Genomic DNA, 56,423 nt, shown 5'->3' on the forward strand with positions numbered 1-56,423 from the left:
GACAGTCACAGGATGGACGACGGGCAGAAGCTGTCCGTGGGAAGTCATCGTGCCAAGCGTTCCTTTGACGCGCACCCAGCTTCCCATCGAAAGTTTTCCATGATCGCTATAGGCAGCGATGCCGAATCTTGATGTGTCGGCAATGCAGCAGGTCATGGCGACGCGCCCCACTGTCACGACGCCTTCAAGAAGCGAGCGGTCGTCGCGGCTGACTTCGCCGGTCAGTATAATTGTCCAGCCTTCATACTTCTTTGGGTCTTTGGAAATTTCAAGGATCGTCTTGTAGAAATTATCCGAAGACAGCTTGATCGTCTTGTTCCATTCATCGACGCTCCCCTCTTCCTCAACGGGCGCCTGCACGGCTCCCGGTTCAGGAGACTTCGCCTTGACGGCAGGAGGCGGAAGGAAGGGCGACGCAGCAAGGAGAAGAATGAGCGTCAGCGGCGCAAAGAGTGCGTGGTAATTTCTTTTATATGACCTTCTTCTCCATTCCTTAATCGCCAGGAAAAGCCAGGCAGCAAGAGCAAAAAGAGAGGCAAAAAGCGCATAGCGTACGTAAGGCACCACATAATTCTTATATCCCCCTGCCACGAAAAGTCCTAATAACGCAATCAGGAGAAGGGAAATGAAGACGCCTGCCATTCCCCTTTTATTGGAAAACAGTCCCATCATACCCCTCCTTTCAGGAATACGAAGAGCATCGAGCAGGCAAATGTCGTAAGGATCGTTACCAGCGCCCAGCGGATGACGAAGGATTTCCTGCACATGGAAGACATGAGAAGGACATTCCTGAGATCCATGACAGGGCCTAAGAGAAGGAATCCCATGACGGATGACGGTGCCATGGAGAGTGAAAGGCTCTTTCCGATCATGGCATCCGATGTCGCGCAAAGCGAGAGACAGAACGCGATCAGCATCATGCAGAGGACGGATGAAACACCGGATGTAAGGCCCGCGCTTTCGAGGATCGGACGTATGGATACCTGGAAAATGGCGGCGAGCCAGGCGCCCATGATGACATAGCGGAAGGTGTACCAGAATTCATACCGGCTGTGGAGAAGGAAGAGCGATGCCTTCGAATCTTTCTCTGAAGGAATCAGCTCTTCCGCCCCCTGCGGTCCTGAGAAAGGCTTCAGCGGATTCTTCTTGTAGAAAGCAAAGGAAGCACCGACGAGGACAGCGTTCAGCCATCCAAGAAGAAGCCTTCCTCCCACCATTGAAAGGTCGCCGCCGAACGCATACCATGTGCTGACGAGGACGACCGGATTCGTCAGCGGGCCTGCCATGAGGAATATCATGGTAATCGGAACTGGCACGCCCCTTTTGCAGAAGCCCCTGAAAAGCGGCGTCAGTGCGCAGTCGCAGAAGGGAAAGAAGAATCCTCCGATGAGCGCAAGCGGCACAGAAAGAACCGGGTGTTTCCTGAGGTATATTTCCCACGGCGGACGCGAGCTGTACATCTGCATACCCGTCGAAAGGAGGACGCCGATCAGGACAAAGGGCAGTGTCTGCAGCGTAATGCCGACCGCCAGAAGAGAAATGCGGAGAAGATTTTCCTCCCTCGCAAGAAGCGCTGCTGCCAGAAAGAGAAATGACCACAGCAGAATAAAAATATCCAGCCTTCTCTGCCAGAGCCCTTTGAAATGGTCTGTAAACCTTCCGGACCTGACATACAAATTTCCGGAAGACTTCGGTGTCACGATGCGGAAAGAGGCGGAAGGATTCCATGCGGAAAGCTTTTTCCCTGCTTCCTTCACGCCCTTCCCTTTTTCATTATCGGTAAAGAAAAGGATTTCATCGGCAGATTCCAGCTGCGTTAAGATGGCTGTCCCCGTCTTTCCCAGAAAGAAATTCACAAAATTTTCATCGGCTGAAAAGAAAACGCGTTTCGGCTCCATCAGGCGGGAAAGATGCGTCTCATAGACAAGGTGCTCCCAGTCGGAAAAGGGACGCATGCCGTTCCATTCCCACCAGATTTCCCCAATCCAGTGGTCACGGATGATGCGGCCTGCTTTTTCAACGAGCTCTTCATCCGAAAGGGAACTGGCATCAAGAACGATCTTGTCCTCTGTCGAAACGTCCGTCCTCCCCTTTTCCGAAAGGATGACCAGGCATTTCCTGTACCGCCTCTGGGCAAGGATATCGTTCAGCCGATGGCTCTTTCCGCTCCCCAGAAATCCCGTCATCACATAGACGGGAATCCTATCCATGAGTAGCTCCTGAAAGTTCTCCGGCCGCCTCCTCTGTCTTTTCGCTTCCGATGAGGACGAGGCCGGTCGGTTCCTTATCCGTACCTTCGATCAGGAGACTTCCCGGCGTCCCCTGTACAAGAACCGGCTTTCCGTCAATGCGTATGATACCCTTGGCGCGGATGAGTGAATAGCGGACCATCAGGCCCCTCAGTTTCCTCTTGAAAGATTCCACGGACTCATCCGGGAAATCGACTGTCACGATGGACTGCTGCAGCACTTCCTCTTCATGGTCATGGTCGTGCTCATGCTCGTGCTCATGGTCATGGTCGTGTTCATGGTCTGCTGTAACGGATCCAAGGTACTGGAAGGTCTGGTCTTCCTCAGCCGATCCTTCCCCGATGAATCCCTTGACCCAGGCCGAGACTTCTCTTTCGTCCCAGTCCTTCATGAAGAATTCTGCTTTCTTTGCATGTTCGGCAAGAAGTTTCTGCAGGAAGGATTCCTGTCCTTCCGGGCAGCTCCTGACAAAAACAGCATCGGCTTCCTGAAGCTGGTCTTTGTAGAACATCCCGAAATTATGGATGTACATAGGTGCCGCTTCGCCGTCGACAAGCGTCACGACGCCTTTGACTTCGCAGAGACCCGCTTCTTCCGGTTCCTTTAAAGCGGACAGGACATCGGATGCCATAGCGACACCGGACGGTTCGATCAGAAGCAGTTCAGGCGATGCGGCGGCGGCGACAGCCCTTACTGCATCCCCAAAATTTCCGCGAAGACTGCAGCAGATGCATCCTGCCGTCAGTTCATACAGGGAAAGCGGCTCGCCTTCCATCAAAGCACCGTCCACATTGACTTCGCCGAAATCATTCTCGATCAGTGCCAGTTTCCCCCGCACCGGATTGTGATCAATCAGCATTTTGATCCATGTCGTCTTGCCGGCTCCGAGGAACCCGCTGACGACTAAGACTTTCATTTTTCCAGTACTCATGATAACCCCCTTTATCATTTTCCTTGATGATAGCACATGATGGAAATGATTTCCATTTTCTAAATAAACGATACTATCTGCCGATTTTCCCGTATTGTCCTCTTCTAAATTCTTGTCAATTCTTCGTATTTTCCGCGTAAAAAAAGAGCTGTGACAAAATTATTACACAGTTTGTCACAGCCCCTTCGTATTTATTTCCTGATCGTTACCGCTTTTTCATAGGACTTTCTGGGACGCATGCGCGGTGATTCGTCCGCATACCCGATGGCAAGCGCGGCATAAAGCTCGCCGTCTCCGCCCTGCCAGTCCCTGAGGCGCTTTAAGGCAAAGCATATATCGCAGATCCAGAGGCTTCCAAGTCCTAAGGCTGTTGCCATGAGAACCATGTGCTCCACGGCCGAACCGATGGAAAGTGCATTGCAGATTTCCGACTCTCTTTCATCAATGGAAAGTTTCTCTTCCAGCACCTTTCCCAGCTTGTTTCGGATGAGAATGATGACAGGTGCTTCCTTCATGATGGAAAGCGTCTCCCATGCGCCCCTGATATATGGCGCGCTTTCCGGAAGAAGTGGATCCTTTTCTTCTTCCTTAAGCCCTTTTTCCATTTCAGAAAGCATCTCTTCCTTCGAAGAGCCTGATACCACGGTAAACTGCCATGGCTGCCTGTTCTTCGACGACGGCGAAAGAAGGCCTGCCCTGATGATCTTTTCCACGAGTTCTTCCGGGACGGGATCGCTCTTGTACTTCCTGATGCTTCTTCTTTCTTCCATGATTTTCAATAATTCTTCCGCTTCCATACTTCCTCCATCAAAAAGGGATGTGACAACGCCAGCGCATTGCCACATCCTCTTTTATTTATCTTACCCAGGGGTGGTTGGTTCTCCTCCCATGGTGCCTTCTTCTGGCCCAGGGGAAAATCCGCCTCCTCATGACAAATCCTTCCTCTTCCTTATGAAGAGCGGAGAGATCGGCTGTTTCTTTCTTATTTGACTTCGTCAGAAGGTTTAGCAGCTGGTTCAGCTTTTCCTTCAGCATTTGCGGCATCTTCAACGGGAGCGTTTTCCTTTCCTGCTACTTCAGCTTCGGCTCTTTTCTGGGCAGCTCTTTCTTCGATTTTTGCCTTATAATCTTCTGCTGTCTGGCGAAATGTTTCCTTCGTCTGAGCGGCAGCCTGCTGGGCAGCTTCCTTGTATTCTGCTGTCTTTGTCTTCACGGTATCGGAAACTTCCTGTACCTTTGTCTTTGTGGTATCGGTGATTTCCTGTGCGCGTTCCTGGGCAGCCTGTGCCTGGTCATGCGCCTGGATCTTCAGCTTTCCTGCCTGGATTTTTGCTTCCTGCATCTGGACACGTGCCTGAGCTTTCAGCTTTTCAGATCTCAGCTTCATCTGTTCAGACTGGACTTCTGTCCTGTACTTCATTTCATCCGTTTTCTTCTGAAGGACATCCATCTGGTCTCTGGCCATGCCTCTCATATCATTGGCACGTTCAGCGGCATCCTTTCTGAATTCACGGCTCTTGATGCGGGCGATGGCCTGCAGATCCTTTGCCGTCTTCTGTGCTGTTTCCTGAGCGACTTCGGAAGCGCCGAGGATGGTGTACTTGGCGTTTTCGATCTGTTCGTCCGTGACGCCTGCTTTCTTCAGCGCATTGACGAGCTTGTCTCCAAAAATATTTGCCTTGTCCTGCAGCTGGTCAGCCAGCTGATTGATGGTATTGTGAGCTCTTTCCGGATAGATATCATTCCAGCTCTTCTTCAGTTCCTTGGTGAAATCTTTCTTTTCATCGCCAAGCGGTTCATCCTTCTTCGGATTGGCTTCGAGTTCCTTTTCGTCCTTTTCGCCGTTTACCTTCTCTTCTTCAAAGACTTCCTTGTACGGACGTGTATCATCCGGCATGCCGTCCTTGATCCATCTCTGCGCCGCCTTGCCTACGCCGTAGGTGACGGAAACGCCGATCGGAATCTGCATCGCAGCAATCGGAATCAGTGTGGCAAGCGTGCTTCCCACGACGGTAGCACCCATCGATCCCAGGAAGGAGAGGACAGCGGTCTGATTGAGTTCCACGCCATATACTTTTCCGATCTTGGAAATCATGTAGACTTCATTGGCAATGAGAGCGACAGTGCCGAGAAGCGGAGCGGCAACGATGACGCCGGCTCTGCCTGCGCCCCAGCGGATCAGGCTGTCTGCTGTTTCATCGCGGTCGTCGATGATATTGATTTCGACATCGGCTTCCGGGGAATCGACGTGAACTTCTTCAGCGGGTTCTTCTGCTTCAGGAGCAGCTTCTTCTGCGGCCGGTTCTTCCTTTGGAGCTTCTGCCGGTGCTTCTTTCACTTCTTCAGATGGAGCTTCTTTGACTTCTTCGGTGGCGGTTTCCATCGGGACACCTGCTGCTTCCTTTTCCATTGGCACTCCTGCCTGCGGTTTTTCCATAGGAACTTCTGCTTCCTTCTTGACTACAGGAGCATTTTCCGGACGGACAACCGGTGTCTTTTCCAAATCCTTATCTTCGTTCATAATTTCCTCCTTGCCCGGCGCGGCCGGTCGTGAATGACAAGTGAATTTCACTTATTTTTTCAGAAACTTTATGAAACTTTATATTTTTATTATACAAATATTCTGACCGATTGACAAACGAAAGACGCGGAATCCTTCGTCATGACCGGCTCTCTCCCTTTCTGACCGATGTCTTTTCCGGGTTATAGGACAAAACGTGGTGCTAAAAATTTATATTATGCTTGGATCAAAGGCAGAATACGGGGCCTACTGAGATCCAGCCGAGCTGCATGGTAATTCGTCGCATCGCAATTAGCTGGAAGAGTGAATACCCCCACGCCATCAGCATTTTCAAGTTTGTACTCCAATCTGTGCTTTCAACATCTGCGGCAGATAAAGGCATGACAAGAGCATCTATTTCCCCTAGTAACAATCTTTCCAGAGAAATTATTCATCTTGGGAATTTAAAATCCCATTTTATCCCGTATTTACAAGGTGTTTGAGACTTTTTAACACCACGTTTTGTCCACCCTTTAAAAACTACTAAAAAATTTAAAATGCCAATGAAGCCCGATAAACACTAGCTTCATTGGCATAAAAAGCACCACGAAATGTCCTATAAGCCTCTTTTCCCATCCCTTTCCAAGGCCGAACCCACCGAAGAAAAAGTGTACATTAAAAGAGGGACCGCAAGAAAGAGGAAATATCCCCTTCCCTGGTCCCTCGTATATTATTTTTCTATATCACTCTAAAGGTGCTTCGCTTTTTCCTATGCTGCTACCAGTCGGTCAGCCCGCCGTCGACGGGTATCACGGTCCCCGTCATGAAGGATGCTTTTTCCGAAAGGAGGAAGGCGATGACTTCCCCGACTTCTTCAGGCTTTGCAATGCGGAAAAGCGGATACCATTCTGCCATTTCCTCGCGGCTTCCGCCATAGGAGGCAAGCTGTTTTGAGAGAAGGGGCGTATCGACATCGCCCGGGCAGACGACGTTGGCGCGGATATTCTCGACTGCAAGCTCCAAAGCAAGCGAGCGGATGAAGGAAACAAGCGCCCCCTTTGTCGCACCGTACAGACTGCACTGGACATTTCCTTCAATCGCCGCATCCGATGCTACGCCTACGATGGCGCCTTTCCCTTCCCGAAGGGCGGGAATGGATGCGCGTGCAAGCTTCATAGCACCGAATACATTGACAGCAAAAAGTTTTTCTATGTCTTCATCGGTCGTATTCTCCAGAAGTTTCTCTTCATAGATGCCGGCAGAAATGACAAGACCCGTAACCGTTCCAACCGTTTTGGCAGCCTCCACGGCTTTTTCGCAGTCTTCCGTCTTCGTCACGTCGCATGGAACATAAAGGCTTCCCGGAACGGATTCTTCCGCCTTTTTCCCGCGTGCCTCATCTCTTCCAAGGAGGATGGTCCTTGCCCCTTCCCTGGAAAGGATTTTGGCCGCTGCCAGGCCGATGCCCGACGTGCCGCCGGATATGATGATGGTTCTTACCATGCTTCCTCCTAATTCATGAGAGATGATACGTAAATGAACTTGATGCCTTCTGCTTCAAGCTGCGGTACCATCTGACGGAATGCTTCTGCCGTGTGCGGACGGCAGTGGCCGATGATGATGTAGGTGCCATGTTCCTTCGCCCTTTCAGCGGCTTTCCGTATCATGGCCTTGATGGCGGAAACATCCGAAGAATTGTCCACGAAGAGGTCATTTCTTGCATAGGGCACACCGTACTCAGCGGCCGCGCCGTCTGCTTCCGTATAGGAATTCGTCGCACTGTCAAGGAAGAAGAGGCCCCTGTGATGGAGCTCATTCATGACATCATCCATGACGCGCTTGTCCGTCGTTGCCTTCGACCCCTGATGGTTATTGATGCCGACAGCTTCCGGTACCTGTGAGAGGGAATCTGAAAGCATTCTTCTTATTTCAGAATCACTCATCGACGTCAGGATCGTCTTGGCTTCCATGCCAGAGCCCGAAACGGATTCCATCGGCTGGTGCAGGATGACAGGCATGCCGTGCGCCGCCCAGGACGCAGCCGCTTCCCTTGTATGCACCTGATTGGGCATGACGGCCAGCGTGAACGGGACGCCGATCGATTCATACACTTCCTGGGAAGCAAGATCCCTTCCCGCATCATCAATGACGACCGCGAGGCGCCCTGTCACAGCGGAAGGAGACGGTTCCTTCCTTACCGGAGCCGGTGCAGGTGCCTTGGCCTCCGCCTTGACTGTTTTAGTCGATTTAGACGAAGAATCGGATGAGGAACTGGTATCCTCCGAAGATGTTTCTTTGGAAACGTTTTCCTTCTTGGAAGACGATTCTGACTCAGAAGCCTTCTTTCCTGTAATGGCGCTCATGACGCTTCCCGTGATCGACGTCTCAGTCTCGGTGTCGTCATTTCCCTTATCCTTCGTGATCTTCTTGACGGCTGCCTTGATTCTTTCCTTCAGACTTTCCGGGCTTCCCGCATCTTCAGAAGGAACGACACCCTGCTCTTCCTTATCATTGAAGAGATGATGAATGGCCGTCACATTCTGGATGGGCTGCCCGCCGGGCTCATTTGTCATGCGGTCTGTCATGTAAGCGGCGCCCGCGACCGCAATCATGAATATCAGCCAGAAGAGAAGCGGATGGCCGCTCTTTTTCGAGCGTCTTCTCCTGACGGGCCTTTTGGCCGGCCGCCTTGTCCTTCCCGTTCTGCTGCTGTTTTTTCTTTCTGCCATAATTTCTCCTTTATAGTTCATTGTTTTTATTATAGCAGATTGGAAACCACATCAAAATGAGGGATGCCTTTTCGTCATTTTCCTTCCTGCCTTTTCATTTTTAAAACGAGCCCCTTTTCCCCGATGATGGTATAATGAAGGAAATGAATCTATTTGCGCAATCAACAGAAAGGAGTCAATCATGAAACTCGTAGTCATTAATAAACTCTCCGAAGAAAAACTGGCCGAACTGCAGAATGCAGTGCCAGGCTCTGTCGTTGAAGCGTACAAATCCCCGAAAGAGGCTCTGCCGCACGTTTCCGATGCGGATGCCATCGCTCTCTGGGGTTTCCAGGACATTGCACCGCTCCTTGCAGCAGCTCCCAAGGTCCGCTGGGTACACTCCCTTTCCGACGGTGTCGAACGTCTCCTCACCAAGGAAATGATGGAACGCCCGATCATCCTCACCAATTCTCACGGCGTCCATGACCGTTCTGTTTCCGAACATACGATGGCGCTTCTCCTTTCATGGATGCGCCGCATTCCGGAAGCCGTCAGGAATCAGGAAGCAGGAGAATGGATCCGTCCGCACGGCGAATCCCTCTTTGGAAAGACCATTCTGATTGTCGGCTTCGGCAGCATCGGCCGCGCCATTACACAGAGAGCCAAGGTCTTTGAAACGAAGATTCTTGCCGTCAAGAAGCATCTTTCCACCGAACTCTTTGCCGATCATGTCTACACGCAGGAAGAGCTGATGGATGTCCTTCCGAAAGCGGATATCGTCATTGCCGCTCTCCCGTCTACACCGGACACGGAAAACTTCTTTGGCGCCGATCAGTTTGCTGCCATGAAGAAGACAGCTCTCTTTATCAATATCGCCCGTGCATCGATTGTCGATGAAAATGCACTCGTCGATGCCCTCGAAAAGGGATCCATCGCAGGCGCCTGCCTTGACGTATTCTCCAAGGAACCGCTCCCTGCCGATCACCCCTTCTGGAAGATGAAGAATGTCATCATGACCCCGCACACCGCATCCATGGTGCCGGATTTCTGGAACAAGCTGACAACGCTTCTCCAGACGAACTTCGTCAACTTCAGCCGCGGCGAAAAGCTGATGAATGAAGTGGACAAGAAAAAAGGATATTAAGAGCAATCAAAAGGGGCTGTGACAAAATCCACTAAAAAGTTGTTTTTCTTTTCTCGAACGAAGTTCAGTTTAAGGGTGTTTGAGCTTGCCCAGTAGGGGGAGCTGGCGACGGAGTCGCCTGAGGAGGTTCATTTCCTTCGAGCAGAGCGAGGTTTTGAGGTTTTCAGATAACACCAATATATAAATATGTTGGTATCCTCTAATCGAATATACCCACACAAAAAGAGCTGTGGCGAAATGATTGTACATTTTGTCACAGCCCTTTTTTAATTTGCTTTCAGCTCTGTCTTAACTCTGGTGCATGACGTCCGTGAAGTTCTTGATGATGACGATAGGTGTCTTCTGGTTGTCATTGCCAAACGGGTTATCGATCAGGATCTGCGCGATCTGTTTCGGATCGAGGCCCTTGCTCTTGCCAAGGACGGCTGCTCTCTTGAGGTCATTGACATCTGCAATGACAGCGCCGTATGCGCCTGTTTCCTGCTTGATTCTTTCGCAGACATTGTCCGTATCGGCCGGGCCGTATACGAGGCATTTGTCGAAAGGAGGCATGGTGCCGGTGACATCATCGATCAGGGATGCCTGACGGCAGCGGGCATAGAATACGCCGCGTTTCCCGAATACCTTGGCAACAGCGCCGAGAATGAAGGAGAAGAGCATATTCCATTTCCCTTCTTCATCCATAGCGGCCTGCATGCCGTAAATGCTTGCCATGGAGCCGGCTGCCGGAACGAAGCGGTTCATGAGGCGGGCCTGCCAGCAGACATTCAGTTCTTCAGGGCGTACATAGCGGTTCTGCGTGATTGCTACGACAGATTCAGCGGTGCAGACGATATCATGATCTGTGATATCCGTGCCTGCGTATTCCTTAATGGCATCCACGATATCATCATGGTGTGTCAGGATGCGGGTATGAACCGGGATGAGTTCGAGTTCTGCCATCTTATTTCACCTCCGCTGATGTGTATTCATACAGTGCATTTCTCAGTTCTTCCTTCGTGAGAATGATGCGTGTCTTTGCATAGTAATAATCGCTTCTGGCAACGACCTGGTAAATAATATCCATGGCCATTTCCGGGAACGTTTCAAGGTCGCGGAGAATGTTGTCTCCCTTGCCCTTGATTTCAAGCGTGATCAGGAATTTCTTGGATTTACCCGGATCGACGATGTAAGCCTGCCAGTAATCATCATCTCTCGGTACATCGTTGTCTGTCAGATGGGCAGTGATTCTTGCTTCGTCATACTGTTCGAAAGGAAGGTACGTGCGGACGAAGGCATCCATGATGGTGCCGAGCTGGCGGCCGACGTTCTTGATCGGAATCGTGCAGGCAAGGGTGACGCTTCTCGGTCCCATGTCCACTACTTTGAAAGGCGTCTTCTTCGTCTTTTCCACTTTCAGCACACAGTCGCCCTTGATGACTGCCGCTGCCCAGTATGCAATGAAGCCCAGGCAGATGAGCAGTACGATGACTGCCAGAATCTTTACAACTAATAACAACATTTCTCTGATCACACTCCTAATAGATTCGCTTTTTCCACTGTCTCCATACCGAAGATCTTATTGACCAGTCCGGCTGCGCGGTCTTCTCCCGCCGTAAAATAAAAATGCTTTTCCCCTTTTTCATCCGCGAGAGCTCCCTTTTCACGGAGTATCTTCATGCCGTCTTCGACGGTCGGAAGCGCCGGATCGAGGAAACGGACGCCGGGGAGCACTTCCTTGAACACGTCTTCCACAAGCGGGAAGTGCGTGCAGGCCAAAAGCGCCGTGTCCGCCCCTTGTGTATCATACTCCTTCAGTATGGATTGCAAAAGAGCCCGGATGGAATTTTTGTCCTCATTCCTCTCAATGGCAGCCGCCAGTCCCTCGCAGGGGATCTCGACAGGTTCCACTTCCGGATGCGCCTTTGCCAGATACTTTTTGTGCGAATGGGCCGAAATCGTAGCCGGCGTTGCAAAGACAGCGATTTTTTTCGCGTCTTCGGGCAGCGTGACGTTCATGCTCATCTTGATGACAGGAACATCGCCTTCAAGAAAGGATGGCGGCACGTTGAAGGAAATGGTATTGCACGCCACCAGAATCATCTTCACGTCCTTCTTCAGAAGGAAATCCTTGATTGCTTCCGAAAAACGCACGATTTCCTCTACGGGACGCTCCCCGTAGGGATTTCTTGCCGTATCCCCCAGGAATACGATGCCTTCCTTCGGATACTTTTCTGCCAGCACGCGTGCGACGGTAAGTCCGCCCACGCCTGAATCCATCACTCCGACTGCCCTGTTGTCCATGGTTATCTGTCTCCTTCCGAGAGTGAAACTAGTTTCTCCAGCCTTTCTGCAGGAAGTCTGACAATTCTTCCTGTATTCATATCGGTGTATGTATTGGTGCTCTTCCCGGTCGTCAGGACCTCGCCTGTCTTTTCACGCACGACTTCATACTCGAAGTCAAGGCGCGCCCGGTCTACCCGGCGAAGGTACGTCTTGATGAGAAGCACATCATCATACTCGGCCGATTTGATATACTTGGCGCTGATTTCAAGAATCGGGAATACGATCCCCTCTTTCATGAGGTCATTCAGCTCGATTCCGCCTGCGCGCATGTATTCGACTCTCGCTTCTTCAAAATAGCGAAGATAGTTGGCATGATGAACGACTCTCATGCCGTCTGTTTCATAGAATTTGACTCTTCTTTTATAAGTAAACATCATTGCCCTCCATATCCAAATATTATACCATACTCAGCCTCATGACGCAGGGAAAGGTCAATGCATGGCTTTTTCCCGGAAAAGAATCATTCGCCCTTTTCATTATCCGTTGCCCAAAGGTTCCAACTAGATTATACTTAAACAGGAACGGAGGTCCATGTATGGCATTCACACTCATTTGTCACGCCTGCGGGCAGAAGCTGACATTATTTGATATTGACGTAAAAAAGAGAAAGGGAACTGTGCGCTGCACCCGCTGCGGCGCGCGCGTCTCCTATGACCTGGACAAGAGAAAAATCCAGCAGTCCGGTTTCTGGAGCGAGGAAGAATCCACATTCGACCCAAGAGTACGGGAAAGAGTCGTCCGCCAGCTTGAAAGGAACGCGGCCAGGAAAGAAGCGCCGCTTCCTCCAAAGAAGGCACAGGAGCCTTCCCATGCCTATGATTTCGGGGACAATCCTTTCAGCGCAAAACCTGGCTTTGCCCATTTCGACATGAGAACGGGCATGGCAGTCACAAACGAAGACGCCGCTTCCCCTTCCCTGGCCCCCGCGCCAAAGACGCGCATGGTTTCCGCGCAGAAGAAGGAAGAAAAGGAAGGCTATGCCGCTTTCAAGAGCGGCGGCGCATCGGGAAGACGCCGCACGATCAAAGCGCCTGAAAGGCCCGTCACGGTGATCAAGAAGGAACCTGTGCAGACGGAGAAGAAATTCACGCCCCCGCCCAGGATCGTCACAAGGACGGCGCACAGGAACATGAACCTCGTCCGCCAGGCGCAGCATGCAAGAAAGCCTGCCGAACCGATGCACCTCAATCCGGTCCGCTCCCTCTGGCAAAAAATCCGTGATTTCTTTTCATTTACAAAGAATTCCTGACAGGAGGCACTATGATTAAATACATGATTCTAAGTCTCGCCGTTTTTTCAGCCGCTCTTCTGCTGACCGGCTGCAGCGCTGAAGCTGACGGCGCATACAAGAAAATTTCTGCATCCGAAGCCAAAGAGATGATGGATAAAGGAAATGTCACCATCGTCGACGTCAGGGAACCATCCGAATACGCAGGAGGCCATGTGCCGGGCGCCATGCTCCTTCCGCTTGGAACCGTTCCCTCTTCTGCTGAAAAAGCTCTTCCGGACAAGGACGCTGTACTTCTCGTTTACTGCCGCTCAGGCGTCAGAAGTCTCAAGGCATCCAGGGAGCTCGTTTCCATGGGTTACAAGCACGTCAATGACTTTGGCGGCATCCTTGAATGGCCTTATGAAATCGAAAAATAATATTCCGATCAACAAAAGGGGCTGCGACAAAATCCACTAGGGCACTGCTTTCCCTTTTCTCAAACGAAGTTTGGTTTAAGGGTGTTGACCTTGCTCCGAAGGAGAAGGTGGTGCGGATTTGTTAATACAGACAAATAAATATCATAAAAAATCTAATCGTACTTTAATCTTAATCATGCAGCCATTGGAGCTGCGTTGAATACTTCCATTGGAGCTAAAAGATGTAATTTGCGCTGAATGCGTTTGTTGTTGTAGAAGTAGATGTAGCCGTTGATCATGCTTACCACTGCTTTACGGCTGGTGAATTTACGTGTGTAGTAACGTTCGCGCTTCAGCATTCCCCAGAACCCTTCCATCAGACCGTTGTCTGCACAGCAGCCTACACGGGACATGCTGTGAACCAGTCCTGCTTTTTCAACAATCTTATGGAATCCGTTGCTTGTATACTGGAATCCGCGGTCGGTATGAATCATTGGATGTTCTCCAGGATTCTCTTTAAGTGCCTTTTCCATTGTCTCAAAAGCCAGTGCAGTATTGTTCCTGTCGCCGATGACATAAGAGACAATCCGGCGATCATGGCCGTCAATAATCGCGCTTAAATATAACTTGTGCAAAACTCCATCAGCAGTTGTGTACTTGAATTCAGTGACATCCGTCATCCATCTTGCATTGGACACGCCGGCATCAAAGTCACGGTTCAGCAGGTTTTCAAAAATGTACTTTGGATCCTTTGCGTTACGAGTGCAACCATCGGTCTTGTACTTGATCACGGACTTAATATTAAGTATCCGCATGATACGAAGAACCAGACTGTCGCTTACATTTATATTGATGTTGTCATCCTTCTTGATCCAATCGTTAATCCGGCGGTATCCCATATCCGGATATTCCTGATGGGTTTTCATGACCTCCTGTGCGACCTTTTCTCTCAGCAGTTCACGGCCGCTCTTAATATGATTCAGCCATCCGTAATAAGCTGCCCGGGAGACCTTTGAGAGTCGGCAGAGACTTTCTATGGAGATGTTGGTTTCTTCATGGACTTCTTTTATGGCTTTAAAATCTCTGAGAAGGTGAGTAAGGCTGAATCCTTCGAGGAACGCAACCTTTCCTCTATCTCCATCTTTTTTTTTAGCAGGGCAATCTCTGCTATAAGATCCTTCTGTTCTTCAAGAAGTCTGGCATTCTCCTGACGCAGCTGTTCTTCTTCGGTCCGGGGCGTTTGGAGCCTGATCGGCTTTCCTCTGTAATCCTCAAGACCAACTTCGCCCATTTCCTTGAACTTTTTTACCCATGTGTAGAGCGTTTGGTAGGACATGTTGTACTTCTTGGCTATCTTGTTATAATCGCATCCACTGGCGATGCACTCCTGAACGATTCTGACTCGCTCTTCCTTGACCGATTGCTGGCGTTTGCCCATAAGATCTCCTCCTTCAGAAACGAGGTCTGTCAACTTATGCTCATTATACGCCTCAATCCATGTTTTAAGGGAGAGTGTGCCGGAAATTCTGTATTTGGCACAGACGGAAAGCATGGAAACACCGCCTTTAAGATATTCCTTTACGGCCTGGATCTTCATCTGATTGGAGTAGTAAGACAAATGCTGCCTGGGCCGCAATCCCTTAAAGCCCTCCTCTTTATACCGGAGGACCCATTTCCTGAATGTTATGCGGCTCATATGAAGATTTTCAGCTGCCTGGGTAATCGTAACACCCTGATAGAGATATGAAGCAATCTGGTCTAACATTTCCTCCGGGGACGCTTTGGTTTTACATGGCATAAGAATGACCTCCTAATATATTTATGATATTATTCTGTCTTTCTTGTTGAATCATACCAAAGGTCCGGTCGGAGACCGGGAATACAGTAGTTTTCGAGCGTAGCGAGGTTTTTAGGTTTTCAGATTATCTATCTGCATATCTATGTTATATTAATCCTCTAATCGAATATACTCACACAAAAAGGACTGTGGCAAAATGATTACACATTTTGTCGCAGTCCCTTTTTAGTGCCTGCATCAATTATTTCTTGTCAGCCAAGTAAGCTTTAAGTGCATCAGCGAGTCTCTTTACGCCGTCTTCGATGACATCGTCGTCATTGTAGGAGAAGTTCAGGCGGAAGTAGTTTCTCTTGCCGGATGCCGGGAAGAAGGAGTCGCCCGGTACGTAAGCGACTTTTCTTTCGATAGCATACTTGAAGAGGTCGCGTGCATCGCAGCCTTCCGGAAGTTCTACCCAGAGGAAGAGGCCGCCATGCGGATAGGTGGACTTCACATCGGACGGGAAGTACTTCTTGATAGCGTCGCACATGACGTCGCGGCGGTGAGCGTACAGCTTGCAGTTTTCTTTGATATGGCCTTCGAAGTCATAGTTTGCCATGTACATGGCAACTTCACGCTGGGTGACGCATGGTGTGGAAAGGTCGGTGGAGCCTTTGACGAGGTCCATCTTTGCAAGGATTTCATCGTTGCATACGAGCCATGCCAGTCTCATGCCAGGAGCCAGTGTCTTGGAGAAGGTGCCGGAATAGATGACGAGGTGCTTCGGATCCATGGAAACGAGCGGAGCGATTTCTTCGCCTTCAAAACGCAGGTCGCCGTACGGGTTGTCTTCGAATACCGGGATTTCATACTTGGTAACGACTTCCATGAATTTCTGGCGACGTTCCAGGGACCAGCAGATACCGGTCGGGTTCTGGTAGTTCGGGATGACATAGATGAATTTGACTTTGTCGGTTGTAGCAAGAATCTTGTCCAGTTCTTCCGGGATCATGCCCTGATCATCGGTCGGAACTTCGACGAATTTCGGCTGTTCGAGAGCGAATGCACCGATAGCGCCAAGATAGGACGGGCTTTCAATGAGGACGACGTCGTCCTTGTCGATGAATACGCGTCCGGTGATATCAAGACCCTGCTGGGATCCAGTGGTGATCATGATGTTCTTCGGATCGACTTTATCCATGCCCATCGGACAATACATGCGGTTCATGCGGTCGGCAATAGCCTGACGGAGTCCCATGAAACCGAGGGACGGACCGTACTGCATAGCGCCGGCGCCGTCTTCTTCTCTGACTTTGACTGCAACTTCAGTCAATTCTTTCAGAGGAAATGTTCTCGGAGCCGGGAGACCGCCGGCAAACGAAATAATGTCCGGCTGAGCGGTAAGAGCCAGCAATGGACCAAGGTCGGAGCCTTTCATCTTAGACAGTACTTCAGAAAAGTGAATAGCCATAATAATCTCTCCTTTACTCTACAGAATTGACTAGGAAAATCCCATTTTTCCATATTATAATTGCGGCCGCTACCAACAAAGATTCTCATTGGAATCGTAGGCAAATATAATGCTAGTGTTATTATTTTAAATCTACTATAAAGGGATGTCAATCATGAAGAGGCCGCCGCTATCGTTTAAATGTACCAAAATACTGCTATTTACTCCCATTTTCATGTATATACTTATAGAGAATGTCTATATTTCAGCCAGTAAAAAAGGGCTGTGACAAAATATGCAATCATTTTGCCGCAATCCCTTTTTTCGCCGTTATATTCGATTAGAGAATACCAGTCTATTTATGATTTGTCTTATCTAGAAACCATAAAGGATGGTTCGCCTTCTTAGAAATTGCACCTTTTGAAAACCTTAGACGATGATGCTTCGCCTTCTTAGAAAATGCAACTCTTTCGCCCAGCATCAGAAAAGTGATAGGCTGGGCACTTTCCCCTCCGGGGACAGTTCGGCGATGTGAAATATAAGAAATCATTTCTGGTTTGTTTCGAACGTATATACCTGCGGCTGAGGAAATGCTGTATCCGTTTACCCCTTCCCTTCCAGGGCAAGGTCAAGACCGGCCTACGGCCCTTCTTCCCCGTCTGGGAAGGCAAGGCAGCCGCTTACCTAAATCCAACACCGCAAAGAAAAAAGCTGCCCGGCGGCAGCTCTTGGAGAAGTATTAATGTTTTCCCATGCTTACGAGTTCAAGTAATGCGAAGCAAATTTCTTCTGGTCTGACTTCTTCTACAACTTCGTTTTCGATCTGCTGATCTCTCATGGTCTGTGCCTCCGGTATAACTTGTTCGGCTTCCCCGAACCTGTAACTATGCTCTTATCATACTTCTTGAATAGAATACTATCCAATATTTCTTTTCAGCAGTTTCAGAAATCCCTTCATCTTTTAATCATAGATTCCAATATATAAAAAGTTACCATAATCATTTATTTTTATTATAAGTTATAACTTGTCTATGAATTATACAATGATTTATAACTTATAGTATACGATTTAAATACATAGAAACTTGTTAATTCTTTAATCCATAGCATACAATCTATTAATCAATAGCTCTTTCATAGTCTGATATGCAGGAAACGGCAGCATGACATCCATGATATCTCTTCCGCGTATGAAAAGGGGCTGTGACAAAACGAAGTAAATACACCTTTGCTTATCTCGAACGAAGTTCGGTTTAATGGTGTTTGAGCTCGCCCCGTAGGGGGAGCTGGCGGCGGAGCCGACTGAGGAGGTTCATCTCCACGAGCGAAGCGAGGTTTTGCGGTTTCTAGATAGCACGGTACAAATATATAAATGTGTTGGGTAATCTTCTAATCGAATATCCCAGCAAAAAGGGCTGTGATCAAAATAATTGCTCATTTTGTCACAGCCCCTTTATTGCAAGAAGCATCAGAAAAGGATCTTCTTTGCTGTTTCTATATCGCTTTCTATCTGTGCTTTGAGTGCGTCTATGGAATCAAACTTCACTTCGCCGCGGATGTATTTCACCCATTCCAGGGTGAAGCTTTTTCCATAGATTTCTTCATCAAAATCGATAATGAAGGTTTCGATCGTTTTTTCGCTGTTGCCAAAGGTCGGATTCGTCCCGATATTTGTGACGGATGGATAGCATTTCCCTTCGATCCTTGTCTTTGTCGCATAGACGCCGTCAGCAGGAAGGACGCGGGCATCGGGCATGCGGAGGTTCGCTGTCGGAAAGCCCAGGAGATCATTTCCTCTGTGGAAGCCGTGAACGACGTCGCCTGACATCGTATAGTTCCTTCCAAGAAGCTTTGATGCTTCTTCGACTTTTCCCGCCTCAATCAACGTGCGGATCGTCGTGCTCGACAGCGCTTTTCCGCCTTCTGAAACAAGGGGCGCTGTCACAACACCAACACCGCTTCCTTCAAAATAGGATTTCATGGAAGAAACATTGCCGGAGGCGCCTTTCCCGAAGGAAAAGTTTTCTCCTGTCACAATGCCCTTGATGCCTGGAATATCCGCAAGGCTTTTCAGGAATGCTTCTGCCGTTTCAGAGAGGAATTCCTTTGTCGGGCGGATAAATACGGCCAGATCCATGCCTGCCTTCCGGAAGGACTCTGCCTTTTCCTCTTCTGACTGAAGAAGAGGGACGCGGATGCCGGGCGCAAGAACGCTCATGGGATGCGGATAGAAGGTGATGACGCCGATTCCTGCGCCTTTTTCTTCCGCAAGCTTTGCTGCTTCTTTAAAGACCGCCTGATGGCCCAGGTGGCAGCCGTCAAAAAATCCAAGGACAAAAACGCGGGGTTCTCCGTCCCTGATTTCTTCCAATGCATGTAAAATCTTCATAATTCCTCACGAAAAAACTTTCTTTGGATGAATGATGCCTGCCTTGACGTATGCGGTGCCGAGGAACGTGTCCCCATGGAAGGCAGCCGCCATATCAAGGTCTTTTTCTTTCGTCTTGAGCCGTTTCCCCTGAAGGAAATCTCTGGCTTCCTTTTCGGAAAGCTCGATATTGGGAAGACCGGAAAGGATCGGTTTCAGGCTCGTCATGAGAGAACCTTCGGGATCCTTCTCAATTTCCTCCATCGTCTTTGCGTTTTCAATAGAAAAGGGGCCGACAACGGTGCGGACAAGGGAGGACATCGTAAGAAGACATCCTGCCTTCTCCCCGATATCCCTTCCAAGCGCCCGGATGTACGTACCGGAAGAACAGGTCACGGAGAGCTTGATGACGGGCGGTGCGATTTCCCGGATGGTCAGGTCATAAATCGTGACCGGGCGTGCTTTGAGCTCGACTTCCTTTCCTTCGCGGGCAAGCTTGTAGGCTCTTTCCCCATTCACCTTGATGGCTGAATAGATGGAAGGCACCTGCATGATGTCTCCGCGGAAGGCGCTGATGGCTCCTTCCCAGATGGATGTGTCCGCCGGGACTTCTCCCCTTTCAAGGATTTCTCCCGTCACGTCCTCGGTATCCGTCCTGATGCCCATGATGAATTCTGCTTCATAGCTCTTCGTATGGATGGGCGCATACTCGATGAGGCGCGTCGCGCGGCCCAGGAACACGGGAAGAACGCCGGATGCCATAGGATCGAGCGTCCCTCCGTGTCCTATTTTCTTCTGGTGGTAAATCTTCCTTAGTTTTGCAATGACATCGAAGGATGTCCAGTCCTTCGGCTTGATGACATTAAGGACGCCGTCCATCAGAGATACTTCTCCGCAGCTTTGACAAAAATGGGCTCTGCGTCTGCAAATGTTTCATGGATGGTGCAGCCGGATGCTTTCCAGTGTCCGCCGCCGCCAAATTCCTCAGCCAGCTTTCCTACATTGGCATATTCCTTGGCGCGCAGGGAAATACGGGTTTCCTTTTCTCCCCTGTACTTGAAGAGGGCAGCGATTTCACATCCTTTGATGCAGCGCGGAATCGTTGCATAGTAATCGGAATTTTCACCATCAAGATCCATGGCTTCCTTGTCCATGTATGCAATGACAATCTTGCCGTTTGCATAGGAGTGGACGGTGCCTGCTACGATCTTGTAGCACTTCATGGCTTCTTCCGTCTTTTCTTCCAGACGGTTGGAAATGTAAGAGGGATCAGCGCCCATTTCTACCAGCTTGCTTGCCATGAGGAGCGTATGCGGGGATGTGCAGCTGAATTTGAAGAAGCCGCTGTCGGTGCCGATGGCCATGTAAAGGGCATTGCATGTGTCCTTGTCCATCTGGATTCCTTCGTCGAAGAACATTTCAGCAAGCATTTCTGCCGTTGCTGCATAGTGGTAGCGCAGGTAAAGGTAATCGGTATATCTTTCATTGCTTCTGTGGTGGTCGATGCAGAGGCTGTCCACGTCCGGGAAATCAAAGTTTCCGCCTCTTTCCAGGTTGGAAAGGTCCGTGAAGACGATGGCATCATAATTCCTTCTTTCCGGAATGGATGTCATGACCTTTGCAGACGTTTCAACGAGGGTGTACACTCTCGGCACGGGATCAGGAAGAACCATGTCGGCTTCCTTGCCCATGGAGAGAAGGACATTGTACAGCGCGCAGATGGAGCCTACGTCGTCTCCGTCCGGATGCTCATGTCCTACGAGAAGGAAACGGTTATGGGATTTCAGGAAATCCATAGCCTGCTGTTTGTCGATTTCGACTGCATGATCTTTGCCAAGACTCATTTTTAGTCCTCCTTTTCAGTATCTTCCTTCGGAGCTTTATCCTTTTCTTCTTCATGCACCTTTTTCAGGAGACCTTCAATGTGCATGCCGTAATCAAGGGACTTGTCTTCTTCGAAGGTAATTTCCGGTGTGTAGTAAATCTTGAGGCGCTGGCCGAGTTCCTTGCGGATGAAGCCTTTTGCCTTGTTGAGCGCTTCGAGCGATTTTGCCTTTTCCCAGGATTTTCCGAAAAGGCTGACGTAAATCGTTGCTTCGCGCAAATCTCCGGTCACATGGACGCCTGTCACGGTGACAAAGCCGATGTGCGGATCTTTCAGGTCATAGAGGAGCATCTGGCTGACTTCCTGCTTGATGAATTCCTGTATTTTTCTAACGCGTAATTCTGACATATGGATTCCTCTCTTGCCGCATGCGGCAGGATCTTCCGCTCTTTGCGGATACTAAGAAATAAAGAGGCCCGTCATCGAAATAGGGATGCGGGCCTCTTACTTTTTAATTAAGAACGCCTGCCCTGATTATTCCAAGGTGGCAGCTTCTTCTTTCAGCTCGAAGGATTCAAGCTGGTCGCCTTCCTTGACGTCGCGGTAGCTTTCCAGCGAAATACCGCATTCGAAGCCTTGTGCGACTTCCTTCACATCATCCTTGAAGCGGCGCAGGGATGCGATCTTGCCTTCATGGATGACGATGCCGTCGCGGATCAGGCGGAGACGGCAGCTGCTTGTGATCTTGCCGTCCTGTACATAGCAGCCGGCAACGATAAGTTTCGGTGTATGGATGACCTGACGGACTTCTGCGTGGCCGAGAACGACTTCGCGGATGGTCGGAGCAAGCATGCCGGCCATAGCTGCCTTGATATCATCAATGCAGTCATAGATGACACGGTAGAGACGCATATCGACGCCGTCTTTTTCAGCCAGTGCTCTTGCATTGGCATCCGGACGGACGTTGAAGCCGATGATCAGCGCATTGGAAGCAGATGCCAGCATGACATCGGATTCGTTGATGGCGCCGACAGCGGAGTGGACGATGGAAACGCGGACTTCATCACTCTTGATGCCCATGAGGGACTGAACGAGCGCTTCAACGGAGCCCTGTACGTCTGCCTTGACGATGAGGTCAAGTTCCTTCATTTCGCCTTCCTTGATCTTTTCGAAGATGTTGTCGAGTGTTACCTTCTGTACGCTTCTCTGTTCTTCTTCCTTCGCACGGGATGCACGGATTTCAGCGATGTTTCTAGCCTTTCTTTCATCCATGACATAGAAATGGTCGCCTGCTTCCGGAACGCTGTCCATACCGAGGATTTCAACTGGTGCAGCCGGTTCGGCGCTCTTCATCTTGCGGCCGTTTTCATTGTTCATGGCGCGGACGCGGCCCCAGCTCTTGCCGGCCAGGATGCCGTCTCCGACATGGAGTGTGCCGTTCTGTACGAGCACGCTCATGACAGGGCCTCTGCCCTTATCCAGCTGTGCTTCGACAACGACGCCGTAAGCTTCACGCTTCGGATTGGCTTTGAGTTCCTTCATTTCTGCTACGAGAAGGATGTTTTCCAGGAGGTCATCAAGGCCGATCTTCTTCTTGGCGGAAATCGGGGTCATGATGACATCGCCGCCCCAGTCTTCCGCCAGAAGTCCTTCCTTGGAAAGTTCTTCCTTGATGCGGTCAGGGTTTGCGCCTGGTTTATCAATCTTATTGATGGCAACCATGATCGGAACGCCTGCGTTCTTTGCATGGTGGATAGCTTCAATGGTCTGCGGCATGACACCGTCGTCGGCAGCAACGATCAGGACGGCAATATCCGTCAGCTGAGCGCCTCTGGAACGCATAGCGGTGAATGCTTCGTGGCCAGGGGTATCCAGGAATGTGATCTTGTGACCCTTGTAACGGATCTGGTAAGCACCGATTCTCTGGGTGATGCCGCCGGCTTCGTGGAGAGCGACATTTGTCTGGCGCAGAGCGTCAAGCAGTGTCGTCTTGCCGTGGTCGACGTGGCCCATGATCGTAACGATCGGAGGACGCGGTACGAGGAAACGGGGATCATCCGGTTCCGGAATGTATTCCGTCGGATCTTCTTCCTTTTCAGGTTTCAGAAGGGTTACGCCGAATTCTTCAGCAAGGATTTCGACGGTATCCGGATCGAGGTTCTGGTTGATGGTAGCCATGACGCCAAGAGCCATCAGATGTTTGATGATCTCGCTGACTTCGCGGCCGAAGAGTTCAGCCAGTTCCTTGACGGTAACAGCAGACGGGACAGTCACTTCTGTCGGATAGGTATCCTGCTTCTTTTCCTGGTTATGCTTCTTCTTCTTGCCCTGCTTCAGGGAACGGGCCATCAAAGAGCCGCCTTCCTTTTCTCTTCTTGCCTTTTCCCAGTCCTTCTTTGTTTTCTTCTTAGCCGGTTTTTCACGTCTGACTGCCGTAGTTTCCGGAGCGATTTCTTCTACCGGAGCAGCGGCTGCTGCCGGATGCTGGTTATGGGAGTGATCATTTCTGGAATGATCGTTTCCGCCAAACGGTCTGCCGTTCCTGTCGCCATTCGGGCGGCCGTTTCTGTCGCCATTGGTGCGGTTTCCGTTTCTGTCACCGTATGGACGGTTTCCGCTCCTGTCGCCGGACGGGCGGCTGCCATTTCTGTCACCGGACGGGCGGCCGTTTCTGTCGCCGTAGGAACGGTTTCCATTTCTGTCGCCGGACGGGCGGCCGTTTCTGTCACCGTAGGAACGGTTATTTCTGTCGCCGGACGGGCGGTCGTTTCTATCTCCGGAGGAACGGTCATTTCTGTGGTCGTTCCTGTCATTATTCGGACGGTCGTTTCTGTTATCTCTTACGGGGCGCGTGGTATTTTCCTCTCTTCCGCGGGTTTCTTTTCTTTCCTGATGAGCGGCTTCCGCTTTCGGAGCCTCTGCTTTCACTTCTGCCGGCTTCGGCGCTTCGGAAGCTTTATGGGCTTCCGGCTCCACGCTCGAGTAAGCGGCTTTGCGGCCTGCTTCTCCGGACTTCCTGTCAGTCGGTCTGCCCTGCTGATCGAACCTTACGGTACGCATCTGCGGACGTCTTGCTGGTTTCTTGGATGCTTCAAATTCTTTTGCCAAAACGGTTTTCGCCCCTTCATCTACTCCGGACAGGCGGCTAGTCACCTCAATATGGTTCTTCTTCAAAGCGTCCATGACCTCTTTATCCGACTTTTTAAACTCTTTTGCTAATTCATATACTCTGTACTTCTTTTTCTGCATAAGCAGCCTCCCGTCCGTTCTTATTTCCGGTTGTCGATCTTCTCAGCGATCGCCTTTCCGAATCCTTTATCTACTATAAGGGCTGCTGTCCGTACCCCCTTGCCAAGGGCCTGCCCTAATTTGTCTTTTTCGCCGAATACACGGTAAGGGATTTTCCATTTCTCCGCTGCATTCGTGTATTCCTCTTTTGTTCTCTGGGAGCTGTCTTCCGCGATGATCAGCAGTTTGCCCGTGCCTTTCCGAAGGCCTTCAGAGACCTGTTCGCTGCCGGAAAGCAGGCGCCCCGCTTTCATGCAGAGGCCCAGCATCCTGTATACTGGATCATCCATTTTCAATCTGTTCCTTAAGGGAGTCATAGACTTCCTTGGACACAGGGCGCTTCAGGGATTTTTCCAGCCCGTGGGATTCATATGCCTTTTCGAAACATTCGATGTTGTCGCAGACATAGACTCCGCGGCCGGATTTCTTCCCAGTCCTGTCCAGTTCAATGATTCCTGTCGGAAGCGCTACGACGCGGAGGAGTTCCTTCTTTGGCTTCAGCTCTTTGCAGCCGACGCACATGCGCATCGTGATCTTCTTCTGCTTCATTCTTTAGTTTCTTCCTCCTGTCCGCTTTCTTCGATGTCTCCGAGGATATCTCCATCGTCCTCTTCAGCGGCCTGGCCGAAGCCTTCTTCTCTTGCCTGGGTTTCGCTCTTGATATCGATTTTCCAGTTTGTCAGCTTGGCAGCCAGTCTTGCATTCTGGCCTGCCTTGCCGATAGCCAGTGACAGCTGGTAGTCAGGAACGACGACGTAGGAGGAATTTTCTTCATCCCATACGGAAACGGAAATGACCTTGGATGGAGAGAGCGCATTCGCAATGAAAATGGCCGGATCTTCGTCCCAGCGGACGATATCGATCTTTTCGCCATGCAGTTCATTGACGATGTTCTGGACTCTCTGGCCCTTCGGTCCTACGCAGGCGCCGACCGGATCGACAGTCGGGTCCATAGCATAAACAGCGATTTTTGAACGGGAGCCTGCTTCACGGACCACGTTCTTGATTTCAACGGTACCGCTGTAGATTTCAGGAACCTCAAGTTCAAAAAGTCTCTTCAGAAGTCCCGGATGGGTTCTGGAAAGGATGATTTCCGGTCCCTTGGTAGTTTTCTTGACTTCAAGAACGTAGCACTTGATCTTGTCATTGGCCTTGAATTCTTCGCCTTCAATCTGTTCTGCATATGGAAGGATGCCTTCGCAGCGGCCGAGATCCACGAAAATGGCTCTGGATTCGCTCCACTTGACGGTGCCGGTGATGACATCGCCTGCGCGGCCGGAGAATTCTTCATAAAGGGATCCTCTTTCTGCTTCGCGCAGCTTCTGGATCATGACCTGTTTAGCTGTCTGGGCAGCGATGCGTCCGAAATTCTTCGGGGTCACGTCAATGCTCAAAAGATCGCCTGCTTCATAGCTTCTGTCGATCTTCTTAGCATCTTCTACTGTGATCTCATTAATTGCATTTTCAGATTCCGGATCGATGGATTCAACAACGGTCTTTTCTTCAAAAATCTGATAATCGCCGGTTTCGCGGTTCAGCTTGATGGATGTCTTTGCGTTGCTTCCCGTTTCCTTCTTGTAAGCGGTGAGCAGCACCATTTCAAGCGCGTCGAATACGACATCGGCGTCGACTTTCTTTACTTTGACCAAACTCTGTATTGCTTCTAATAAATTGCCATTCACGATGAATTATTCCTCCGAGATTAAAATGAAAAATGCAGTCTGACCTGCGAGATCTTGTCCCTGCCAAGGACAATGCTTTCGCCGCCTTCCAGCGTGAGCTTCAGGCTTCCGTCTTCGGAAAGCCCGTCCAAAAGAGCTGTGAAAGCTTTTACGCCTTTATGACCTTCAAGGGGAGCAAACAATTTGACATCGACTTCTTCGCCTGTATAGCGGATGAAATCCTTGTCCTTTTTCAGTACGCGGTCAAGACCCGGCGAGGAAACTTCCAGCATGTAATTGTCCGGAATCAGATCCTTCTCGTCGAGTATGGCTCCTGCCTTTTCACTGATGACCTGGCAGTCATTCAGGTCGACGCCGCCTTCCTTATCAATGAAAATACGAAGAATCCAGTTTCTTTCCCTGACGTATTCCACGTCGACAACTTCAATGCCGTCCGCTTCAAGAATTGGTTCCAGTAATTTTTCTACAGCATCCTCGACTTCCTTGTGCGCCATATACCCTCCTATGAATGTTAAATATAAGAAAAAGTGAGCCGAGGCTCACTCCACAGGAAATTCTATAAACGATAAAATAAAACAAATAAACCGAACATGATTTACTGATTTATTATATCACATCTTGTAAAGGGGAGCAAACTTTCCCCCGGTTTCTTCGTGCTTAATCATCAATGACAGGATTTTCATACAGGGCATGAAGATTCTTCTTGAGATTTTTATTGATGGCTTCTTCCAGTTCGGGAATCGTCTTGGCGTCATACTGATGGATGATGCCAGGGATTCCGCCGGCGCGAAGCTCGCCGTAGTACTCGTCTCTGTACATATTATAGAAGAAAAGGATGCCCGTGTCTTTTTCGCGGCACTCATACGCCCCTATGATGTAGGACCCGTTGAGACCAAGGACCGGCATCGAAGGTTTGATCATCCTCTGGTAATGGCCGATTGTTTCAGGAAGGAATGGCTCGCTGTCCCAGACCATGAAGCCTTTGCCCCTGACAAGGACCGATACATTCTCGCGGTGGATCAGCTCGTGATCGATGGCCTTTGGCGTCAGGAGGACAAGATTTCTCTTGAACTCATCAAAGTCGCCCGTGATGAGCTCGATTTCCGTCAGCATCACAAGGCGCAGGTACATCTTTACCATGTAATCCATCGTTTCCTCATCGAAGAGAGCGCGGACTTCCCAGCCGTTTTCCTCGTTCGTCCAGCCGAAGGCATAATAGATGCGCCCGTCCTGCTTGTCGATCCGGTGAAGCTTGTATCCGCTGATATCAGCGGGGAGCTCCTTTTCTATGTCCCAGTCCATGAAAAGCTTCCTGCGCGCTTCTCTTTCCGCTTTTAACTTTTCATCATCAACTGCCATTTTTCTCTTTCTCCTTTTCCTTCCTCTCCGATTCGAGCCTGTCCCTTGCGCTGACGACCGTCTTCACGAATTCGCGCGTTTCCGGGAAGGGGATTTCATCAATTTTTGAAAAGCCTTCGCCCCAGTTGTACTTTTCCACCCACTCGTCGACATTGCCGCGGCCGGCATTGTAGGCGGCAAGAGCCAGCACTTCATTATTGTGGTACTTCTTCAAAAGGAAATTCAGGTACCATGCGCCAAGCGGGATATTTTCATCCGGCCGGCTCAAATTGTCCGACGGAAGGCCGCTTTCTTCGGAAATCCAATCCGCCGTTTCCGGCATGAGCTGCATCATGCCGACCGCTCCCACATGGGAAACAGCCTTGGCATCAAACTTGCTTTCCGTCAGGATGACCGCTTCCAGAAGAGAAGGCGACACATGCTGCTCCGCCGCACTTTTCTCAATCAGGATCGAAACCTCCACGCTCGGGCGGAGAAATGCAGAATTATGCAAAAGAAAAAGCACCAGCATGCTCAAAAGCGCAAGCAAAAGGACAAACACCATAGCCCCGGTGTTTCCCTGGTGGCGTCTGACTTCCCTTTTCCTGCGTTTCAGAGCAATTCTCATACTTCCATTCCCTCCGGAAATGCAAATCCCGGAACATGCTTCAGCGCCTCCCTGACCTGCCTTTCCGTTTCTTCGACGGAATGGCTGTTGTCAATGACGACATCAGCATAGTTCAGCTTGTTTAATGTCGGCATCTGCTTGCCTATTCTTTCCAGTACCTGTTCCCTCGTGAAATGATCACGGTTTATGACGCGTTTGATCTGGACCTCAAGCGGCACCTCTACGATCCATACGGCTTCGACACGAAGCTGCCAGCTGATTTCAAGAAGGAGCGGCATATCAAGGACGACGACGGAATGGCCTTCGTCCTGCGCGCGGTAAAGCTCCTCCTGCGTGCGGTACCAGATATAAGGATGAATGATGTCGTTCAGCTGCTGCCTTTTCTCTTCATTCGTAAAAATGATCTCGGCCGTTTTCAGGCGGTCAAGAGTGCCGTCCTCATTGAAGATTTCCTTCCCGAAGACCTGCTCCATCCTCGCCATGGCCTGGCTTCCCGGCGTGACCGCTTCGCGGGCCAGCTTATCCCCGTCGATCACCGGGATTCCCAATGTATGCATGTAATTGGAAACAGCGCTTTTTCCGCTTCCAACCCCTCCCGTAAGTCCTATCCTGTACAATCTTTTCTCCTGCCTTCTATCGGGCTACTTCGTCTCCGCCCAGTTTTTCCCTTCATTCACATCAGCCACAAGCGGCACTCTGAGGCTTACGACGGATTCCATCGTTTCCTTCAGAAGCTTTGCGACTGCTTCCTTTTCGTCGGCCGTAACTTCTGCCACCAGTTCATCGTGGACCTGCAGCAGCACGCGGCTCTTGAAATTTCCTGCCTGCATCTTGTCATAGACGGCGATCATTGCCATCTTCATGATATCAGCAGCCGTCCCCTGGATCGGCGTGTTCATCGCTGTTCTTTCCGCAAAGGAGCGGCGCTGGAAATTCTTGCTGTTGATATCGGCGAGCTCCCTGTAACGTCCGTAGAGCGTCACAGCGCGGCCTGTCTTTCTTGCATCCTCGATCATCCTGTTCATGAACGCATGGATGCTCGGATATCTTTCAAAATATGCCTTGATATAGTCGGCAGCAGCCGTCCTTGTGATGCCGAGCTGGCGGGCAAGGCCGAAATCGCTGATGCCATAGATGATGCCGAAGTTGACGGCTTTTGCATGCGAACGCTGCTCGGGCGTGACGTCCTCGAACGGGATGCCCATGACTTCAGCGGCTGTTCTTCTGTGGATGTCTTCCTTATTGAGGAAGGCACGGATGAGCCCTTCATCTTCTGACATATGCGCGAGCACGCGGAGCTCGACCTGCGAGTAATCGGAGGAAATGAAGGAATCGTAACCCTCTCCCGGAACGAAGAGCGACCTGATCTTCTTTCCTTCTTCCGTCCTGACAGGAATATTCTGCAGGTTCGGATCGGAACTTGAAAGGCGTCCTGTTGCCGTGACCGTCTGGTTGAACGTCGTGTGGATGCGTCCCGTTTCCTTACGGATCAAAAGAGGCAGCGCTTCAAGGTATGTGGAAATCAGCTTGGAAAGTGATCTGTATTCAAGGATATTCTTCACGAACGGGTACTGCTCAGCCAGTTCTTCCAGAACGTCAGCGGCCGTCGAGTATCCTGTCTTCGTCTTCTTTCCCGCAGGAAGGCCCATCTTTTCAAAAAGGATATGGCCGAGCTGCTTGGGCGAATTGATATTGAATTCTTCCCCTGCTTCTTCGTAGATTTTGGAAATCAGCGCTTCTTCCCTGGACTTCATGTCAGCGTGGACTTCTTCCCAGCGCTTCGTGTCCGTGGCAATGCCTGCCTTTTCCATAGCGGCAAGGACCTTCACGAGCGGCTGCTCGACTTCATCATAGAGCTTTTCAACGCCGTTCTTCTTGAGCATGTCCCTGGCATCCTCATAAATGGAAAGGAGGAAGAGGGAAATGGCTGCGCCCCTGGAAGCAAAGTCCTTCATCTCGTCAGCATAAATTTCAGGCTTCTTGAAAAGGCCTGCCAGGTAAGAGAGCGGGTACGTCGTTCTTGTCGGATCAAGAAGATAAGCGGCTATCGTCGTATCAAAGAGAGGAATCCCTTCCCATGGGAAATCTGTTTCCATGATGGGCTTGCTGTTTTCTGTGATGACGACCTTGGCTTTCTTTAAGGCCTCTGCCGCTTCAGCGAATTGCTCAGGCTTTACAAAGTAGGCATGGCCATTTTCTGCAATGACTGCACCCCTGGCTTTATAGAAAGGAGCCGTTCCTTCAAGGTCAAAGGAAATGGCGGTTTCCTTTCCTTCAAAGGACAGATCATCCTTCCAGTCTTCTGCCTTCTCCCCTGCCTTTGCGACTTCTTCCTTCTTCGCTTCGGCCAGAGCCGTGAAGCGGGGAAGTTCGCCGAACTGGGAGAGAAGATTGATACCGAGGCGGCTGAAGAGTTCCTTCATTTCACTGATATGGACCGGCTGCGCCATTTCTTCCAATGTCGTTTCCATAGGAACATCTCTCTTGATTGCAGCAAGCTTGTAGGAAAGGTATGCCATGTCTTTACCGGCAGCAAGCTTCTTTCCCTGAGCACCCTTGATTTCATCGACATGCGCATAGAGATTGTCGAGCGTCTTGTACTGCGTCAGAAGTTTCAGCGCGGTCTTTTCACCGATACCCGGGACGCCCGGGATGTTGTCGGCGGTATCGCCCATAAGCGCTTTCATATCGATGACCTGGGACGGCGTGATGCCGTACTTTTCCTCGACAGCTTTCGGCGTCATTTCAGACATGGAAGAAATCCCCTTCTGCGTGAGGTAGACGGTCGTATTCTCGCTTGCCAGCTGCAGCGCATCGCGGTCCCCTGTCACGATAGCGACAGGCAGTTCCTTTTCATAGCGCGCAGAAAGCGTGCCCAGGACATCGTCGCCTTCATAGCCGGAAAGGCTGTAGACAGCAACGCCCATGACGTGCATGACTTCAAGGATGAGATCGAACTGCGGAACGAGCTCGGCCGGAGCCGGTTTTCTTGTCGCTTTGTACCCGTCATACATTTCCGTGCGGAACGTCTGGCGGTCTTTATCGAAGGTGACGGCTACGTAAGCCGGATCAAGCTCGCGGTAAAGAGAAAGAAGCATGCGAAGAAAACCATAGACGGCATTCGTCGGCACGCCGTCAGGCGACGTCATCGTCGGAGGAAGCGCATAAAACGCGCGGTACAGAAGGCTGCTGCCATCGATGATGGCTAATTTATTTTCCATGGATACCTCCCATTTAAGGACACAATATGTATTACATTATACCATATTTCAGGGTGCCTTTTCACGGAAGGCCTCCGCCCCGCCCTGTGCAAAGAGGCAGGAAGAAATCTTTTTCATGAAGACGCATCAGAAACGGAAAAGCCGATTCTCTTCCTTATATAATGCAAAGAACATTAAGATGCAGGAAACCGCGCCAGGCGGATTCAATCCATCCAGCCCCGCCTTTATCTTCAGGCAGCCTGTTTCAACCACAAAAAAATCTCATCATTTCTGATGAGATTATTTTTGAACTGGTGCGGTCGGAGAGATTTGAACTCTCACGGATTACTCCACTACCGCCTGAAGATAGCGCGTCTGCCAGTTCCGCCACGACCGCATATGTAGTTACAACAACGAGAAACAAGAAATGGAATGGTGCGGCTGGTGAGACTTGAACTCACACGGACGTAAGTCCACTACCCCCTCAAAGTAGCGCGTCTGCCATTCCGCCACAGCCGCATAAATATGGTGCCTCAGAACGGAATCGAACCGTTGACACAAGGATTTTCAGTCCTTTGCTCTACCAACTGAGCTACCGAGGCAAAAAGAAGTGGCGACCCGGATCAGATTTGAACTGACGATCTCCGCCGTGACAGGGCGGCATGTTAGACCACTACACCACCGGGCCGTACTTGGTGGGCGATAACAGGATCGAACTGCTGACATTCTGCTTGTAAGGCAGACGCTCTCCCAGCTGAGCTAATCGCCCACATTGGTGACCTGTGGGGGATTCGAACCCCCGAACCCGCCGTGAAAGGGCGGTGTCTTAACCACTTGACGAACAGGCCATCGTGGTGACTCATCCGCGACTCGAACGCGGGACACCTTGATTAAAAGTCAAGTGCTCTACCGACTGAGCTAATGAGTCATTTGGCAGGGGTAGCAGGATTCGAACCTACGAATGACGGAGTCAGAGTCCGTTGCCTTACCGCTTGGCGATACCCCTATATGGCTCCTGAAGCAGGGTTCGAACCTGCGACATCGTGATTAACAGTCACGCGCTCTACCGGCTGAGCTATTCAGGAATATATAGCAACATCCTTTCGGATGGTTACTAACAATGGAGCGGAAAACGGGACTCGAACCCGCGACCCCAACCTTGGCAAGGTTGTGCTCTACCACTGAGCTACTTCCGCATGCGCATTTGCAACAATAACATTATATCATTGCTTGGCGATTTGTCAAGTCTCTTTTTTCAAATCAATGATTTCGGAGAAGTGACGCTTCGTCGTCATGAACCGTATTTTATCACGCCGTCCGCTTCGTGTCAATAGGGATTTTTATCCGAATCTATCGAAGTTTCCGGTGTTTGTCCGGCTCTTTGCGACGTGTTTAAGTATACCCCATCATTCCATTTTGCGCAAGCCCTTTTTTGAAAAAAATTTGAACTTTTTTACAAAAAGGATACAAGAGGGCCATTGACCCCTTCTTCGGGCTTCCCGGCTCCTTTTCTCCCGCGCACAAAAAAGAGCCCGCCTCCCCTTTGGAAAGAGGAATGCGGACCCTTGCAGGTCATACAGCACCTGTTACAGTTCGAGATCGGGGTTGGCACCGAATACTTTCATATGGCGTCCGAAAACAGACTCTGCACGGTCTGTATAGTATCCCAGGTACAGGCAGACTGTATTGTCCCCTGTCGGCTTGTCAGCTGAGGAGCTTCCATACGCTGTCTTGTCGGAAAGGAATCTGCCGTCCATGGAAATGAAACCGGCAGACAGTCCTTCAAGGATGGCTGCTGCAAAAGGATGGATGTCTTCTGCAGGCACCGGCTCCCCGTCCGTTGCGCCTGCGCTCTTGAGGATCGCAAGCGATGCCTTTGCCGCCTCTGACGTTCCCTTTTCTATGGAGAAAGGAATCGTGAAAAGGGATTCTGTTTCCAGATAATCCAGGCAGCATAAGAGAAGGTAGAGGGAAACCGCATTTTCTATGGACACTCCGATCAAAGAGAGGTCATCCTTTCCTTCCGGGAGGCCGGATGCAAGAGCGCGGAATACCTTCCAGCCTGTTTCTTCCCATTCCGGATGCACCTTTTCACAAAGGCTTCTCCAGCGCGCCATGAAATCTGCCATGGAAAGAGACCCTTCAAAATCTTCGGGGAAAATATGGAAGTAGTGCGCAGAAATCTGGGCAGCAGGGTTCGGCTTTTCCATGAAATCTGCCGTAATGCCTGCATCAGAAAGGCAGGACTTCAGGTACACGGGCGGCACGCCCATGTCGATCAGTCCGCCGATCATCATATCCGCCGTCAGTCTGCCGTAGCATCGTACGAATAAAGCTTTCATCACTTGATCTCCTCTCTCTGCCTGCCTGCGCCCGGACCGTCTTCAGCCACATCGACGCCGGCCGAACCGAATGTCTTCATCTGGTTCAGCATGTCGATTGCCGCATCCATGAGGGAAAGTCCCAGCGCGGAACCGTAACCTTCTGCTTCCGTGAAATCATAATGGAGGAATGCTTTCATGCCAAGTTTCTGCATCTGCATCTGGTGGACCGGTTCTTCATAATACACGGAAGGAATGACAAAATTCCGGATTTCCGGATACGCCGTCACGGCTCCCAGAACGGCAGCACCTGTTACGGCATTGTCAAAGACGACCATCATGTTGCAACGGGCCGCTTCGACGACAAGGCCGAAGAGCGCCGCAATTTCAGCCGATCCCACGATGGAAAGCGTTCCCACAGGATCCTTGGCAAAATCGCCAACATCAGAAATATTCAGGGCAAAACCTGTCTTTTCAGATGCCTTCTTCAAATCTTCCTTCATGATGGCTGTCGTCACGGCCAGTGCGGAAAGCATGGAGCGCTCCCCGATATTTCCAAGGCCGATCACTTCGATGCCCTGCCCTGCCAGTGTCTTTCCCACCGACATGCCGACGGAAATCGCAGCGGCCGTCACTTCATCATCCATGGCAGGATGGCCGAAGTGCGTCCCGCGGATGACCTTCTGCGTGAGGACGCCTTCAATGTCAGACGTATCCTGCTCAAGGCCCACATCGATCAGGTAGACCGGCGCATCGATCATGCGCGCTGCCGCATTGACCGGGCCTGCGCCCTGGGCGACAAGCTTCATCTCATCATGAGAGAGCTGTCCCTTCGTCTTGTTTTCCCCGTCAGAAGCAGTGTCCCCGCCGAAAATGACGATGGCCTTGTTCAGGTAAGACGGCTTGACTTTTCCCGTCACTCCTGCAATCCTGACAGCGATTTCCTCCAGTTTCCCCAGGGAATGGATCGGCTTGATCAGATTATCGACGTAAAGCTGGCAGGCTTCCATGGCTTCCTTGTTCAATTCCGGTATACGGCTCATGCTTTCACCCCCGCTTCTTCCTTTGTCACGCACTCACGGAATGCCGCAAGCGCAATTTCAAGCATTTTCATCTGGATGCCGGCTCCGACAGATTCTCCGAGACGGAAATCCAGGTCGATGTATTCAGCAAGGCCAAGCGCCGCCAGAGACTTCTTGTGTGCCTGCTCGAGCGACAGATGGGACGCCATGAGGTAATTCACCACTTCAGGAAGAAGCGCCCTTGCGATGAAGGCGCTTGCCGTCGTGTTGAATCCGTCAATGATCGTCATCGCATGGTTGGCAGCGGCTCCCAGGATGACACCGGCGAGGCATCCGAACTCAAACCCGCCGACCTTGGCCAGGACATCGATGCCGTCACCAGCATCAGGCTGGTTCACGTCGAGTGCCTGCTGCACGACCTCCACCTTGTGGCGGAGACGTTCATCGGAAATGTTTGTCCCGCGTCCTGTGACCTCGATCGCATTCCAGTGATTAAAAGCCCCTAAAATGCACGCAGACGACGTCGTATTGGAAATCCCCATTTCACCGATTGTGAAGACCTTGTATCCCTCTTTAGCTTTCTTGTCGGCGATTTCTATGCCGGTCTCGATTGCCTGGATGGCCTGTGCCCTTGTCATGGCAGGACCTTCGGTGATATCCTTCGTGCCCCATGCGATTTTCCGGGGAAGAAGGCCGGGCACGCGGCTCATGTCATGATTGATGCCCACATCGACGACGACCATGTCAGCGCCTGCATAATAGGCCATCGCATTGGCCGATGCGCCCTTGGCGACGACATAGGACTTCGTCATGCCGACCGTTGTCGACTGCGGGTAGGCGGAAACGCCCTGCTTGTAGACGCCGTGATCGGCGCAGGCAATCACCATGCAGCACTTGGGCTTGTCCGGAATGGCCTCTCCCGTGATGCCTGCATAGCGCACCACCATGTCTTCCATTTTCCCAAGGTTTCCCATGCCCAGATATAAGTCACTCCAGCGCTGTCCGGCCTGCTCCATGGCATCCTGATCAAGCGGCTGGATGCGGTTCAAAGTTTCATCAAGTAAACCCATCATGCCTCCTTGTTTCACATAATGATTTGGAAAGTCATACAGAATTATTATACCATGAAACGCCCTCTTCTCTTTAGCACGCTTTCCCTGCATGATTTCTAAATTATTGTTGTGTTTTTTAAGATATTGTTTATAAATCGGAAAGTATCTATAATATAAGTAGGCAAAGTTTATGCTCTTCTCGAAATATGAATCCTGACAGGAAATCTGTCACCAAAAGGAGGTCTTATTTTGGATTACGAAAAGTTATACATCAACGGAGAATGGATCCCGGGCGCATCCGGCACATTCATCGACGTCGAGAACCCGGCGACCCGTGAAATTTTCGCCAGAGTGCCGGCCGGCAATGCAGAGGACGTGGACAAGGCTGCCAAAGCCGCTCACGCTGCTTTCCCTGCATGGGCTGCCAAGACACTTGACGAAAGAATCGCCCTCATGGAGAAATTCCTGGAAATCTTCAGGAGCCAGGAAGACGGCCTGATCGACATCACGATCAAGGAACTCGGCTCCCCGTGGGCTTTCACGAAAGGATCGCAGGTCGAATACCAGTACGTCCGCACCCGTTCCTACATCGATCTGGCACCGACCGTTCCCATGGTTGAAAAAATGGCAGAATCCACAACATACAGAGAACCAGTCGGCGTCGTCGGCTGCATCACTCCGTGGAACTACCCTCTCGGCCAGGTCATCCAGAAAATCATCCCGGCTCTCCTGATGGGCAATACCATCATCCTGAAGCCAAGCCAGCATACGCCGCTTTCTGCCTACTGGCTCGTCGATGCTTTTGAAAAGGCAGGATTCCCGAAAGGCGTCTTCAACCTCGTCACAGGCCGCGGCGGAGAAGTCGGCAATGCCCTCTCCTCCCATCCGCTCGTTGACATGATTTCCTTCACCGGCTCCACCAAGGGCGGCGTCACCGTCAGCAAGCATGCGCTTGAATCCATAAAGCGCATCAGCCTCGAACTAGGCGGCAAGTCCCCATATGTCATTTTGAAAGCAGAAGACCACGACTATAACAAGCCGATCCATCTCTGCTTCAATACCATTTTCCTGAACTCCGGACAGACCTGCACCGCATTCTCCCGTCTCCTCATTCCTGAAAGCGAAAAAGAAACAATCGAGAAGCAGCTCATTGAAATCGCCAAAGAATACACCGTCGGCGATCCGGAAGATCACAATGTCAAGCTCGGACCTGTTTCCTCACGCGCCCAGTATGACAAGATCACCAGCTATATCAAGAAGGGCATCGAAGAAGGCGCTACACTCCTCTACGGCGAAGTTCCGAAGGATCTTGGCGAAACCGGCGGCTACTACATCCATCCGGTCATCTTCACCGACGTCAAGAACAGCATGACGATCGCCCAGGATGAAATCTTCGGACCAGTCCTCTGCGTCATCACTTACAAGGACATCGACGATGCCGTTGCCATTGCCAACGACGTACGCTATGGCCTGAATGCCGGCGTCTATGGCCCGAAACAGGAAGCTATCGCCGTCGCTCACCGCATCCAGTCCGGCAATGTCTATATCAATGACAGCCCGAGAGATACGGCAGCACCGTTCGGCGGATACAAGGAAAGCGGTATCGGCCGTGAAGGCGGCGTCTACGGCATGATCGAATTCACGCAGCAGAAAGCTCTCTTCGATACATGCAAGGAATAATCCGCTATTGAAAAATACGCTATTGAGAAAGGGTGCCCGAAAAGGCATCCTTTTTCTTGTGCCCTCTTTTTTGTATAATGAAATATAGAAAAAGGAGGCACTATGAAACAATCTCTTCTTAAGAAAATAATCATCGCCATCATCGTCATCCTCTCCGCCGCTGCCGGCTGGTACTTCTTCTACTGGAAAAATACGCCCGCCTATGCGGCAGGAGAAATCCAGCAGGCCGTACAGCATAAGGACCTGCAGCTCTTCGAAGAACGCGTAGACCTCAGGAAGGTCTATTCCTCAGCCTTGGACGACTCCGCATCCATGCTTGCCAATGACGGAAAACCCGATCACCGCTTTGCTGCCGCCATCATCAAATCCCTGAAGCCGCAGCTCATCGATGAACTCATCCGCCAGACAGAGCTCAAATTCCAAAACGGCGATACCGAGCCGAAATCCATCACAGGCAAGGCCGCGCAGACCCTCACCGCCTATGCCGGCTCCTCCGCCCTTTCCCTGGCAGGCATCCTTGATGTCAAGAACAATGACAAGGGCGCCGTCGCCAATGTCAAGCTCCACGATAAGGACCTCAACAAGGACTTCGTATGGAAAGTACAGCTTGAAAAGGACATCAACGGAAACTGGGCCGCAACGAAGGTACTGAACGTCAAGGAATACCTGCAGGAAAGAGAAGCGGCCGGAAAACTATAACACGCATGAAAAAAGGGACTGTAGCAAAATGATTACACATTTTGCCACAGTCCTTTTTTATTTTCCATCCTTTTAGACAATCTGGAAAAGGAAGAATTTCAGGTAGTATGTTTCCGGCACGGTCATGAGGATCGGATGATCCGGGGCCTGCTGGCGGAATTCGATCTGGCGCAGTGTCACGCCTGCATCTCTGGCTGCTTCCTTCACCATTTTCACGAAGAGTTCCTCGCCCATGAAGTGCGAGCAGGAGCAGGTGGCAAGGTAGCCGCCTCTTGGCAGGATCTTCATCGCGCGGCAGTTGATTTCCTTGTAACCGCGGAAGGCTTCATGAACGGTCTTCCCCGACTTTGTGAAAGCAGGAGGGTCGAGGATGATGTAGTCAAAGTCATGGTTGTGTTCCTGATCAAGTTTCACAAGGTAATCAAAAACATCGGCCTTGACGACATCGATATCCAGATGATTGGCTTCTGCATTCTTCTTTGTCATGTCGACGGCTTCCTGGGAAATATCGACAGCTGTGACAGATGCTGCGCCGCCCTTGGCCGCATTTAAAGCAAATGCGCCGGTATGGGTGAAGCAGTCAAGGACATGACGGTTCCTTGCAATGGCAGCAGCCGCAAGGCGGTTGAACTTCTGATCGAGGAAGAAGCCTGTCTTCTGGCCGTTTTCCACGTCGACCGTGTAGCGGATGCCGTTTTCCACAATGCCTGCCGTCGTCGTCTTTGCCTTCGGATCGAGGAGCGGGGAATCAAAGAATCCCTTGAACTGTTCCATGCCTTCCAGTTCCCTGATCTTCACGTCATTTCTTTCATAGACGGCTGATACATGAAGATTTCTTTCATTCAGCACTTCGATCAGCGCATTTAAGATGACATCCTTTCTCTTTTCAATCCCGAGGGAAAGAATCTGCACGGAAAGAACCGTGCCGAAGCGGTCGACCGTAAGGCCGGGCATCTGGTCGGCTTCGCCGAAGACGAGGCGACAGCAGTTCATATCCTCCGGACGCATGACCTGCAGGCGGTAATCGACAGCATACGCCATCCTGCGCTTCCAGAATGCTGCATCAAATGTATCATTGGCATTGACGGAGAAGATGCGGATCGTGATCTTCGAATGCGGATTGTAGAAACCCGTTCCGACAAATTTTCCCTTGACGGACAATACGCGGACAAGGTCGCCCGGTTCTGCCCCTTCTTCCACCTTCATGACCTCGGTCGAGTAGATCCAGGGATGGCCGCCCCTGGCCGCCAGTTCCGCTCTTTTCGTAATGACTGCTTCTTTACACTTTTCCATGCTGACTCCATTCTATGAATGCGGGAATCCCGCCAGATTTTCGATTCTGTTATCTTACCATATCCAAAGGACAAGCGACAGTTATTTATCCTTCAGGAATTCCTTGAGAACGACGGCCTGGTTATGGATTTCATCCTTCGCACCATAAAGAAGCGTCACAGGGCCCTTTTGAAGCTCTTCCCTGATAAGTGAAATGAACTTCTCCGTATCCGGATTTCCTGAAAGTTCTTCCGCATATCTTTTCTTGAACTCCTCGAATTTTTCCGGATCATGACCGAACCATTTCCTAAGCTCCGTCGATGGGGCAATCGACTTGTCCCAGATCCCGAGCGCTGCCTTTTCCTTGGAAATGCCCCTCGGCCAGAGCCTGTCCGTCAAAATGCGGAAGCCGTCCGACTCCTCGGGCGCTTCATATACGCGCTTTACCTGTACATCCATAAGAATTCCTCCTTCTTATTATATTTTCCTTATACTTTCCTATAGTGTATCACTTTCCCGGCGGAAATAAAAAAAGGACTGTGTCAAAATCCGTTAAAACGCGGACTTGCCTTCCCAGACGGGGAAGGTGCCCGGAGGGCGGATAGGGTTGATTTCCGCGGACGAAGTCCGGTTGTATGGTTTTCAGACAGAACCCATAAATACATTTGTTAGATAATCATTTAATGGAATATTCCAATAGAAAAAGAGACTGTGGCAAAATGTTTACACATTTTGCCACAGCCCCTTTTAATTGTTCATTCAGTCAGATTACATCATTCCGCCCTGCGGCATCGGAGGCATAGCCGGTTTATCTTCCGGGATTTCGCCTACGACTGCTTCTGTGGTCAGAACGAGAGCTGCAATGGATGCTGCGTTCTGCAGAGCACTGCGGGTAACCTTAGCCGGATCAACGATGCCGGCCTTCATCATGTCTTCATACTTGTTTTCAGCTGCGTTGAAGCCGATGCCGTCGCCTGCTGCCTTGACCTTTTCAGCTACGATAGCGCCTTCGATGCCTGCGTTGTCAGCGATCTGACGAACAGGAGCTTCGATAGCGTGACGGACGAGGTTGATGCCTGTCTTTACGTCGCCTTCAGCTTCGATGCCGTCCAGGGAGCTCTGGATGTCGAGGAATGTTGTGCCGCCGCCGGCTACAATACCTTCTTCAACAGCTGCGCGGGTAGCGTTCAGAGCATCTTCGATTCTGAGTCTCTTGTCTTTCATTTCGACTTCGGTTGCTGCGCCGACTTCGATGACTGCGATGCCGCCGGACAGTTTAGCCAGACGTTCCTGCAGTTTGTCTTTATCGAACTGAGAGGTGGTTTCCTTCAGCTGTTCCTTGATCTGTTCTACTCTGTGACGGATTGCATCCTTGTCGCCAGCGCCATCAACGATGGTGGTGTTGTCTTTGGTGATGCGTACCTGATGAGCCTGTCCGAGGTCATCAAGGGTTGCGCTGTCGAGCTTACGGCCCATATCTTCGGAAATGACATGGCCGCCGGTCAGGATAGCGATATCTTCGAGCATTGCCTTACGGCGATCGCCGAATCCAGGAGCTTTGACAGCTGCGCATTTCAGTGTGCCGCGGAGTCTGTTGACTACGAGGGTTGCCAGAGCTTCACCTTCTACGTCTTCAGCAATGATCAGGAGTTCCTTGCCGCTTCTAGCTACCTGTTCGAGGAGCTGGAGCATATCCTGGAGCATGTTGATCTTCTTGTCGGTGATGAGGATCAGAGGATTGTCGATAACGCATTCCATCTTGTCCGGATCAGTAACCATGTACGGGCTGAGGTAGCCGCGGTCGAACTGCATGCCTTCTACGACTTTCAGGTCGGTTCCCATGGTCTTGGAGTCTTCAACAGTGATAACGCCGTCGTTGCCGACTTTGTCCATAGCGTCAGCAATCAGTTTGCCGATGGTCTTGTCAGCGGAGGAAATGGATGCAACGTTAGCGATTGCTTCCTTGCCTTCTACCTTGACAGCCTTTTTCTTGATTTCGCCTACGAGAACTTCGACAGCCTGTTCGATGCCCTTCTTCAGGACCATCGGGTTTGCACCTGCTGCTACGTTTCTCATGCCTTCATGGATCATGGACTGAGCCAGGAGGGTTGCGGTTGTTGTGCCGTCGCCTGCTACGTCGTTTGTCTTTGTTGCGACTTCTTTGACGAGCTGAGCGCCCATGTTTTCAAATGGATCCTTCAGTTCGATTTCGCGGGCAATGGATACACCGTCGTTGACGATGTTCGGAGCACCGAATTTCTTGTCCAGAACAACGTTGCGGCCTTTCGGTCCCAGTGTAATCTTAACTGCGTTAGCCAGCTGATCGACACCTCTCAGCAGTGCTGCGCGTGCTTCTTCATTATAAAGTACTTTCTTTGCCATTTATGTCACTCCTGTAAATGAAATACTAAAACAAATGATTAGAGAATTGCGAGAATATCTCTTTCAGACAGAAGCAGATAATTTTCTCCATCTTCTTCAATGTCTACGCCGGAGTATTTTGCAAACAGAACTCTGTCGCCAACTTTGACTTCAAACGGTGTACGAACGCCGTTGTCCAGCATTTTGCCGGAACCGATGGCAATGACAGTGCCTTTCTGGGATTTTTTCTGCGCTGTATCTGGGAGCAGGATGCCGCCCTTTGTCTTTGTTTCTTCTTCGTCGACTTTAACGAGAACACGATCTGCTAATGGTTTTAACATTTCCATTCCTCCTTTAACTATTAGCACTCAATCCGTCTGAGTGCTAACTTACGTTACTATAATACATAACTTTTAAATGAAATGCAAGAGGAATGATGCGTTTCTCTGAAAAATTTTTGAAAATTTTCTATACGTTTTCCATAAAAAAAGAGCCGTGAAAAATTTTGCTTTTTCAAGGCTCTCCTTAATTTCAATTATTTTATTCGCTCTGCATCAGCGTTCTTGGAAAACGCCTTCGCCAAGGATGCGGACATCCATCGGCACATGGACACCGTACTTTTCCTGGATGCGTTTCTGCACTTCATGGAGCACGTCCAAAATCTGCTGGCAGGTGGCTTTGCCGTTATTGACGACGAAGTCCGGATGCTTGGTGGAAACCTGAGCGTCTCCGATGGAGAAGCCGATGAGTCCCAGATCCTTGATCATGGGGCCTACATGGTATCCCGGCGGACGCAGGTACATGGTGCCGGCGCTTCTCTTCTCCAGCGGCTGCTTGGTGCGGCGGGAGATCTGGTGCTCGGTCATGTTTCTCTTGATTTCATCCGGGTTTCCCGGAGCAAGGTGGATCTTGATGCCTGTGATGATATCGCCGTTATGCATGAAAATGCTGTCGCTGTCGCCGTAATGGAGGTCATCCCAGCCATAGGTCTTCTTCAGCAGGCCGTCTCTTGAAACTGCGTAGACTTCTTCGACGACATTCTTCATCTGGCTGCCATAGCCGTTCGCATTCATGAAAGCAGCGCCGATGACGGTGCCGGGGATACCGACTGCCCATTCAAAGCCGCGCAGGCTGTTCTTTTCAGCAAAACGGGATACGGTGCCCGTGCCGGTGCCGCCGGTGGCAGTGATCCATGTGCCTTCGCAGGTCATGTTCTGCTGCATGCGGTTCATGCAGATCGTGATGCCGCGGATGCCCAGATCGCTGACAAGGCAGTTTGAGCCGCCACCGATGACGGTGACCGGGATGCCTTCTTCATGCGCCTTTTTCAGGACTGCAGTTAATTCGTCTTCTGTTGTCGGCATGACGAATGCGTCTGCCGGTCCGCCGATACCATACGTGGTGTGGCGGCTCATCGGTTCATTGAGCTTTACCTGTCTTTCATTCAGGATTCCGTCGAAAAATTTTGCGTAGTCTGTCATTTGTCCAGTTCCAATACGTCCATACCCTGCGACATTGCTTCAGATACGATCTTCTGCAGATCCGCAGCTACTTGATTCCAGCGAATGAATGCCTGCAGGTATTCCTGCGCATTGCTGTTGTTGCTGACGAGTACAGCCAGTTCCTGCAAATGCTTGTAGGTTTCCTCGTCTTCCTTCTGACCAGCGATTCTTGCGTAGTCCGATTTCATCTGGGCCATGATGTATTCCTTCACCATTTTCCTGGCTTCTTCATCACCCTTGATTTTTTCGGCTGCTTCTGTCAGGCGCTTCATTTCATCGCTTTCCTTGATCGCCTTGGCCAGTGCATACGCTGCATCATAAGTATTCATGACTATCACTGCCTCCTTTGAACAAACGTCCGCTCTTCTGGAGAAGATGCGGGAAACCGGTCTGCCTGAGCGCTTCCATTGCAACGATGGCAACGGCGTTCGACAGGTTGAGCGACCGGGCTTCTTCAATCATCGGGATGCGGATGCAGTCCTCTTCATGCGCCAGAAGGAGATCTTCCGGCAGTCCCTTCGTTTCCTTCCCGAAAACGAGGACATCGTCTTCATTGAAAGACACATCCGTATACGATTTGACCGCCTTTGTCGTATTGTAGTAGAAATGGCGGCCCTTCAGCATTTCCTTCACGGATTCAAAGTTCGGATGAACATGAACCTCGAGAAGATCCCAGTAATCCAGCCCTGCGCGCTTCAGATGCTTGTCATCGATGGAGAACCCGAGGGGTTCCACCAGGTGGAGCGTCAGATGCTCAGCGGCACAGAGCCTTGAAATATTTCCTGTGTTTCCCGGAATTTCCGGTTCAACCAGAACAATATGCATAATTACCCTCTCTAAAAATAACTTCCATAGCGGTCACGATACCGGTCCTGCTGCTCGCGGCCTTCATACAATTTGAACGTCCTGGCTTTCTGTCCCTTGTAGGAAATCTGGTAAATCGGGCCTGCATCAAGCCCGTCTACGGCCAGACGGTAAATATTGTAATGGAATCCATCAGACTTCTGCGGTATTGGAAGACCCGTCACATGGACGCCCCCGCTTACCTGGAATTCAGACTTGTAGTTCGGCGACATGAAATTGGCGGGATAGAGCTCTTCTTTCGTCAGAGGCTCGTCCATCTCGACTTCCAGTGTCAGTTCGTCGACGACGAATACGTGCTTGATGGAATTGGCAGAAACAGACGATGCAAGACCCAGCGCCAGAAGAGCGGCGGACAGGATGATTTTATACTTCATAGCTTTCCCCTTTCGAGAAATGGCAGCAAGCTGCCCGGAACCTCCCTGCATCAAGTACTATTTTATCACATTTACAATCCGTGAAAAACAGACCGCGAAAAAAATAAGCATATACTTTTAAAGACTCCCCATAAAATCCGGGCAATAAAAAACTGCGGACAAGCCGCAGTTCTTTACATGTCTTATTTTCTTTCTTTGATTCTTGCTGCCTTGCCGGACAGACCACGCAGGTAGAAGAGTTTTGCACGACGAACGATGCCGCGGCGCTTTACTTCAATCTTAGCCAGACGCGGGGAATGAACCAGGAATGTTCTTTCTACGCCTACGCCGTAGGAAATACGACGAACAGTGAAAGTTTCTCTGACTCCGGCATTTCTTCTGGCAATAACGATGCCTTCGAATACCTGGATTCTTTCATTCTTGCCTTCAACGACCTTAACATGAACTCTTACGGTGTCTCCCGGGCGGAATTCAGGAATGTCATTTCTCAGCTGTTCATTCTCGAGTGTTTCGATAATATTCACGATCTTTTCCTCCTTCTCACAGGACATTCATGCCGATCGTATATGGCAGAGGACTATCCAGAATAACGTTGTTATTATATCACGCTTTTTTTCTCTTTGCAAGGGAAAATGCTTGACAAATGATCAATATCCGGTCATCGGAAGCGCCTGCTTTTTGAGCTTCTTCAGCGCCTTTCCTTCAATCTGGCGGATACGTTCACGAGTGACGCCGAAATGCTTGCCGACTTCTTCCAGAGTTCTTGGTGTTCCGTCGTCCATGCCAAAGCGCAGGGCGAGGACTCCTTTTTCTCTTTCGGTCAGCGTATCGAGCATGCTGTAGACCTGCTCGCGGCGCATCGTTGCTGCTGCTTCATCTTCCGGGGAAGCTGTTTTCTGGTCTTCGATGAAGTCTCCCAGATGGGAATCTTCCTTTTCGCCGATCGGCGTTTCCAGGGAAATCGGATCCTGGGCAGCTTTCTTGGCTTCCCTGATCTTTTCAAGGCTGATGCCCATTTCCTTGGACAGTTCCTCGTTCGTTGCCTCGCGGCCGTGTTCCTGCAGGAAACGGCGGCCTACGCGGTTCATCTTATTGATTGTTTCGACCATGTGGACAGGCACGCGGATCGTTCTTGCCTGGTCGGCAATGGAGCGCGTGATTGCCTGGCGGATCCACCATGTCGCATACGTACTGAATTTATAGCCCTTGGTGTAGTCGAACTTGTCGACTGCCTTCAGAAGGCCGATATTTCCTTCCTGAATGAGATCCAGGAAAGGCATGCCGCGTCCCGGGTACTTCTTGGCAATGGATACGACCAGACGGAGGTTGGCGTTTGCCATTTCCTTCTTGGCTTCCAGAGCTGCTTCCTTTTCTTCCGGGGTCGCATCTTCCTTCTTGCCTTTTTCGATCGTCTTTGCCAGTTCCATTTCCTGTTCTGCGGAAAGAAGCGGATTGGAGCCGCATTCACGCAGGTACAGGCGTACCGGATCGCTTACGCCGCCGGCTGCCGCATTGTAATCGGCATCCGTTGTATCTTCCACGTCCCAGGATTTTTCTTCTTCCTGGGTATCGTCATCACCCTCAAGAAGCATATCGTCAGAGAGGATGTCTTCCCCTTCTTCTCCTGCGAAATCTGCTTCTGTCGGTCCCTCTTCCGTTTCCCCTGGTTCATCGTAAACCATTTCAATATGATGATCATGAAGAAGAGTGAAAACGCTGTCCAGTTGTTTCTGGGTCAAATTGTTTTCCTTCGTGAAATTGATGATTTCATTGTAGGAAATATTTCCATCCGCGTTGACTCTCCCCTTGAGATCTTTCAGCCACTGCTCAAGCTGTGCCGCCTTTGTAGCCAAGTCAGGACACCTCCTAGGAATTCAGAGACAATGTCTCTTTGTATGTCGGAAATAGTAGATCAAACCGGCTCTTTTGTCCTTTTATTCGTTTTGCTCCATACCTTCTCAAAGCCTGTTTTGGGACGCAAAAAAGCCCTGCTTTTCGTCTCAAGTCAAAATCAGATAATACACTCTTTATCAATAAAAATCAAGAGAGAAAAAGCACATTTTTTTATTTTATTAAAAGCCGTACATTATATTCGTTATATACGGTATATTTATTAATCAGCGGAATCAGATTCCGCTTCGCTGCCTGGCAATGACGTCTTTCTTTTCCCGTTCCATTCACAGACAGACAGAAAAAACGGCACCCGCAGATGCCGTTTTTGATTTCTGGTGACCTTTCAAGTACCACATATGAACGTTTGTTTGCTTATGCATCCAAATTACTTTGCTGTCCGTATTGCACGTGATGCGGCATAAAAAATAGGCCCCACCGGAAACGGCAGGGCTTATTTCTTTTGTTGCGTCATTCAGCTTTGAGGCCTTTATTTCCTTCCACCGTGCTTCTTTCCATAACCACCTTCATCATATACAGTCCGAGCTTGATAATCAGCGGCAGGAAAATGCTGTCGCGGACTTTATTCCAACCTGTCTCGGCGGCAGCCTGTTCCTGAATTTTCTCCACAAAGGTACTTGCCAGTTCTTCAATGACGGGGAACCCATCAGAAGTCAAGCTGGATACCAGCTGATTTTTCAAGTCGTTGACTACACTGTCAAGATTCATCGCATCTACCATATTATCTCTAAATTCAGTCCATTTGCTCATAATCTTTTCCTCCTAATTCAAATCCAGATACCACTCGTTCATATCAACATTTGTAGAACCAATATAGCCACTGTCGCTATACTGCCACCCGGCCAACACATTATCCGGGTAGTCATCCTTAAACTCACAGCGTTTGTTGTACTGTGCTACCCAATAGGGAACATAGTCACCCAGCGCCTTTACATCAATAACGTCCTCTAATGTAGAGAGACTTGCATAGATACCGCATGGGATGCCTTTAGCAGTAATCGCATTTAAGAAAGCGCTGCATACTGCGGTCGGGTCTTCACACTGCAAACACGTCTTTGCTTCGAAGTCAAACCACACTCCCATAGGAGGGATCTCTCCGCCAAGCAGATATAGAACTTCATTTGCCTCAGCGGCAGCTTCTTCGGGAGTAGATGCATGGGAGAAACAATACACGCCCCATTTCAGGCCATGCTTTTTGGCCGCGGATACATGCCCCCACCAGGTATCTTCCGGTTCTTCGCCTTCAGAAATCTTGATGATCACACCCTTAATACCAGCGTCAACAACTGCATCATAGTCCAGATCTTTCTGCCAGTAGCTTACATCAATTACTTTTGCCATCTTTATCACCTCCTTTCGATGCAGTGCTCTTAACCGTTCCGCCAATATACCCTAGGAGACCCGTTACGATGCTCATGGCTAGGTTATCCAGGCCATAAAAAATAGCCATTATCAGGCTTGCTGACAAGGCTATAATGACCAGGATATTTTCAATGTCAATTTTCTCAAACTGGAACAACTGTCTTCCCCCCTTTACGGATGTTCCGACAGAGCATGAGGCAGGGCAATAAACCGTCGGTATGTTTCCGTTACAAGCCCGTTTCCGCCCAGATTATGGTATGCCGTATACATGGACCCCAGAATCTCTACCGTACTAATCGGGGCATATCCTTTGGCAATACATTCCTCCATGCCGATAATAAGTCGGTCACGCAACAGGGCTTCTACCCCTTTCACCAGTGCTGCATGTTTCTGTTCTTTTTCCGTTTCTTCCTTCTTGCTTTGCGCACGTTGCTGTTTCCATTCAAAAAGCAGGATTCCTGACAACAGCGAGGGAATCCCTGCTAAAATTATCTGCCACCATTCCACTATACGGCCCCCTTTTAGCGATGAGCCGCAATAGCAGCCAGTGCCTGCTCTGCCGTAAACTCGGATTCGCTAACCAGCACATAAACTTCAGAATTTGCTTGAGAAAGAGTGTCGAACAATTGGCTCCACTGAGCTATAAGTTCATAGGAAGCATAATAACCATTGGCAAAGTCGAATTTTGTTGTTTTGAAGTTGCTTCCATCGGGCTGTACAATCCCAATGTAAACACTGTCTCCGAATACCTTACCGCCTGCAAATGCGAAATGTTCTTGTCCTAAGTCATTCATTCCCGCCAGCACCAGCTCATCACTATTCAAGAGATTCTTATTGAGCGTGCCAACGCCACTATTTTTATCGCATCCTTCAATGGCATCAATTGGAATTCCCTCATCATTAGTTATAACTTTTACCCCTAATGTCAAATCATAAATACCCTTAAAATTTACATCAGGATTTTTTTCAATTGCAGGCTTTGCTGAAATGGTAATAGTTTTGTTTTCTTCATCCGTTTCGACACTAGCCTCTCCGGCAGTATATCCGGCATCTGCTGTAACAGCAGGGGTTACGGTCAGCCCCAATTTATATTTATCCGCTTCATCCGATTTCCAGGAAGACGAGCAAGAATAGGAAATGGTCTGATGGTCTGTCTGATTTACGATGACCGACCACACATCATTGCTCTGGATAACGGTCTCGGTTTGTTTGACGGCCGTTCCCATAGTTAATTCTCCGGCTGCATTGTAGAAGGTTTTACCTTGCAATACATCTTCTGCTTTTGCGGTTGTATCGGACACTTCACAGAAACGGGCAGTACCCTCTGTTGCCAGCGGCAAAATAACCGCCGGCACCCCATTGTAAGTATTTCCTGCAATTCTCACATCTACTTTCATTTGTTTTCCTCCTTATCATCCACCAATGGTTACATCTCCGCTTGTGCTGTCTTGAGATGAATAATTCCCCAGGGCCGTAGCAATCGCTGTTGCTACTTCTCCCTTCGTGTAGTAATTACTTAAATCCGTAGTCTTTGATTGGATGGCCTTATAGATCCCATCACTGTTTACCAGATTGTTGCTGCCTTCGGTTGGTTCCGCATCAAACCCCAACTGGCCGATAGCAATGCTTTTAGCTTCCTGAGCGCTTTGTGCGGCAGCCGCAGCCGAAGCCGCCGCTTCTGACGCAGAAGCTGCCGCGGCTTCTTTTTCGACGTTCATGGAGGCAATTGCATTTTCCGCTTTCGTTGCGCTAGCTGCGGCTTCATTTGCCGCCGTTTCAGCTGCGTTCTTATATGTTTCCAAATTTGCTTTGGCTTCGTCCATGGCAGCGGCTGCCTCTTTTGCCTGTGCTGCTGAATCCTGTGCCAGTGCCGCTAATTCTTCCGTTGTCCTGGGAAGTACCAGCGTTACCTGGTCTGCCGTAGCTGTATATAAATAGAAGTCAAATTCAATAGTTACATTAGCCGCATCGCTTTTCGCCGGAATATACATAGGATCTTTATCATAAGCCACGGCATACAAGATTTCATGCCCGTCTATATCGTTGGCAAATAACCCCAATTCCGTTGCTACATAGCCGCTATCTACAGTACTATTGTCCAGAGTTGCCTTGATTTCACAAATCTGCGCACCATCAACCTCAACAGGTTCTTTGCTGCCAATGACCATACTGTTCTTCGGAGAAAATATATCCGCCCGCTCTAAATAGTCCTGCGTAGATTCTGCTGTACCAGTCCCTACTTTCATGCGGGTAAGGTTTAAAGTAGTAGTCCCGGCAGCTACTTTAGCGGCCAATGCTTCTCCTGCTTTTGTCAGAATATATCCCGTACTAAAATTTGCCATTTATATATTTCACCTCCTTTCTATTTGGTGCGTTGCCAAATATTGACAGCAATGGACTTTTGCATAAAATCAATCGCCTCGCCTTCTCCTAAATATTCGGTAGTTCCGTTATGCTGATGATCTCCGTCCCATGATGTTTTTGCTTCAATCCGGTTATTATGATAGGGGCGATCATCCCCATAAGCAATCCGCAGCGGGTCACCGTTATTACTATCACCATTACCTGCAACATCCCACCCAAGTTCATATATTCCGTTCGTTGTGTAATGCCTATGATTCCCGGCACTATTTGTTTTAAAGTTAAATCGATGTTTCGGAAGCTGGGCAATACTGATAGTCTTTGAATTGGCTCCATAGCTGTTTTTAGCTTTATACGTATCACCAGCCGATAGAAGTGCTTGTCCTTCTCCAACTTTTACCCAGGTCATCCATGGGAACTGTGCATTGGGGTTCGTATCGCCAAAATCGATCCAAAGCCTGCCAATTGGGAATATCGTATTGAAAATCTCCTTTTTGGCCGTCTCTAGTGCCGCCTGATTCAAATATCCGTCCATGCTAACCTGTACGGAAACATTCTCTGCATTATCGGTTGTCAGGTAAATGTTTATGATCCGCGTTTTTAGTCCATCTTCTGCAATTGTCTTCATGGAGATCGCTTCACTGTTGATACCTACAGCAAATAGGGCTTCATTACCACTAGAGTCCAATGCATACACGCCGGTGCTCTGCCAGCTGTAAGCCGTGGTTACATGATTGTTGGAAATCTCGGCAGTCAGTTTAGCTGTCGCACCATTCACAACTTCATTACTTGTGAGCGACACAGAATGCTGCACACCGCCTAGCACCGTCAGTGCCGGTATCCGGTCTGCGGTATACGCTGTGCTGCTAATTTTAATTACGAAAAAGGTCAGGGCATTTAAGGATGAGCCGGCTTTTGCCAGCATGTTGCGACCTACGTCCGTAAGAATGTATCGATTATTTGCCATTTAATTAGCCTCCCTGTACGTAATTGATGGTTTCTGTGATTGCCTGCACGCCGCCAGCATAAATCGTTCCCGTTCCAGATTCTGTAGAAACCGTTGTTGGCCGGATAGTAACTTTTAACCGGATCCGCTTTGCCATGGCTATATAGTTGGTTTTCTTTATCTCTTGCGTAAACCCAATCCCATCACACCAGCTGCGTAAATTCTTTGATAGACGGACCGCTGTTACCAGGCGCTTTATGGTTTTCTTATCTTTGAGGGGTTCCGTAATTTTATCAATTTTAAAGTGATAGGGCTTCCCGCCATAATCAAACCACTCCTTCACAGTCCCGGTTTGAAAAATGTCGTGCAGTGCCATTTCTACGCTATACAATGTTCCGCGTCTCATATGCCACAGAATGCTGCCCAGAATTAAATTAACCCTGGCAGATTTTGGATAATCTTCATTATACAGATCTACGTGTAATTGCCAGGCTAATGCCGACAAAATGGAGTCATCAAATTTTCCCAAGTCATCCCACAGTAGCACTTGCTTAATATCACTATTGATTTCCAGCAGCTTACCAGTCGCCACTTTAGATAATGCCTTCACTTCCCTATCTTCCGCTATAGAGGATGGCAGAAGATAGGATAAGTTTAATGTACTTAGTTCATTCATCTTCAACGCCTCCATAGTTAATGGTATTGTGACCGCTGTTCTTAGCCAGTCCCACTACCTTTTCATCACTGGCTGTTCCATCATTAATTTTAGTAAAGACAGGGGCCGTTATCACTACCCTTTTTGCTCCTGCCGTTACACACAGTTGTACCAGCTTATCTGGGTTAATATCTCTTCCCATTTTGGAATCCTGCCATGTAATATACTCATTGATAGCATTCTCTACATTCTTTCTTACGGGTTCAGCCTGAATTCCAGCAGGCAGATAGTAGGTCATATTAATATCGTATGATCGAACTTCGGGAACTTTGACGCTGACGACATCAGTTAATGGTCTTCTGCGTTTATCAGACAAAAATTCTTTTACCCTGGTTTGAAGTTCTCCCCCTGGAATAGCTCCGTTTCCAGATAAGATATACACATCTACAAAACCTGGCTTAGGAGAAACCGCAATAGCCTGAGAAACAAGTGAAGAAGCTGCCCTAGCGAAATATTCATATGCCCCACTTGGGCCTGCCACGCTAAATGATTCTGGGGCTTCCTCTGCACGCAGCCGTAAGGATTCATCACTTTCTATATCGGCACCACCTTCTGAAGTTGTGGTATTGGTTACAGAAGCCACGTAAGCAATTGGATCTACCAAGGTAGTCACCATGCCTGGCCTCAAATTGTTTCCCGTTATACCTTCCTGCTGGCATATACACAGTACAGTCCCGGACGTTTGTCCTGCGGGAATAACGGTTGGCTCACTTGTCATAAAATACAATTGCCCGCCCGCGCTTACACGTGTTCCCTGGGGAATGGTTATATTGTTCGGCATCACTGCCGAAAGTGTAAACTTCTCTGTCAATGTAGCTTTTGCTGCAGGGATGCGTGATACTCCTAATAAAGCCACTAGATTATCCAAATTGGATCCTTTTGCGTACTTCAACAGATTCTGTTTCCCGGTATAATTGATTTTATTTAGCAGCATGATAACCACGGAGGCAATAACTAGGATAAAAAGTCTGACTGGGTCCGCCTTCCCTAATGTCCTTCCTGTTATCGCTGTATAAGTCTTCATCAAATACGAGACGACGTTTTCCTTGTCTGCACCCACAAAATCAATATCCGGTAGTTGACTTACATTCATGCCGTTTCACCTCCTTTGATTGATATGTCCACAACAGGAATCATCCGTTCTTTCTGTGGATCGTAAGTAAACTCAACGGAATTCACGATAGCCCTGGGCTCATAAGTTTGTATAGCATTTAACAATTCCTCTTGCAAAATGCTTTCAGATGATCCATCCAATGGTTCGTCAATAGCATCCCATGAAATACCTAACCTCCTGTCTAAAGGTACGCTGAAAACATGTGTAGAAAGCAAAGTCTGAACATTTTGTACAACTTCCGTTAATTCAGAACCCGGTTCCCAATTAATGTGTCCATCTTGATTTCCAGAAATAATCACAATAAATCACCAACCTCATCATCCACCCGGTCCAGCACGTCCAAAGCCTCTTGCTTATATGCATCCGCTTGTTCGCGGTATTCATTAATCTGCGTTTTTACGTTGCCCCATGGTGTGTTTTTCTGCGTTCCCGCGGCCACGTTTTCATCTACCCGATACTCTTTCAGCGTGATTGATACCGTCACAATATGCATTTTCCCGCGCTGTTTCCAATATGTCGGCTTCTCCGATAGGCCGGTAATCATCCACTTATTCTGGCTTACCGGGCTATTTCCCAAGATAAAGCTCATCACCTGTCCGGTATCACGCATATGCCGGAGTACTTCTAATTTCTTTTCAGGAGTTACATTGAGCTGTGAAAAAAGCTGGATATCAAAGGTGATTTCCTCTGGCTCTAGCCCGGTGAATTCCATATGAGACTTTTCAGCAATAATTTCGTGTTCTGCCGATTTGATGTTTCCCTGCCGTGAGTAATTATCAAACGTGACTACTCGCCGGCTGGACACATTAAAGGTAATGCCTCCCAGGCTTCCTACTGTTGCCACCTGACATCATCCTCCTATAAATACATTAGGGCTTCCCTCGTCTACGCTGCCTCCACAACTTACATGGTCGCCAATCCGTGCAGCCGCTCTTCCGTTAATAAATACGGAAGCACTCCCGCTCGATATATGGCCAACATGCGGGCTATGAACCTTACAGGAATGGCTGGCGTATGTATCATTGATACGGCCGGCACCTCTCCCATTAATAAATACCGTATCACTGGCCGATGTAAGCGCAACGGGTGGGCAGGAATCATGCCCTGTGTTCTTATCGCCCAAACGAGTTGCCGCTGACATTTTCATTTCCTCCTATTCGTTAATGCGAACCGTTGCCCCTTTAATGATAATATTCCCAACAGCCTGAATAGTCAGGTTTCCGGTATTACTGTCATGCTCTACATAGGAGCCATCGCCAAAATCAATGCGTCGAATGCCGATACCCGTTTTCACGGGCTTATCCACATCATTAAAGAAGCTTCCCAGGATAATCCCTTCATTGTTTCCTGTTCCTCCGTCGTTAGGCAGCATCAGGCATACTACCTGCTCGTTGACTACAGGAAGCCAGTACTCTTTACAGTAAGCACTCCCAGTATTCAGCAACGGAAGCTCTGCGCTGACATTATCATCCATATCGGGGAACACAACACGGCAAGACATCGTTTCTGGGTTTACGCTGGACACATTGCCTATACGAATAACCCGGCGCAACACTGACAACAATTGCCTGTCATTAATAGCCATTGAGGCACCTCCTGAGATCAACAGAACACCGATATCCATTTCCTAGCGAGTGCTTTACTCGGGAAATAATATACTTACCATCAAACTTTCCAAAGCCTTTCACGGTTACGGTAAGACCGGCAGAAAGGTCCGTATCTCCCATGCAGGAGAGAGAGCCCGTCACTTCATCTTTGTTCTTATCACGAAGAGCTTTCCGTGCCATGCGTTCTGCTTCTTCTACGCTTTTTACATCTTTCTTGACCAGTAGCGTTTTCCCCTCTGTTTTAGTCGGATCCGTAAAAGTGGCACTAATTTTCTCTTTCTTCTTTCCCCGAGAATGTTCCACCGTGCAAGCCTTGTATACATCCCGAATGGAAGATGTAAAGTACCAGGAAGCCGGCTTTAATTGTTTCAATACATTTCCAGTGTTCGTCCCATTGGAATCTCCACTTCTTGCGACGGTGGCTGATAAATCAGCTACCGTCGGACGAAGAAAAGTCAAAGATGGTTCAGCCGCTTCCATATCCGCCATATCAAAGATAACAATCTGGTTGTCTGTTACTTTGAGTGATAGCCCATTATCCTGGCACAGTTTATTCAGAAAAGCCAAATCAGACTGCTCCGTTTGTTCTACCCGTTCCAATGTCGGATTATCCTTAGCAGAGAAATTCAGTTGCATTCCTGCATTATCCGCAATGTCCTGGGCAATTTTTTGAATGGTATAGCCTTCCCAAGAGCGAGTTCGTTCTTCTCCACGCAAAGTCGTATTGTTAGGCACAGAGACGGCTTTGATTTTCGTTTCAGACGGCATCGCGCTGCATTCGATTTCGTCAATTTCAAATAGACCCAGCGATAGCTCTTTTTCTGCTTCCGTTGGATTACTCCAGTATTTTGTCAAAATAGAAGCCGTAAGCGTTGCCCCTTTATCCGGGAACCATGCTTCCAGCCAGAGCCCGGACCTGTCTTCCAATACAATCTGCAAATCATCAGCCTGCCCGGTCAAAACGTCCGTAAATTCCAGGCTTTTCAGGTAGGAAAGCATAGCCTGCGTAATATCTTTTTTGTTGTACGCAATCTTCGGGTAAGCTCTCCGGGCGTAACCCGTTGTTGAACCAGCCGCATAATTCCCTTTCAAGACATCATCAAGTAAAGACAACACTTACACCTTCTTCCAGGGCGGAAGGATAGACGTCGCTTTTGTTTCAATTTCCGGCAGCATCAATTTGATGTTGGCCGGGAAAATAACAATTTCGTTGAACTCCTGGTTGGCTTCCAGAAGCTCATTTATGTACCGTTCATCCCCATACACTTTAATGGCGATTCCGTCCCAGGTGTCTCCCTGTATCGTCTTGTATATACGTTTAGTCAAAAGCCAGACGCCTCCGATCTCTCACAATTCTTTCCAGAACCTCTTCAAGCTTATCCCGCTGGTCATCCATCACATGCTGTACTTTCTCTACCTCCGCATTCCCCGTAATTGTAAGTTGCGGGTTATAAGAAAGATTGATGACTGTTCCTTCCGGCATACTGTGAACGGTTCCGAGACGGTTGATGCTGGACAACATGGCGCTGGTCCCTTTGCCCGCATTATCCCCAACGGATTTAGGAAGAAGCCCCATCATTTGTCCAGTCTGCGTCCACAATCTAGCCGCCCGCGCTGTTCCATTGATGGGAATAGCTGCTTCCGGGCTTCGCTCTGCAAAAGATGTCAGGAATGCTCCGCGTGCATAAATGCCGCCTGCCGCATTCTCCGGAATAGGGTTCCCAGCTGCATTAGCCGCGTCACCGTCTCCGCCTTTCACAAAATTTACTACGGCCTGAATCGGGTCTTTGAATACTGCTTTGATGGAATTCCAGATCTCCTGAGCTTTCTGATAAAGTTCATCCAGCTTACTGCTTGCGAATGATTTGAACTGGTCAATGGCAGCCCCGGGATCTTCCCACAAGGTGATAAACCACTGCTTTACTGTCTCCCAGTTCGCAATAATCCCAGCTCCAATGTAGATTAGCCAGCCAATCGGGCCAGTGAGAAAAGCAATAACGGCCGCAGCCGGGCTTTCCCACATAGATGTACAAAAGGCCTGAACTTGTTCAAAATGGTTGTAGCACCAATAAACGGCAGCACCCAGAGCAAGAAGGCCTATAATAACAAGACCTATCGGATTCGCACTTAATGCTGCATTAAATAACCATTGAGCTGCCTGCGCAACCCGTGCAGCCGCTGCATAAGCTTTCGTCGCAATGGTGGCTCCAATCTGACT

General features: G+C 49.6%; 62 protein-coding genes and 10 tRNA genes (2 of these 72 only partly in view). 5 read left to right on the forward strand and 67 right to left on the reverse strand.

The window, feature by feature from the left end:
• The 8 genes from OIM03_08695 to OIM03_08730 all read right to left on the reverse strand — a co-directional run.
• Window positions 1–672 carry the 5' portion of a TIGR03943 family protein gene (locus tag OIM03_08695; protein HJI74335.1) on the reverse strand. Its footprint begins 39 nt before the window's first position, so only the first 672 of its 711 coding nucleotides appear in the window; it begins with the start codon at window positions 670–672; its stop codon lies off the left edge, out of view.
• On the reverse strand, window positions 669–2,210 hold the full coding sequence (locus OIM03_08700) for a permease (GenBank protein HJI74336.1): 1,542 nt from the start codon (window positions 2,208–2,210) through the stop codon (window positions 669–671). Before OIM03_08700 ends, OIM03_08695 begins: the two co-directional genes overlap by 4 nt.
• Window positions 2,203–3,180, reverse strand: coding sequence for a hypothetical protein (locus OIM03_08705; GenBank protein HJI74337.1), 978 nt, complete (start codon window positions 3,178–3,180; stop codon window positions 2,203–2,205). Before OIM03_08705 ends, OIM03_08700 begins: the two co-directional genes overlap by 8 nt.
• A gap of 191 nt (window positions 3,181–3,371) precedes the next feature.
• Window positions 3,372–3,977 (reverse strand): nitroreductase family protein, encoded by a 606-nt coding sequence (locus OIM03_08710; protein ID HJI74338.1) that lies wholly within the window; start codon window positions 3,975–3,977, stop codon window positions 3,372–3,374.
• Between the two features lie 58 nt (window positions 3,978–4,035).
• Window positions 4,036–4,215, reverse strand: coding sequence for a hypothetical protein (locus OIM03_08715; protein HJI74339.1), 180 nt, complete (start codon window positions 4,213–4,215; stop codon window positions 4,036–4,038).
• On the reverse strand, window positions 4,163–5,701 hold the full coding sequence (locus tag OIM03_08720) for a hypothetical protein (GenBank protein ID HJI74340.1): 1,539 nt from the start codon (window positions 5,699–5,701) through the stop codon (window positions 4,163–4,165). The genes OIM03_08715 and OIM03_08720 overlap by 53 nt, the downstream gene beginning before the upstream one ends.
• Window positions 5,702–6,457: 756 nt before the next feature.
• Entirely contained in the window at window positions 6,458–7,183 is a 726-nt protein-coding gene (locus OIM03_08725; GenBank protein ID HJI74341.1) for an SDR family oxidoreductase, read from the reverse strand.
• Window positions 7,184–7,191: 8 nt separating this feature from the next.
• On the reverse strand, window positions 7,192–8,409 hold the full coding sequence (locus OIM03_08730; protein ID HJI74342.1) for a divergent polysaccharide deacetylase family protein: 1,218 nt from the start codon (window positions 8,407–8,409) through the stop codon (window positions 7,192–7,194).
• A gap of 181 nt (window positions 8,410–8,590) precedes the next feature.
• Between OIM03_08730 and OIM03_08735 the strand changes: the two genes are divergently transcribed.
• Window positions 8,591–9,535 (forward strand): D-2-hydroxyacid dehydrogenase, encoded by a 945-nt coding sequence (locus OIM03_08735; protein HJI74343.1) that lies wholly within the window; start codon window positions 8,591–8,593, stop codon window positions 9,533–9,535.
• 288 nt (window positions 9,536–9,823) lie between these two features.
• Here OIM03_08735 and OIM03_08740 read toward each other — a convergent pair whose 3' ends face one another.
• The 4 genes from OIM03_08740 to OIM03_08755 are packed head-to-tail and all read right to left on the reverse strand — an operon-like array spanning window position 9,824 to window position 12,234.
• The gene (locus OIM03_08740) at window positions 9,824–10,477 is read right to left on the reverse strand and encodes a coenzyme F420-0:L-glutamate ligase (protein ID HJI74344.1); all 654 of its coding nucleotides are present in this window, start codon (window positions 10,475–10,477) and stop codon (window positions 9,824–9,826) included.
• Between the two features lies 1 nt (window position 10,478).
• On the reverse strand, window positions 10,479–11,036 hold the full coding sequence (locus OIM03_08745; protein ID HJI74345.1) for a hypothetical protein: 558 nt from the start codon (window positions 11,034–11,036) through the stop codon (window positions 10,479–10,481).
• An 8-nt stretch (window positions 11,037–11,044) separates the two neighbouring features.
• On the reverse strand, window positions 11,045–11,818 hold the full coding sequence (locus OIM03_08750; protein HJI74346.1) for an aspartate/glutamate racemase family protein: 774 nt from the start codon (window positions 11,816–11,818) through the stop codon (window positions 11,045–11,047).
• Between the two features lie 2 nt (window positions 11,819–11,820).
• On the reverse strand, window positions 11,821–12,234 hold the full coding sequence (locus tag OIM03_08755; protein HJI74347.1) for an acyl-CoA thioesterase: 414 nt from the start codon (window positions 12,232–12,234) through the stop codon (window positions 11,821–11,823).
• Window positions 12,235–12,395: 161 nt separating this feature from the next.
• Between OIM03_08755 and OIM03_08760 the strand changes: the two genes are divergently transcribed.
• Window positions 12,396–13,109, forward strand: coding sequence for a hypothetical protein (locus OIM03_08760; GenBank protein ID HJI74348.1), 714 nt, complete (start codon window positions 12,396–12,398; stop codon window positions 13,107–13,109).
• A gap of 11 nt (window positions 13,110–13,120) precedes the next feature.
• Window positions 13,121–13,507 (forward strand): rhodanese-like domain-containing protein, encoded by a 387-nt coding sequence (locus OIM03_08765; GenBank protein HJI74349.1) that lies wholly within the window; start codon window positions 13,121–13,123, stop codon window positions 13,505–13,507.
• Between the two features lie 173 nt (window positions 13,508–13,680).
• On the opposite strand, the gene OIM03_08770 is transcribed toward OIM03_08765, so the two are convergent.
• The 29 genes from OIM03_08770 to cobT form a co-directional block, all read right to left on the reverse strand.
• Window positions 13,681–14,523: an IS3 family transposase gene (locus OIM03_08770; GenBank protein HJI74350.1), complete on the reverse strand. Its 843-nt coding sequence runs from the start codon at window positions 14,521–14,523 to the stop codon at window positions 13,681–13,683.
• 29 nt (window positions 14,524–14,552) lie between these two features.
• Entirely contained in the window at window positions 14,553–15,251 is a 699-nt protein-coding gene (locus OIM03_08775) for a helix-turn-helix domain-containing protein (GenBank protein HJI74351.1), read from the reverse strand.
• 274 nt (window positions 15,252–15,525) lie between these two features.
• A complete protein-coding gene (locus OIM03_08780; protein HJI74352.1) occupies window positions 15,526–16,734 on the reverse strand; it encodes a PLP-dependent aminotransferase family protein in 1,209 nt (402 codons plus the stop codon).
• A gap of 1,447 nt (window positions 16,735–18,181) precedes the next feature.
• Complete coding sequence (locus OIM03_08785; protein HJI74353.1) at window positions 18,182–19,102, reverse strand: bifunctional riboflavin kinase/FAD synthetase; 921 nt, start codon at window positions 19,100–19,102, stop codon at window positions 18,182–18,184.
• A gap of 6 nt (window positions 19,103–19,108) precedes the next feature.
• Window positions 19,109–19,960 carry a tRNA pseudouridine(55) synthase TruB gene (truB, locus tag OIM03_08790; GenBank protein HJI74354.1) on the reverse strand — a complete coding sequence of 284 codons (852 nt, stop codon included), beginning with the start codon at window positions 19,958–19,960 and terminating at the stop codon, window positions 19,109–19,111.
• Window positions 19,960–20,925, reverse strand: a complete 966-nt coding sequence (locus tag OIM03_08795) for a bifunctional oligoribonuclease/PAP phosphatase NrnA (GenBank protein HJI74355.1) — start codon at window positions 20,923–20,925, stop codon at window positions 19,960–19,962. Before OIM03_08795 ends, truB begins: the two co-directional genes overlap by 1 nt.
• 2 nt (window positions 20,926–20,927) lie before the next feature.
• Window positions 20,928–21,314 carry a 30S ribosome-binding factor RbfA gene (gene rbfA, locus OIM03_08800; protein HJI74356.1) on the reverse strand — a complete coding sequence of 129 codons (387 nt, stop codon included), beginning with the start codon at window positions 21,312–21,314 and terminating at the stop codon, window positions 20,928–20,930.
• 126 nt (window positions 21,315–21,440) lie between these two features.
• Window positions 21,441–24,155, reverse strand: a complete 2,715-nt coding sequence (gene infB, locus OIM03_08805) for a translation initiation factor IF-2 (protein ID HJI74357.1) — start codon at window positions 24,153–24,155, stop codon at window positions 21,441–21,443.
• Window positions 24,156–24,175: 20 nt separating this feature from the next.
• Complete coding sequence (locus tag OIM03_08810; protein ID HJI74358.1) at window positions 24,176–24,484, reverse strand: L7Ae/L30e/S12e/Gadd45 family ribosomal protein; 309 nt, start codon at window positions 24,482–24,484, stop codon at window positions 24,176–24,178.
• Entirely contained in the window at window positions 24,477–24,743 is a 267-nt protein-coding gene (locus OIM03_08815; protein HJI74359.1) for a YlxR family protein, read from the reverse strand. The genes OIM03_08810 and OIM03_08815 overlap by 8 nt, the downstream gene beginning before the upstream one ends.
• Window positions 24,740–25,876, reverse strand: a complete 1,137-nt coding sequence (nusA, locus tag OIM03_08820; GenBank protein HJI74360.1) for a transcription termination factor NusA — start codon at window positions 25,874–25,876, stop codon at window positions 24,740–24,742. Before nusA ends, OIM03_08815 begins: the two co-directional genes overlap by 4 nt.
• Before the next feature lie 20 nt (window positions 25,877–25,896).
• Entirely contained in the window at window positions 25,897–26,370 is a 474-nt protein-coding gene (locus OIM03_08825) for a ribosome maturation factor RimP (GenBank protein HJI74361.1), read from the reverse strand.
• 163 nt (window positions 26,371–26,533) lie between these two features.
• A complete protein-coding gene (locus OIM03_08830; GenBank protein HJI74362.1) occupies window positions 26,534–27,235 on the reverse strand; it encodes a hypothetical protein in 702 nt (233 codons plus the stop codon).
• A complete protein-coding gene (locus tag OIM03_08835) occupies window positions 27,225–27,842 on the reverse strand; it encodes a lytic transglycosylase domain-containing protein (protein ID HJI74363.1) in 618 nt (205 codons plus the stop codon). The genes OIM03_08830 and OIM03_08835 overlap by 11 nt, the downstream gene beginning before the upstream one ends.
• The gene (gene coaE / locus OIM03_08840; GenBank protein HJI74364.1) at window positions 27,839–28,459 is read right to left on the reverse strand and encodes a dephospho-CoA kinase; all 621 of its coding nucleotides are present in this window, start codon (window positions 28,457–28,459) and stop codon (window positions 27,839–27,841) included. Before coaE ends, OIM03_08835 begins: the two co-directional genes overlap by 4 nt.
• Before the next feature lie 24 nt (window positions 28,460–28,483).
• Window positions 28,484–31,063 (reverse strand): DNA polymerase I, encoded by a 2,580-nt coding sequence (gene polA / locus OIM03_08845; GenBank protein ID HJI74365.1) that lies wholly within the window; start codon window positions 31,061–31,063, stop codon window positions 28,484–28,486.
• Window positions 31,064–31,354: 291 nt separating this feature from the next.
• Window positions 31,355–31,439: transfer RNA gene (locus tag OIM03_08850), tRNA-Leu, on the reverse strand.
• 36 nt (window positions 31,440–31,475) lie between these two features.
• Window positions 31,476–31,561 (reverse strand) — tRNA-Leu (locus OIM03_08855).
• A 7-nt stretch (window positions 31,562–31,568) separates the two neighbouring features.
• Window positions 31,569–31,644, reverse strand: a tRNA-Phe gene (locus tag OIM03_08860).
• Window positions 31,645–31,653: 9 nt separating this feature from the next.
• Window positions 31,654–31,730, reverse strand: a tRNA-Asp gene (locus OIM03_08865).
• Between the two features lie 5 nt (window positions 31,731–31,735).
• A tRNA-Val gene (locus OIM03_08870) sits at window positions 31,736–31,811 on the reverse strand.
• A 4-nt stretch (window positions 31,812–31,815) separates the two neighbouring features.
• A tRNA-Glu gene (locus OIM03_08875) sits at window positions 31,816–31,890 on the reverse strand.
• Window positions 31,891–31,894: 4 nt separating this feature from the next.
• Window positions 31,895–31,970: transfer RNA gene (locus tag OIM03_08880), tRNA-Lys, on the reverse strand.
• A 3-nt stretch (window positions 31,971–31,973) separates the two neighbouring features.
• Window positions 31,974–32,048 (reverse strand) — tRNA-Gln (locus OIM03_08885).
• A gap of 3 nt (window positions 32,049–32,051) precedes the next feature.
• Window positions 32,052–32,127, reverse strand: a tRNA-Asn gene (locus OIM03_08890).
• A 36-nt stretch (window positions 32,128–32,163) separates the two neighbouring features.
• Window positions 32,164–32,238 (reverse strand) — tRNA-Gly (locus OIM03_08895).
• Window positions 32,239–32,628: 390 nt separating this feature from the next.
• A complete protein-coding gene (locus OIM03_08900) occupies window positions 32,629–33,384 on the reverse strand; it encodes a DUF111 family protein (protein HJI74366.1) in 756 nt (251 codons plus the stop codon).
• Window positions 33,384–34,406, reverse strand: a complete 1,023-nt coding sequence (locus OIM03_08905) for a nicotinate-nucleotide--dimethylbenzimidazole phosphoribosyltransferase (GenBank protein ID HJI74367.1) — start codon at window positions 34,404–34,406, stop codon at window positions 33,384–33,386. The genes OIM03_08900 and OIM03_08905 overlap by 1 nt, the downstream gene beginning before the upstream one ends.
• Complete coding sequence (gene cobT / locus OIM03_08910) at window positions 34,403–35,458, reverse strand: nicotinate-nucleotide--dimethylbenzimidazole phosphoribosyltransferase (GenBank protein HJI74368.1); 1,056 nt, start codon at window positions 35,456–35,458, stop codon at window positions 34,403–34,405. Before cobT ends, OIM03_08905 begins: the two co-directional genes overlap by 4 nt.
• 228 nt (window positions 35,459–35,686) lie before the next feature.
• Here cobT and OIM03_08915 point away from each other — a divergent pair, with 228 nt between their 5' ends.
• A complete protein-coding gene (locus tag OIM03_08915) occupies window positions 35,687–37,117 on the forward strand; it encodes an aldehyde dehydrogenase family protein (protein ID HJI74369.1) in 1,431 nt (476 codons plus the stop codon).
• A 102-nt stretch (window positions 37,118–37,219) separates the two neighbouring features.
• Window positions 37,220–37,816: a DUF2939 domain-containing protein gene (locus tag OIM03_08920; protein HJI74370.1), complete on the forward strand. Its 597-nt coding sequence runs from the start codon at window positions 37,220–37,222 to the stop codon at window positions 37,814–37,816.
• A 72-nt stretch (window positions 37,817–37,888) separates the two neighbouring features.
• On the opposite strand, the gene OIM03_08925 is transcribed toward OIM03_08920, so the two are convergent.
• The 26 genes from OIM03_08925 to OIM03_09050 all read right to left on the reverse strand — a co-directional run.
• On the reverse strand, window positions 37,889–39,109 hold the full coding sequence (locus OIM03_08925; GenBank protein HJI74371.1) for a class I SAM-dependent rRNA methyltransferase: 1,221 nt from the start codon (window positions 39,107–39,109) through the stop codon (window positions 37,889–37,891).
• Between the two features lie 81 nt (window positions 39,110–39,190).
• Entirely contained in the window at window positions 39,191–39,547 is a 357-nt protein-coding gene (locus OIM03_08930) for a DUF488 domain-containing protein (protein ID HJI74372.1), read from the reverse strand.
• 309 nt (window positions 39,548–39,856) lie between these two features.
• Window positions 39,857–41,470 (reverse strand): chaperonin GroEL, encoded by a 1,614-nt coding sequence (groL, locus tag OIM03_08935; GenBank protein ID HJI74373.1) that lies wholly within the window; start codon window positions 41,468–41,470, stop codon window positions 39,857–39,859.
• Between the two features lie 38 nt (window positions 41,471–41,508).
• Window positions 41,509–41,790, reverse strand: coding sequence for a co-chaperone GroES (gene groES, locus OIM03_08940; GenBank protein ID HJI74374.1), 282 nt, complete (start codon window positions 41,788–41,790; stop codon window positions 41,509–41,511).
• Window positions 41,791–42,003: 213 nt separating this feature from the next.
• Window positions 42,004–42,930 (reverse strand): UDP-N-acetylmuramate dehydrogenase, encoded by a 927-nt coding sequence (murB, locus tag OIM03_08945; protein ID HJI74375.1) that lies wholly within the window; start codon window positions 42,928–42,930, stop codon window positions 42,004–42,006.
• Window positions 42,927–43,280, reverse strand: coding sequence for a YlbF family regulator (locus tag OIM03_08950; GenBank protein ID HJI74376.1), 354 nt, complete (start codon window positions 43,278–43,280; stop codon window positions 42,927–42,929). Before OIM03_08950 ends, murB begins: the two co-directional genes overlap by 4 nt.
• The gene (locus tag OIM03_08955) at window positions 43,267–43,776 is read right to left on the reverse strand and encodes a tRNA (cytidine(34)-2'-O)-methyltransferase (protein ID HJI74377.1); all 510 of its coding nucleotides are present in this window, start codon (window positions 43,774–43,776) and stop codon (window positions 43,267–43,269) included. The genes OIM03_08950 and OIM03_08955 overlap by 14 nt, the downstream gene beginning before the upstream one ends.
• An 11-nt stretch (window positions 43,777–43,787) precedes the next feature.
• A complete protein-coding gene (locus tag OIM03_08960) occupies window positions 43,788–44,189 on the reverse strand; it encodes a hypothetical protein (GenBank protein ID HJI74378.1) in 402 nt (133 codons plus the stop codon).
• Window positions 44,190–44,371: 182 nt separating this feature from the next.
• On the reverse strand, window positions 44,372–44,716 hold the full coding sequence (gene rplS / locus OIM03_08965; protein ID HJI74379.1) for a 50S ribosomal protein L19: 345 nt from the start codon (window positions 44,714–44,716) through the stop codon (window positions 44,372–44,374).
• Between the two features lie 120 nt (window positions 44,717–44,836).
• Entirely contained in the window at window positions 44,837–46,042 is a 1,206-nt protein-coding gene (rpoD, locus tag OIM03_08970; protein ID HJI74380.1) for an RNA polymerase sigma factor RpoD, read from the reverse strand.
• A 508-nt stretch (window positions 46,043–46,550) separates the two neighbouring features.
• Window positions 46,551–46,850: a hypothetical protein gene (locus OIM03_08975; protein ID HJI74381.1), complete on the reverse strand. Its 300-nt coding sequence runs from the start codon at window positions 46,848–46,850 to the stop codon at window positions 46,551–46,553.
• 12 nt (window positions 46,851–46,862) lie between these two features.
• On the reverse strand, window positions 46,863–47,441 hold the full coding sequence (locus tag OIM03_08980) for a GH25 family lysozyme (GenBank protein HJI74382.1): 579 nt from the start codon (window positions 47,439–47,441) through the stop codon (window positions 46,863–46,865).
• Window positions 47,425–47,619, reverse strand: a complete 195-nt coding sequence (locus tag OIM03_08985) for a hypothetical protein (GenBank protein HJI74383.1) — start codon at window positions 47,617–47,619, stop codon at window positions 47,425–47,427. The genes OIM03_08980 and OIM03_08985 overlap by 17 nt, the downstream gene beginning before the upstream one ends.
• Before the next feature lie 14 nt (window positions 47,620–47,633).
• Window positions 47,634–47,969, reverse strand: coding sequence for a hypothetical protein (locus OIM03_08990; protein ID HJI74384.1), 336 nt, complete (start codon window positions 47,967–47,969; stop codon window positions 47,634–47,636).
• Between the two features lie 14 nt (window positions 47,970–47,983).
• Window positions 47,984–48,859 carry a hypothetical protein gene (locus tag OIM03_08995; GenBank protein ID HJI74385.1) on the reverse strand — a complete coding sequence of 292 codons (876 nt, stop codon included), beginning with the start codon at window positions 48,857–48,859 and terminating at the stop codon, window positions 47,984–47,986.
• Window positions 48,860–48,874: 15 nt separating this feature from the next.
• Window positions 48,875–49,804, reverse strand: coding sequence for a phage tail protein (locus OIM03_09000; protein ID HJI74386.1), 930 nt, complete (start codon window positions 49,802–49,804; stop codon window positions 48,875–48,877).
• A 20-nt stretch (window positions 49,805–49,824) separates the two neighbouring features.
• On the reverse strand, window positions 49,825–50,790 hold the full coding sequence (locus OIM03_09005; protein ID HJI74387.1) for a hypothetical protein: 966 nt from the start codon (window positions 50,788–50,790) through the stop codon (window positions 49,825–49,827).
• Between the two features lie 4 nt (window positions 50,791–50,794).
• Window positions 50,795–51,445: a phage tail protein I gene (locus OIM03_09010; protein ID HJI74388.1), complete on the reverse strand. Its 651-nt coding sequence runs from the start codon at window positions 51,443–51,445 to the stop codon at window positions 50,795–50,797.
• Window positions 51,438–52,577: a baseplate J/gp47 family protein gene (locus tag OIM03_09015; protein ID HJI74389.1), complete on the reverse strand. Its 1,140-nt coding sequence runs from the start codon at window positions 52,575–52,577 to the stop codon at window positions 51,438–51,440. Before OIM03_09015 ends, OIM03_09010 begins: the two co-directional genes overlap by 8 nt.
• Window positions 52,574–52,897, reverse strand: a complete 324-nt coding sequence (locus OIM03_09020) for a GPW/gp25 family protein (protein HJI74390.1) — start codon at window positions 52,895–52,897, stop codon at window positions 52,574–52,576. Before OIM03_09020 ends, OIM03_09015 begins: the two co-directional genes overlap by 4 nt.
• On the reverse strand, window positions 52,894–53,442 hold the full coding sequence (locus OIM03_09025) for a phage tail protein (GenBank protein HJI74391.1): 549 nt from the start codon (window positions 53,440–53,442) through the stop codon (window positions 52,894–52,896). The genes OIM03_09020 and OIM03_09025 overlap by 4 nt, the downstream gene beginning before the upstream one ends.
• Window positions 53,443–53,448: 6 nt before the next feature.
• Window positions 53,449–53,739, reverse strand: coding sequence for a PAAR domain-containing protein (locus OIM03_09030; GenBank protein HJI74392.1), 291 nt, complete (start codon window positions 53,737–53,739; stop codon window positions 53,449–53,451).
• A gap of 12 nt (window positions 53,740–53,751) precedes the next feature.
• On the reverse strand, window positions 53,752–54,183 hold the full coding sequence (locus tag OIM03_09035; GenBank protein HJI74393.1) for a hypothetical protein: 432 nt from the start codon (window positions 54,181–54,183) through the stop codon (window positions 53,752–53,754).
• Entirely contained in the window at window positions 54,173–55,318 is a 1,146-nt protein-coding gene (locus tag OIM03_09040; protein HJI74394.1) for a contractile injection system protein, VgrG/Pvc8 family, read from the reverse strand. The genes OIM03_09035 and OIM03_09040 overlap by 11 nt, the downstream gene beginning before the upstream one ends.
• Window positions 55,319–55,321: 3 nt before the next feature.
• Window positions 55,322–55,531 (reverse strand): tail protein X, encoded by a 210-nt coding sequence (locus OIM03_09045; protein HJI74395.1) that lies wholly within the window; start codon window positions 55,529–55,531, stop codon window positions 55,322–55,324.
• Window positions 55,524–56,423 carry the 3' portion of a phage tail tape measure protein gene (locus OIM03_09050; protein HJI74396.1) on the reverse strand. Its footprint extends 1,512 nt past the window's final position, so the window shows 900 of its 2,412 coding nt (coding positions 1,513–2,412); its start codon lies beyond the right edge, outside the window — the gene reads right to left on this strand; the stop codon is at window positions 55,524–55,526. Before OIM03_09050 ends, OIM03_09045 begins: the two co-directional genes overlap by 8 nt.

Source organism: Veillonellaceae bacterium (assembly GCA_025992895.1).
GTDB lineage: Bacteria > Bacillota > Negativicutes > Veillonellales > Dialisteraceae > Dialister.

Excerpts from the sequence above, each read along its gene's own strand:
- truB (HJI74354.1), bottom strand. The coding sequence starts at position 19,960 with ATGGACGGCGTCCTTAATGTCATCAAGCCGAAGGACTGGACATCCTTC.
- OIM03_08900 (HJI74366.1), bottom strand. The coding sequence starts at position 33,384 with ATGAAAGCTTTATTCGTACGATGCTACGGCAGACTGACGGCGGATATG.
- OIM03_08725 (HJI74341.1), bottom strand. The coding sequence starts at position 7,183 with ATGGTAAGAACCATCATCATATCCGGCGGCACGTCGGGCATCGGCCTG.
- OIM03_08750 (HJI74346.1), bottom strand. The coding sequence starts at position 11,818 with ATGGACAACAGGGCAGTCGGAGTGATGGATTCAGGCGTGGGCGGACTT.
- OIM03_08735 (HJI74343.1), top strand. The coding sequence starts at position 8,591 with ATGAAACTCGTAGTCATTAATAAACTCTCCGAAGAAAAACTGGCCGAA.
- OIM03_08730 (HJI74342.1), bottom strand. The coding sequence starts at position 8,409 with ATGGCAGAAAGAAAAAACAGCAGCAGAACGGGAAGGACAAGGCGGCCG.
- infB (HJI74357.1), bottom strand. The coding sequence starts at position 24,155 with ATGCAGAAAAAGAAGTACAGAGTATATGAATTAGCAAAAGAGTTTAAA.
- OIM03_09005 (HJI74387.1), bottom strand. The coding sequence starts at position 50,790 with ATGGCAAATAATCGATACATTCTTACGGACGTAGGTCGCAACATGCTG.
- OIM03_08975 (HJI74381.1), bottom strand. The coding sequence starts at position 46,850 with ATGAGCAAATGGACTGAATTTAGAGATAATATGGTAGATGCGATGAAT.
- OIM03_08720 (HJI74340.1), bottom strand. The coding sequence starts at position 5,701 with ATGAACGAAGATAAGGATTTGGAAAAGACACCGGTTGTCCGTCCGGAA.
- OIM03_08710 (HJI74338.1), bottom strand. The coding sequence starts at position 3,977 with ATGGAAGCGGAAGAATTATTGAAAATCATGGAAGAAAGAAGAAGCATC.
- groES (HJI74374.1), bottom strand. The coding sequence starts at position 41,790 with ATGTTAAAACCATTAGCAGATCGTGTTCTCGTTAAAGTCGACGAAGAA.
- murB (HJI74375.1), bottom strand. The coding sequence starts at position 42,930 with ATGACAGACTACGCAAAATTTTTCGACGGAATCCTGAATGAAAGACAG.
- polA (HJI74365.1), bottom strand. The coding sequence starts at position 31,063 with ATGGAAAATAAATTAGCCATCATCGATGGCAGCAGCCTTCTGTACCGC.
- OIM03_08830 (HJI74362.1), bottom strand. The coding sequence starts at position 27,235 with ATGGCAGTTGATGATGAAAAGTTAAAAGCGGAAAGAGAAGCGCGCAGG.
- OIM03_08905 (HJI74367.1), bottom strand. The coding sequence starts at position 34,406 with ATGAGCCGTATACCGGAATTGAACAAGGAAGCCATGGAAGCCTGCCAG.
- OIM03_08715 (HJI74339.1), bottom strand. The coding sequence starts at position 4,215 with ATGCTGAAGGAAAAGCTGAACCAGCTGCTAAACCTTCTGACGAAGTCA.
- OIM03_08795 (HJI74355.1), bottom strand. The coding sequence starts at position 20,925 with ATGAGTCTTGGCAAAGATCATGCAGTCGAAATCGACAAACAGCAGGCT.
- OIM03_08755 (HJI74347.1), bottom strand. The coding sequence starts at position 12,234 with ATGTTTACTTATAAAAGAAGAGTCAAATTCTATGAAACAGACGGCATG.
- OIM03_09010 (HJI74388.1), bottom strand. The coding sequence starts at position 51,445 with ATGAATGAACTAAGTACATTAAACTTATCCTATCTTCTGCCATCCTCT.
- OIM03_08815 (HJI74359.1), bottom strand. The coding sequence starts at position 24,743 with ATGAAGCAGAAGAAGATCACGATGCGCATGTGCGTCGGCTGCAAAGAG.
- OIM03_08960 (HJI74378.1), bottom strand. The coding sequence starts at position 44,189 with ATGAAGTATAAAATCATCCTGTCCGCCGCTCTTCTGGCGCTGGGTCTT.
- rbfA (HJI74356.1), bottom strand. The coding sequence starts at position 21,314 with ATGTCAGAATTACGCGTTAGAAAAATACAGGAATTCATCAAGCAGGAA.
- OIM03_08700 (HJI74336.1), bottom strand. The coding sequence starts at position 2,210 with ATGGATAGGATTCCCGTCTATGTGATGACGGGATTTCTGGGGAGCGGA.
- OIM03_08775 (HJI74351.1), bottom strand. The coding sequence starts at position 15,251 with ATGTTAGACCAGATTGCTTCATATCTCTATCAGGGTGTTACGATTACC.
- OIM03_08930 (HJI74372.1), bottom strand. The coding sequence starts at position 39,547 with ATGGATGTACAGGTAAAGCGCGTATATGAAGCGCCCGAGGAGTCGGAC.
- OIM03_08995 (HJI74385.1), bottom strand. The coding sequence starts at position 48,859 with ATGAAAGTAGATGTGAGAATTGCAGGAAATACTTACAATGGGGTGCCG.
- OIM03_08925 (HJI74371.1), bottom strand. The coding sequence starts at position 39,109 with ATGGAAAAGTGTAAAGAAGCAGTCATTACGAAAAGAGCGGAACTGGCG.
- OIM03_08740 (HJI74344.1), bottom strand. The coding sequence starts at position 10,477 with ATGGCAGAACTCGAACTCATCCCGGTTCATACCCGCATCCTGACACAC.
- OIM03_08835 (HJI74363.1), bottom strand. The coding sequence starts at position 27,842 with ATGAGAATTGCTCTGAAACGCAGGAAAAGGGAAGTCAGACGCCACCAG.
- OIM03_09000 (HJI74386.1), bottom strand. The coding sequence starts at position 49,804 with ATGGCAAATTTTAGTACGGGATATATTCTGACAAAAGCAGGAGAAGCA.
- OIM03_08765 (HJI74349.1), top strand. The coding sequence starts at position 13,121 with ATGATTAAATACATGATTCTAAGTCTCGCCGTTTTTTCAGCCGCTCTT.
- OIM03_08780 (HJI74352.1), bottom strand. The coding sequence starts at position 16,734 with ATGGCTATTCACTTTTCTGAAGTACTGTCTAAGATGAAAGGCTCCGAC.
- OIM03_08950 (HJI74376.1), bottom strand. The coding sequence starts at position 43,280 with ATGAATACTTATGATGCAGCGTATGCACTGGCCAAGGCGATCAAGGAA.
- cobT (HJI74368.1), bottom strand. The coding sequence starts at position 35,458 with ATGATGGGTTTACTTGATGAAACTTTGAACCGCATCCAGCCGCTTGAT.
- OIM03_08980 (HJI74382.1), bottom strand. The coding sequence starts at position 47,441 with ATGGCAAAAGTAATTGATGTAAGCTACTGGCAGAAAGATCTGGACTAT.
- OIM03_08810 (HJI74358.1), bottom strand. The coding sequence starts at position 24,484 with ATGGATGATCCAGTATACAGGATGCTGGGCCTCTGCATGAAAGCGGGG.
- OIM03_08785 (HJI74353.1), bottom strand. The coding sequence starts at position 19,102 with ATGAAGATTTTACATGCATTGGAAGAAATCAGGGACGGAGAACCCCGC.
- OIM03_09015 (HJI74389.1), bottom strand. The coding sequence starts at position 52,577 with ATGAATGTAAGTCAACTACCGGATATTGATTTTGTGGGTGCAGACAAG.
- OIM03_09035 (HJI74393.1), bottom strand. The coding sequence starts at position 54,183 with ATGGCTATTAATGACAGGCAATTGTTGTCAGTGTTGCGCCGGGTTATT.
- OIM03_08705 (HJI74337.1), bottom strand. The coding sequence starts at position 3,180 with ATGAGTACTGGAAAAATGAAAGTCTTAGTCGTCAGCGGGTTCCTCGGA.
- OIM03_08745 (HJI74345.1), bottom strand. The coding sequence starts at position 11,036 with ATGTTGTTATTAGTTGTAAAGATTCTGGCAGTCATCGTACTGCTCATC.
- groL (HJI74373.1), bottom strand. The coding sequence starts at position 41,470 with ATGGCAAAGAAAGTACTTTATAATGAAGAAGCACGCGCAGCACTGCTG.
- OIM03_08760 (HJI74348.1), top strand. The coding sequence starts at position 12,396 with ATGGCATTCACACTCATTTGTCACGCCTGCGGGCAGAAGCTGACATTA.
- OIM03_08955 (HJI74377.1), bottom strand. The coding sequence starts at position 43,776 with ATGCATATTGTTCTGGTTGAACCGGAAATTCCGGGAAACACAGGAAAT.
- OIM03_08825 (HJI74361.1), bottom strand. The coding sequence starts at position 26,370 with ATGGCGCACAAGGAAGTCGAGGATGCTGTAGAAAAATTACTGGAACCA.
- OIM03_09030 (HJI74392.1), bottom strand. The coding sequence starts at position 53,739 with ATGTCAGCGGCAACTCGTTTGGGCGATAAGAACACAGGGCATGATTCC.
- OIM03_08920 (HJI74370.1), top strand. The coding sequence starts at position 37,220 with ATGAAACAATCTCTTCTTAAGAAAATAATCATCGCCATCATCGTCATC.